The following is a 57,671-nucleotide window of genomic DNA, read 5'->3' as shown; positions in this document are numbered from 1 at the left end:
CTTTCCTCCTCGTCGCCTCCGCGGGCACGACGGGCACCGGCGCGATCGACGATCTGCCCGCCCTCGCCGGCCTCGCCGAGGCCGAACGCCTCTGGCTGCACGTCGACGCGGCGTACGGCGGCTTCTTCGCGCTCACCGAGCGAGGGCGCGCGGCGATGCGGGGGATCGAGCGCGCCGATTCGGTGACGCTGGACCCGCACAAGAGCCTCTTCTTGCCGTACGGGACGGGCTGCCTCGCGGTGCGCGATCGCGAGGCGCTGCGGCGCGCGCACGCGCTCTCCGCGTCGTACATGCCGCCGATGCAGGCAGAGGACGATCTCGTGGACTTCTGCGCGATCAGCCCCGAGCTGTCGCGCGACGCGCGCGGGCTGCGCGTGTGGCTGCCGCTGAAGATGCATGGGGCCTCCGTCTTCCGGGCCGAGCTCGACGAGAAGCTCACGCTCGCGCGCGGCGCCGCCGACGCGCTCCGGCAGATGGCGCATCTCGAGGTCGTGGCGGAGCCCGAGCTGTCGCTCCTCGCCTTCAGGGCGCGCCCGCCGGGCGTCGACGACGGGCCGGCGCTCGACGCGCTGAACCGGCGCCTCCTCGCGCGGGTGAACGCGAAGCAGCGGGTGCTGCTCACGGGGGTGGTGGCCGGGGGGCGGTTCCTGCTGCGGATGTGCATCCTGAGCTTCAGGACACACGCGGACCGGGTGAACGCGGCGCTCGCCGACGTCGCGTCGAGCCTCGCGGAGGTGCTGGAAGAGCTCCGCGACGGGCCGCTTTCGCCCGCGCGCGGGGGCGATCAGCCCGGAGGAGCGGACGACGACTGACGGGGCGCCACAGACGCGCTCGCCCGGCGCTGGCTCAGCTCGGTCTCGTGTACTCGATCTCCAGGATCGCTCCCGAACAGCCAACCATCTCGACCTCCCGCCGGCGAGACGATTCCCGCGCTCGTCATGGGACTCATGCTGGCCTGGCTCCGGCGATCCCTTTACGATCGGGCCAAGGAGGTTCTTCATGCGCAAGCATCGATCGGTCTTGCTCGCGACGCTCCTATCGACCGTCGCGGTCGCGATGTCCGCCGTGCCAGGATGCGGGGACGGCGAGGCGCGGGCGCCGACAGGCAGCGATTTCCTCTCCAGCTATGCAAAGGCCCTCTGCGACCGCACGTTCACGTGCTGCGACGCGGCGACCCGGGCCGCGCATGGCCTGGACGCGAGCTCCGCCGACGCGTGCGCCTCGCAGCTCGAGGCGATCCTCCTTGCCGTCAGCAACGGAGGCGAGGTGAAGGGCACCTTCGTCCCGGAGAAGGCGGAGGCGTGCCTCGCCGAGGTGGACGCGGCCCCCTGTGCCGAAATTGAAATACTGGACGTGCTTCTGGGGGTGGACGCCAAGTTCACGCCGTCCTGCCGCGATGCGTGGGACGGCGCCGCACCGGAGGGCGGGACGTGCGGCAACGACTGGGACTGCGCCCGGGACCGTTGCGTGCGCACCATCGACGCGAGCGGGCAGTCGACGTCGGCGTGCAAAGCGAGGGCGGCAGCCGGAGAGCCATGCTCGTCGAGGTTCGACTGCGACGAGGCGCTCCGGTGCGACCAGCCCTCACCGCCCGACGCGGGGACGTGCGCGCCACGGCTCGCCATGGGCGAATCGTGCAAGGGAAGCCTCGACTGCCAGGAGGAGCTTCGCTGTAGCCAGGACGGGACGTGCCAGGCGCGCGAGCAGGCGGGCGGCCCATGTGCGTCGGACGAGGACTGCGCGGCCGGCACGGCGTGCGAGGGCGATTCGTGCGCGCCGCTCGGCGCCGCCGGCGCGCCCTGCTCCGCCGATTCGGACTGCGCGTCCTTCGCGTGCAGTGATGCGACGGGCACCTGTGCCGACGTCTGCAAGGGCGAGTGATGATCAGGATCTCACGGGGATAGAGCTCCGGGCAACGCCGCCTGGTCGAGGAGCGTGAAGGCGCGGAGCACCTCGCTGACGCTCCACGCCTGGGCGATGCAGCCGCGCGGCGCGAAGGGGGCGTCACCATCGAAGATCTCGCTGATCGAGCCGAGGCCGGCGGCGTTGATGTGGTCGCCCATCGGCGCGAGCAGCCGGCGGGCTGCGTCGCGATCGCCATAAACGCGGAGGTGCGCCTCGATGAACGGGCCGATGAGCCAGGCCCAGACCATGCCCTGGTGGTAGGCGGCGTCGCGGCGCTCCTGATCGCCGCCGTAGACCCCCTGATACGCTGGATCCGACGGGGCGAGCGAGCGCAGCCCATACGAGGTCAGGAGCGCCCGCGCGCACGCGTCGACAACAGCGCGCTGTCGCTCGGGGGAGAGTGTGCTCTCCGGGAGCGACACGGCGAAGATCTGGTTCGGCCGGAGCGCCGCCTCGGCGCCCGCAGGCCCGTCGAGGACGTCGTAGCAGTAGCCCGCGGCGGCGTTCCAGAAGCGCTCGAAGGACGCCAGGGCCCTCGCCGCCATCCCCTGATACGGCTCGGCGGGCTCGCCGAGGCGGGCGGCGAAGGCGACCATCGCCCGCAGCGCGTTGTACCAGAGGGCGTTGATCTCGACCGGCTTGCCGATGCGCGGCGTGATCACGCGATCGCCGACCTTGGCATCCATCCAGGTGAGCTGGACGCCGTCCTGTCCGCCGCGGAGCAGGCCGTCGCCCGGGTCAACCTGGATCCCATAACGCGTGCCCCGGATATGCCAGTCGACGATGCCCTGCAGCACCGGGAACAGATCGCGCAGGAGCCCGTCGTCGCCTGTCGCCTCGTGACAGGCGCGGATGGCCTGGAAGTACCAGAGCGTGGCATCCATCGTGTTGTATTCGGGGTGCGCGGCGCCGTCGGGGAACCGGTTGGGCAACATCCCCTGATCCACGAAGGCGGCGAACGTGCGGAGGATCGGCGCGGCGATGCTCGCCTGTCCCGTCGAGAGCGCGAGCCCGGGGAGGCTGATCATCGTGTCGCGGCCCCAGTCCTCGAACCAGGGATAACCGGCGATGACGCTCTTGCCGGGGGTGCCGCCGGGGGTCAGCGCGCGGTCCACGACGAACTGGTCGGCGGCGAGGACGAGCTGCGAGACCCAGCCGGGGGCGGCGGCCGCGCCCGACGGCCGCGCCCCGCTCCACGCCGAGAGGAGGGACCGATCGCGCGCGCGGCGGCGCGGGAGGGCCTCCCGATCGACAGCGGTGGTGCCGTCTCCGGCGGCGGCGAGGAACACCACCGTCTCGCCCGGCAGGAGGGTCGCCTCGAAGGTCGCGACGTGGAGGTGGTCGTCGCGGTCGAGGAGCCCGCGCGCCGTCTCGGCCGGGAGCGCGAAGCCGCGGTAGAGCTCCGTCGCGGGGGTGGCCGCGCCGCCTTCCAGCTTGAGGAACAGCGGCAGCGCGTCGCCGGCCGTGACGACGCGGACGCCGCCCGAAGCGGCGCTGACCTCGGCCGGCCACGCGACGGTGCCTGTGTTGTGGAAGACGCGGTTGTTGGCGATGGCGCGCGTGGTGAGGCGCAACGGCTCGCGGGCCTGGAGCGCGGTGTAGGCGACGTAGGTGGTGTTCTTGCCGTGCTCCATCCAGACGCGCTTCTCGAGCAGCGCGTCGGCGCAGGCGTAGCGCCAGCAAGGGATCGAGCCCTCGAGCGCGAAGTGCTCGATGTTGACGAAGCCGCTCGGCGCGACGGCGCCGCTCGCCCAGCGGTTGGTCGCGAGGTCCCAGGCCGCGTCGCGGTAGGTGACGGTCTCGTCGAGCTTGACCAGCATCAGCCGCCGATCGACGGGCGGCCGCAGGGCGGCGACGAGCAGCCCGTGGTAGCCGCGCGTGAGCGAGCCGGCCACCGTCCCGGAGCCATAGCCGCCGATGCCGTTGGTGACGAGCCACTCGCGCTCTTCGGCGATCCTCAGGTCGCCGCAGATCTCCCTCCCCATCCCGACCATGCGCTCCTCCTCCGGGACTTCTATCGCCTACCGAACCGGCTCGACGCAACCCTCGAATTCGCCGACGGGCCCTCGGTCGACCTCGCACTCGGCCGATCCCTCCCGACACCACGTTGCCCCCCCCGCGGCGCGCTATCGATCGCCGACGACAGGCAGCGACCGGCGCGCCGGCGTGTCCTCGGAGGACGGGATGCGCGGCGGATCGGCCCACGACCCGAACCCCTGCGGCTTGGCTCCGGCGGGGTGACCGCCGATCGCCGTCCACAGCAGCCCCTCCACGTACGAGGACGGCGAGACAACGAACGTCACGTCCTTCGGCGCGGGACCGTAGGCCTCGGTCCAGGCGGTGGGCAGCTCGTACCAGACGCCCGAATACCACATCTTGATGATGTTGCGGGCGATCGGCCCGAGCTTCTCGTGGCCGAAGATCTCCCGGCGCAGGAAGGCGTCACGCGCCTGGCGGTCGCTCCCCTGCCCCGCCCCGCCGTGGATCGCGAGCAGCTCGTCCACCACGCCGGCGCCGACGACATCATCGGCGGACTTCAGATACGCCTCGGCCTGCCCTGTCCCATGCAGATCGAAGACGGCAAAGGCGGTCACCTCCGCGGAGAAGGCGAGGAATCGATCGAGGCGGCTCGACGCCGCGCTCGCGCCGGAGACCGCGGCAGGGGCGTCCGCGTCCGGGTAGAGCTCGAAGGTCGGCGCGGCGGTGAGCTCGCTGTTTGGCAGCGGGTTGCGGATCAGCTGGGTGATCAGGTTGCGGAACTCGAACATCTGCGGCACGGCGCTCATCAGCAGCGCCGGCTCGCCGTTGTAGGCCCGCGTCAGGGTCTCGAGGAACTTCGCGTAAGCGCGGTTGAAGGCCACCGCCATGTCGTACAGCTCGGAGCCGGCCGGCAGCTCGGCCAGCTTGACGTCCGTCTTGATGGGATACGCGCCCTTCCAGTCGACGGTGAACGCCGGCCCGGTCGGCTGGCCCGGCTGGTCCCCTGGCTGGTAGTACCGCCCCTGGGTGAGCTGTTCGAAGCGGTAATAGTGCGACAGCTCCTTTTCCCGGTCGTAGATGCTGGACTCGGTGCCCTCGCCCTGCTCCATGATAAGGCGGATGGCCCGGCGCGCGCTCGCCAGATCGACCACGGGCAGCAGCTCGCCGCCGCCGGAATAGTAGTACTCCGGGGTGATCTGCCGCCCGCGATCGCCGACGAAGATCGTCTCGCCCCGAGCCTGCGCCTCCGCCTCCAGGCGCACGAGGCCGTCCTCGATGGCGGCGTAGAACTCGCCGATGCTGTAGTACTGCATCTCGGAGTCCTCGGGGTGCGCGCCCAGCACCGTCGCGCCCGCCGGGGCGGCCTTGCGGACGAGCCGCCCGCCTGCCTTCTTCGGCCGCTCGATCTTCTTGAAGGTCTCGATGGCCTCGATGCCAAAGGGGGCGATGTGGACCTGGAAGTCGGTCTCGCCGTCCGGCAGGTAGGCGGGGTAGCTGGGCACGAAGCCCTTGACCGTCAGATCGGGCGCGCCCTTGACGGCGTTCAGCAGGTTCGCCGCGAGGGTCAGGTGGAGCATCTCCTCCACCGCCACCACGCGCAGGATGTGGACGGCATCCGGGTTGGTCCCCGGCTTGATCGAGTAGAGCGCCGCGAGGTACGGCGGGATCGTGGCGTGCTCCAGCTGGAGCGCGTGCTGCAGGTAATGGTGCAGCTCGGTGAGGGTCTCGATCTTGTTGCGCGGCGCGGGAGGTTCGGATCGTCTGGAGTTGATCATGGGCGGACCTCGCGTCAGTGGAGCTGCTTGAGCATCGCGCGCGTGCTCCGGTAGCAGAGCGCGGCGAGGGTGAGGGTCACGTTGGCGGTGCCGACCGAAGGCATGCTGCCGGCGCCGACCAGATAGAGGTTTTCATGATCCCAGGAGCGCTGGTCGATGTCGACGACCGAAGTGCGCTTGTCCGAACCCATGATGTGTGTGCCGGCCAGGTGGTTGCCCCCCCGGATGGCATAGCCCTCGCCTTCGTAGGCGACATAGCCGTAGTCGCCGGGGTCGTACCGGGAGAAATCCACGACGCCCAGGCGCGCGAACATGGTCCTCGCGAACTGCCGCGCGTAGGCGGCGCCGCGCATCGTGTACTCCGGCACCGTGAAGGAGACCACCGGGCGCATGTTGCCGAGGCGGTCGGTGTAGCGCGGATCGACGGTGACGCGGTTGCTCTCGCTCGGCAGCACCTCGAGCATGAACGCGAACAGGAGCTGGCGCGAGATGCGGTCGACGAGCCCGCGGCGCAGCTCGTCCCCGAAGTGGTTGTGCTGGTCCACGAGCTCGGCCAGATCCGTGAAGGGCGAGCCCGTCGCCCACCCCCAGCCGTCGTTGTGGATGTCCACGCTGAAGGCCGCCTGACTCCTCCGGAATGGCCCCGTTCGCAGGTCGATGATGCCGCCGGTGCAGCTCGTGCCGCGCGTGGTCCCGCAGATCTCGGGCATCAGCCCCCAGCTCAGCAGGTAGGAGTGGTCCATCAGGTTGCGGCCCATCAGCCCGCTGCTGCTCCTGACGCCGGAGGCCAGCAGGAGCCGCGGGGTCTCGATGGCGCCGGCGGCAAGCACGAAGATCTTGCCCTTGACGGTCACCGTCTCGTGCTCTGACGACTGCGGGTCCTTGTAGACCTTGACCTCCAGCGCGGTGACGCGCCCGCTCTCGGGATCGATCACCACCTTCGAGGCGACCGCCTGGACCATCAGGTCGACCCGCCCTGTCTCGAGCGCCTTCGCCAGTGTCTTGCCGGCGTGATACCGCGCCTGCACCGGGCAGAGCGGCACGCAGTTGGTGTTGCCCTGGCAGCGCTCCCCCTCCTCCACCTGATGGGTGTTGACGGCGCCCACCGGCACGTAACCCTTGCCGCCGTCGTAGGCGGGGTTGGGAACTCCGTTGCGGGCCTGCGGGTACGCGCGGATCCGGATGGAATACGCCTGGTCGTGCAGCTTGACCTCGGTGCCGTCGATGCCCTTGCCGACCCGCTGATCGAGGTAGGACAGCGGCAGGCCCTTCATCGGGTACACGTAGCCTTCGGGGAAGCGGAGCCCCAGGTACGTCTGCTCCGCGACGTCGGCGGAGACGCCGACCTCGCGCTCGGCCACCTGGTAGTCGGGCTCGATGTCCTCGTAGCTCAGCGGCCAGTCGATGCCCTGTCCGAACAGCGTGCGGACCTTGAAGTCGTCCGGCAGCATGCGGGGGGTCTTCGCCTCCCAGTGCATGGTCGTCCCGCCGAACACGCGCGTGTAGTTGGTGTCGGTGACGTAGGGGCCTGATTGCACGACGTAGGGAGCCGCGTCGGTCTCGCCGGGCTGGAGCTTGCGGAGCTCCGGGCTGCGCGGCATCCGCGCGTTCGGGTTCTCGGGGAACGGCGCCTGGTTGTCCTTCGACGACGCCGCGAAGAAGTTGGCAAGATAGGACTCATAGCCGGAGATCGACCGGTTCGTCCCCGCCCCCGCCTCCAGCAGCAGCACCCGCTTTCCTGCTCGGCTTAGCTCGTTGGCCACGATCGCGCCGGCGATCCCGGAGCCCACGATCACGGCATCATAGCCGTCATCGGCGGCCACCGCGCCGGCGTCCGTCCGCAGCGCCGTGTCAATTTTCAATAGCACGTCCCGCCCTCCCTATGTGAACGATGCCCCCGATGTCCTAAATCAGAAGAGGTCGGTCGCTGTCAACCACTTCATTGAATCGATCGCGTGACACCGGGATCGGCGCTTCTGTCGCTGTCATGAGCGTGGATCGCCGCACGATGTGGGCGCACCACGGCGTTCACGTCCGCGCCTGCGCGTGGATGCAGCGCGTTGAGGCCAGCTTCGGAGCGCGCGGCGCCTGGTGCACGAGCCAAGGCGGCGCCGGGACGGACGCCGGGATCTTCCATCGCCGGGCCGACTCAGGGTGCATTCAAGGCTGTCGCCACCGTGAATCCCAATCTGGCCTGGGGAGCGGCGATGGTGCTTCTGGTGCTCGGCATCGTTGGACTGTACTTGAAGCGCACAAACGCGGAGAGCCACGCGACGCTCGTGACCGTATACGCACGTCAGGCGCGGAAATTTGGCCGACACGTCGAGGATTTCGCCGAAGAGATTGCGTCCTATGGTGACTTCGATTGCGTGTGACCGTTCGTCGGAAGGACGGCAACGAGCTGGTCGTCCGGTCGCTTTCGAGCGCGTTGCGCGACTTCTATGGCGTGGGGCCGGCCCCGGCGATCTTTCACGCGATTCAAAAGATCGAGGAGAATTAGCCGCGTCGTCCACCGCAGACACCGGCCCCGCGCGGTCCTCTCCCGGCGCCCCCGTTGGACGCCACGCCGCACACGCCGAGCCCGCGGGCGTCGGCCCCGGCGCTGGCCGCGGCGGGAGATGGTGGGACCCGAGCGAGGTGCCTCGCCACCTCCGCAGGCGCCAGCGAGGAGCGCCGTGAGGAGCAGGCAGGGGGAAGCCTTCAAGGTGCGACAAGCATACGGTGCCCCAGCCGACAGAGGCAGGCGAGCTCGCGGCATGCTCGCTCGAACGCGCTTCACATGCGCGATGGGCCTCTGATAAGTACCATGGGATGTTGCCGGCCCTAGGGCGGGAGGTCATGTGGCAGACCCGGAATCTCCTGTAGACTCGCTCCAGGCGTTCTTCTCGTCCTGTCCCGACATGCTGTTCGTGGCAGAGCTGGATGGCCGGCTGCGGCGGATCAGCGGCGCCCTGGAGCGCGCCCTGGGGCCGGTCGCGGCGCGGGGGGCAACGCTCGCATCGCTCGTCGACGACGAGGCCGATGCCAGCTCGTTCGAGGCCGCCTGGGGCCGGCTGCGGGCGTCCGGCGATCCCGTGCAGCTGGCCGTGTGCTTCCGCGACGCGCACGGCGGCCGCAGGACGCTCGCGTGCAGCGCGACCCGGTCGCCGTCGGGCGACGCGGTGTACGGCTCGCTCCGTGGCGTCCTCACCCGCACCCCGGAGGCGAGCCCGCGGAGCAACCTCAAGGCGCGCGTCCTGGACCACCTCGCCGAGCACGTGTCCATCGGCATCTGGACGACCGACCGGGAGGGAGTCCTGCTGTTCAGCGAAGGCAAGGGCCTCAGGCAGTGCAACATCGAGCCGAACCAGTTCGTCGGGATGAGCGTCTTCGAGCTGTACAAAGGCTACCCGATCACCGACAGCGTGCGGCGTTCGCTCGTCGGAGAGCAGACTCACTCCTACGAGGAGGTGCACGGCTATCACTGGGAGAGCTGGGTCGTGCCGTTCCGGGGAGACACAGGCGACATCGAGGGGGTGCTCGGGATCTCGCTCAACGTCACAGAGGCGAAGAACGCCGAGGCAGAGCTCCGGTCGCAGCTCCAGCAGATCGAGAACCAGCGGCAGGTGATCCGCACCTTGTCGATGCCCATCATCGAGGTGTGGAGCGGCGTGCTCACGCTCCCGATGGTGGGCATCATGGACAGCGTGCGGACGGCCGATATCATGGAGAGCCTGCTCGGGCGCATCGTCGAGAAGCAGGCGCGTTTCGCCATCCTGGATCTCACCGGCGTCGAGATGGTGGACACGCAGGTCGCGAGCCACCTCATCGAGCTCGTCACCGCGATCCGGCTTCTCGGCGCAGAGGGCATCGTGGCGGGCATCAAGCCGAACGTCGCCCAGACGATGGTCGCGCTGGGGCTCGACCTCTCGCAGATCAACACCCAGCAGAACCTTCGGGCTGCCCTCGGCCATTGCATCCGCAAGATGAGCGCAGAGAGGCACCTCTCGCCGGTGCGTGCCGACGCGGCCGCCGGGGGAGCGCCCTCCCGCTAGCCGAGGAGCGCTTCGCGGATCGCCGCGCGACGGGCAGGACCGGCGCGATGGGAGCGGTCAGATCATCGACACGCGCAGTCGACCGAGAGGGTGTAGCTGCCTTCGGCCCCGGCATAGCCGTCCACCACCAGGTAGGATGTCTGGCCTGGCGCGCTCGTCCAGCTCACGGTCTCGACCGTCTGTAGATCCAGCGGGGTCGAGGAAACCATCTCGTTCGACCGGATGGGGTCGCAGGCGGACAGCAGCAGGAGATCCAGGTCCGTCGCGAGGTTCTCGAGCTTTGCGACCACCATGCACTCGGTCGTCGAGGAGAAGGCATAGACCGTCTCACGCCCCGATTCGGCACGAGCGGTCCGGCTGTAGGCCGTCCACACGTTCGCGCGCCCCTGGCTCGTCGTGCTGTGATTCAAACGATCGCCACACGTGATCGGTAACGCTGCCCCACACGGGTCGGCCGCACCGTCCATGCCCCCGCCCGCGACGCTGCCTCCGCTGCCGCCCGGGTCGCCGCCGGCGCCGACCGTTTCCGCCGAGCCGACGGCGCCGCCCTCGCCGCTGTTCGCGACGGATCCGCCGGTGCCGCTGGCGCCACCGGTGGCGCCAGAGCCATTGCCGGCAGCACCACCCGTCGCGCCCGGCTCGTACACATCGTTGCCGCACGCCGCAACCATGAGCACCGCGTAGCCAAGCGTTGAGTGAAGTCGAAGCACGTTGCCCCCTTTCCGTCCACCTGCGCTCCGCAGCATATCATGCCGAGAGCCGCCTCCTGCGCGCTATGCTCCGTCATGCTCGCGTCCAGAGGTCGCTTCATGTCCAGCGCGGACATCGCAGCGCTCATGCTCGTTCTCCTCCTGCCAGCCGCGTGCGCTCACGGCCCGGCAGCGCCGTGCGCGGCGCCGTCGCGGCCCGCCGACATCGGGGCGCTGCGGCTCGCGGACTGGCAGCCCGTACCGCTTCTGGCGCTCGAGCGCACCGCGATCACCCACCTGGCCGTGCCCGCCATCGATGTCCACACCCACCTGCACCGTGTCGTGGACGTGGCGGCCGAGGTCGCGCGCATGGACGCGTTCCACGTCGAGACCCTGGTCAACCTCGATGGCTCCTCGGGCAAGCGCCTGGTGCGCGAGCTCGAGCGCTTCGACCGCGCCTATCCGGGGCGCTTTCTGACCTATGCCAACCTCGACCTCACGCTCGTGGGCGCGCCGGGCTGGGGCGAGCGTGTGGCCGCGCAGCTCGCGACCGACTTCGAGGCCGGGGCCAAGGGATTGAAGATCTTCAAGGAGCTCGGGCTCACGGTGCGCACGCCCGAGGGCCGGCGCGTCGCGCTCGACAGCCCGGAGCTCGAGCCGGTCTGGCGCACGTGCGCGCGCCACCGTCGGCCCGTGCTCTGGCACGTGGCCGACCCGGCGGCGTTCTTCGCCCCGCTGGACGCGAAGAACGAGCGCTGGCACGAGCTGCACGAGTTCCCGAGCTGGTCGTTCGCAGACCGGACGCGCTTTCCAACCCGCGCGCGGCTCTTCGAGGAGCGCAACCGCGTGATCGAACGCCACCCCGACGTCACCTTCGTGGGCGCGCACATGGCCAGCTCGTCCGAAGACCTGAAGCAGCTCGCGGGCTGGCTCGATCGCTTCCCCAATCTGCAAGTCGACATGTCGGCCAGCATCAGCGAGCTGGGCCGGCAGCCGCGCGCGGCGCACCGCTTCTTCGTGCGCTACCAGGATCGCGTGCTCTTCGGCACCGACCTTAAGAGCGCCAAGACGGCGGGCTACGAGGTCTATGCGCGCTTCCTCGAGACCGAGGACGACTACTTCGACACCGAGGCCGCGAACGGCCGCCAGGGGTCCTGGAGGATCTACGGTATGCACCTGCCCGCGCCCGTGCTGCAGAAGATCTACCGCGACAACGCGCGCCGCCTGCTCTGGCCTGCAGATCCCGCTCGGCTCGCGGCGCACCCGTGACGCTCGGCGCCCGGCGCGACACACGATGTTCCGTCCGGCGCGACGCGCGTCGTGCGCCGTTCCGCCCGTCACAAGCGTTGTTTTACTTGCCGTTCATTCCGTCGTCTGCTCGCTTGTTTCGCCCCTCGCCCTGGTCGAGGCGAAACGCTCGATCGCCATGCCGGCGGCCATCGCCGCGACGAACGCGAGCACGGCGCGCGATCCGGTCGCCAGCGAGACGAGCGCCGGCCCCGGGCAGTACCCGGCGAGACCCCAGCCGACGCCGAACAGCGCGGCGCCAGCGACGAGGCGCGCGTCGATGTCGGCGCGGGTCGGGACGTCCGCGCGGTCGGCCAGGAGGGGAAACCGCGGCGCGCGGGCGGGGCCGGCCGCGTCGGCGCCGCCCCCGCGCCGCCGCCAGCGAAGGACGCGGTAGGCCAGGAAGTGCACGGAGACCGCGCCGGCCATCACGAACGCGAGGCTCGGGTCCCAGCCGCCGGCCACGTCGAGGAAGCCGATGACCCTGGACGGCTGGGTCATGCCGGAGACGCCGAGCCCCACGGCGAACAGCAAGCCGGCGAGGAACGCCGCTGCGCCCTGCTTCATCGCGCCCCCCCGAGCAGGTGCCTGCTGACATACACGGTGATGGCCGCGGTCGCGATGAACGTCAGCGTGGCGACGAGCGACCGGACCGACAGACGGCTGAGGCCGCAGACTCCATGACCGCTCGTGCACCCGTTGCCGAGCCGCGCGCCCCAGCCGACGAGCAACCCCGCCACGATCACGAGGCCGAGCGAGCCGCCGCCCCCCGCCGAGGGGAAGGCGACCGGATGCGCGGCGACGAGCGCGAGGCCGCCGACGAGGAGGCCCGCGACGAACGCCGCTCGCCAGGCGGTATCTCCTGGCTTCCGGAAGAGCAGCCCTCCGACGATGCCGCTGACGCCAGCGACCCTCCCGTTGAAGAGCAGCAGGAGAGACGCCCCCACGCCGATGAGCGCGCCGCCGAGGAGGGGGCCTATCACGGTGCATTCATTCACGATGAGACCTCGCTGAGAGACCGGTGGCCAGCATAGCAATGCGCGTCATCCACGGAAGACGAACCACCACGCGGTGCGCAATGCCGGAGCCCGCTCGGCGTATTTCGGCCGGCCCCGCCGGCTCGCGCGCCCCCTGCCGCGTCCGCCACCGCTCGCCGCGCCACCGCTGCTGCGAGCGCGCGGCGCCACACCCCGCCTGGATCGCCGCCCGACAGCGCGGGTGGGGCTGGGAGCGGGCGTATCACACACGGCGCCGGCGGACGGCCGAGATTGTGCCGGGTCCCAGAGGTGCTGGTGTATACTGACGGCCGATGGCCCACGCAGGCTCGGACGCGGCGGAACCGGCTTCATGGCGCAGGATTCCGCGCGTCGGGGATGTCGTCGGCGGCAAGTACCGCGTCGAGCGCGTGCTCGGCCGCGGCGGCATGGGGATCGTCGTCGCGGCGCACCACATCTCGCTGCGCCACCGCGTCGCGCTGAAGTTCCTGCTGCCCGAGGGGCGCACCACGCCCGGCGCCACGGAGCGCTTCTTCCGGGAGGCGCAGGCCGCGGCGGCGATCGCCAGCGAGCACATCGCCCGCGTCATCGATGTGGGGCAGACCGACGACGATCTGCCCTATTTCGTGATGGAGTACCTGAATGGCATCGATCTGGAGGCGCTGCTCGAATCGCGGGGCCCGCTGCCCGTGGAGCAGGCGGTCAGCTACGTGATCGAGGCCTGCGAGGCGCTCGCCGAGGCGCACTCGCTCGGGATCGTCCACCGCGACCTCAAGCCGGGCAACCTCTTCCTCGCGAGCCGCAAGGACGGCTCGACCCTGATCAAGGTGCTCGACTTCGGCATCTCGAAGGCGTCCGAGGAGGGCGTGCTCGGCTTGAACGCCCAGCTGACCGCATCCGCCGTGGTGCTCGGCTCTCCCCGCTACATGTCCCCGGAGCACATCCGCAGCACCCGGACGGTGGACGCCCGCAGCGACATCTGGGCGCTCGGCATGACGCTCTATCAGCTCCTGACGGGACGGCTGCCGTTCGAGACCGAGTCCGTCTCGGCGCTGTTCGTGAGCATCGTGACCGACGTGCCCGTGCCCCCGCGCAGCCACCGGCCGGAGATCCCGCTCGCGCTCGAGTGGATCATCCTGATGTGCCTCGAGAAGGATCCAGCGCGCCGTCCCCAGACGATCGCCGAGCTGGCCACGCTGCTCGAGCCGCTCGCGTCGGAGTCCGCGCGCCAGACGGTAGCGCGCATCCTGCGCAGGGCGATGGGGAACGAGGCCGTCGACGCGCCGCCGCCGCCGGATCGCCCGCGCGCCATCGACGAGGAAGCCGAGACCCTGACCGGGCCGATCGGCCCCACGCGCGGGTCCCGGCACAGCTTGAGCGAGCAGGCGAAGGAGCGCGCCTCCTCGATGCCGCCCACGCAGGCGTCCGTCGCTCCCCCCTCCTTCGCGACGGCGGCCTCGCCATCGATGCCGCCTGCGCGGGTGTCCGTCGCGCCGCTCACGCTCACCGCCACGGCCTCGCCGTCGGTGCCGCCCGCGCGGGTGTCGGTCGTTCCTCTCACGCTCACCGCGGCGGCCTCGCCGTCGGTGCCGCCCGCGCAGACGTCGGCTGCCGGACCTCCCTCCGTGCACGCGTTGCCCCCGGACGAGTCGCTGGCGCCGACGGCGGCGCCGTCCAGACGGGGCGAGCGCGTCGCCTCGGGGGATCCGCAGGGGCGGCGCCGGCGAAGCCTGATCGCGCCCCTCGCGGCGGCGGCGCTCGTCGCGCTCCTCGGGGGCATTGCGGCGACCGCGTGGCTCGGGCGCGGCGCGGCGCCGGCCGCGGGCGCGCCGCCCGCCGGCGAGGCGGCCTCGCAGGTCGCGCCGGCGCAGGGCGAGCCTCCCGCGCCCTCGAGCGAGGATCCCGGGCCTTCGTCCCTCCCGCCGTCGGAGGTCGCCTCGCCGCCCACAGCGGCGGCCGCCGCGGCGAGCGGGTTCGCCACGGCCGGCGCCGCGCTCGCGCCGCTCGGCTCGGCGAGGGCGGGCCGCCCGCGCGCGGTGCTCGCGCCGTCGTCGCCGTACCCGGCCAGCAGCGAGCCGGCGCCGACGAAGGCGACGCGCCTGCGCGAGCACCGCTAGCGGCATGCGTCGAGCGCCCTCGAGCACGCGCGCTCGCCGGTGGAGGCTCGCCGCGGTGCCCCTCCTCGCGGGCGCCCTGCTCCAGGCCCCCGCCGCCCGCGCCGACGGCGAGGGCCAGGCCGACGAGGCCGACCTCCACTTCGACCTGGGCCGCGACCTCTACAAGCAGGGGCAGTTCCAGACGGCCCTCGAGCACTTCCTCGCGTCGAACCGGCTCGTACCGAACCGCAACGTCGTCTTCAACATCGCGCTCACCTACGAGGAGCTGGGCCGCTTCGCGGACGCGCACCGGTACTACGACGACGCGCTCGAGGGCGAGGCCGACCCGGAGGTCGTCGCCGAGCTCCAGGCCGCGCTCCAGCGGATCGCGCCGCGCGTGGCCGTGCTCCAGATCGTCACGTCGCCGCCGGGGGCCAGGATCTACGTCGATCGCAAGGACCTCGGCGCGCGCGGCACCGCGCCGCGCCGGCTCGCCATGTCCGAGGGGCGCTACCGGATCCTCGTCGAGCTCGCGGGCTACGAGCCCGTGGCCGTGGACGACGTCCCGGTGAAGCTGGGGCAGAGCAAGGAGGTCCTCATCGTGCTCCGCCGCATCGTCGGCACCGTGCGGGTGGACGTGCGCGGCGCGAGCGAGGCCACGGTGCACGTCGATCACGACGGCGCCCCGCCCGCCTGCACCGCCCCGTGCGATCTCGATCTGCCGCCGGGCCGCCACGTGCTCCATTTCTCGCGCCCGGGCTTCGAGGCGGCGCCGCAGCCGCTGACCGTCGCCGCGCACGAGACGGTGCCGATCACGGCGACGCTCAGCCCGCTCACCGGCTCGATCCTCGTGCGCGCCGACGAGCCCGACGCCCTCGTCGAGATCGACGGCCGCCCCATGGGCTTCACGCCGTCGGTGATCCAGGGCGTCCCCGTGGGCCGGCGCCGCGTCCGCGTCAGCCTGCGGGGCTTCGCCCCCGTCGAGCGGACGATCGACGTGGCGGCCGGCCAGCAGGCGGAGCTGCGCGACGTCACGCTGGCGCCGCTCCGGGAGGTGTCGTCGGCCTCGCGCGTCCTCGAGCGCCTCGAGGACGCGCCCGCATCCATCAGCGTCATCGAGCAGCACGAGCTGCGCGCCTTCGGGTACCCGACCATCGCCGAGGCGCTGCGCGGCACGCGCGGCATCTACCTCTCGAACGATCACGTCGTCTACTCGGCGGGGATCCGCGGGCTCGGCGAGCCGCTCGACTACGGCAACCGGCTCCTCGTCCTCTCCGACGGCCACTCGACGAACGACAACGTGCTGAACGCCTCGTTCGTGGGCTCCGACGCGCGCGACGACCTCCACGAGGTGGATCACATCGAGGTCGTCCGCGGCCCTGGCTCGCTGCTCTACGGCACGGGCGCGCTCTCGGGCATCGTCAACCTCGTCCCGCGCGGGCGCGACGAGCCCACGAGCGCGCACGTGGCGGCCGGCACCTACTACGACGGCGTGGGCCACGCGCGCGCCGGGTTCCACTACAACGCCCGCAGGGACGCGGGCGTGCAGGCGAGCGTCTCCGGGGCGCGCTCCGACGGGTTCGACGTCCCGGTGGCGCTGCGGGATCCCGGCGAGGGCCCGCGCGTGCAGATCGCCGAGCGCGCCGAGACCTTCCGGGCCGGCGGCACGTCCGGGCGCGCCTGGTACGGGCCGTTCACGGCGCAGTGGATGTACCACGCGCGCGAGCAGCTCGTCCCGATCGGCTACGTGGGCACGCGGCTCAACGACCTCGGGACGAGCTACGAGGACGCGCACATGATGGCCGAGGTGCGCTTCGAGCCGCGGCTCACCCCCGACCTTCAGCTCATGGCGCGCGCCCACGTGAACCGCTTCGTCTGGCACGGCGCCTATGCGTTCGAGGAGGGGACGATCTTCGAGCAGCAGCACGGCACCTGGCTGGGCGGCGAGCTCAGGGCGGCGTGGACGCCGCTCCCCTGGCTGAGGGTCACCGGCGGCGGCGAGGTGCAGGAGCACTCCGAGGCGACGCTGAGCAGCGTGCTCGCGGACGGCCGCGCGCATACGAAGCCCGTGCCGTACCGCTTCGGCGCCGGCTACCTCATCCTCGACAGCTCGCCGGCCCCGTGGGTCCGCCTCTCGTGGGGCGCGCGCCTCGACGTCTACAGCACGTTCGCGCCGATCGTCGTGCCGCGCGCCGCGGTCATCCTCCGGCCCGCGCCGGGCGGGGTCCTGAAGATCATGGGCGGGCGCGCCTTCCGCGCCCCGAGCATCTCCGAGCAGTTCTACACCGACGGCAAGACGCAGGTGCCCGCCGTCGACCCCGAGCGCGGCCTCGTGCTCAAGCCGGAGTCCATCGCATCCGCCGAGATCGAGTACTCGCAGCGCCTCGGCGACGACTGGACGGCGCTCGGCGCCGTTCACGCGAGCAAGCTGTCGGACCGGATCACCTCCGCCGAGGACAGGCCCGGCGTGCCCGGCGTGGTGCGCTACGTGAACAGCCGTCGAGACGCGTTCGTGGCGGGGTGTGACGTCGAGCTCCGCCGCGAGTGGCGCCAGGGCTGGATGCTCGCGGCGACGTACGGCTACCAGCGCGGCGAGCTCAGGCGCGGCGAGCGGCTGATCAACGCGCCGGAGCACCTCGCGTCGTTTCGCGGCGTCGTCCCGGTGGTGGAGCGGCTCGCCGCCGCGGCGCTCCGGATCAACCTGGAGGCGCCCCGGCGCATCGGCCGCAGCTCGGCCGACGAGACCGCGGGCGCGATCGTCGCGGACCTCACGGTGTCCGGGGAGCTCCAGCGCTTCCACAGCCGCTATGTGATCGGCATCTACAACGCGATGGACACGCGGTACGACTACCCGGCCGCGGAGAGCTACCTCTCGGCCACGAGCCGGCAGAACGGCAGGACCTTCCTCGCCGAGATCACCGTCAGCTATCCATAGCTCCGCGCGTCCAATGTGCTGCTACGCGCGGGCCTGCAGCGGCCCGGAGATGCTGACCACGCGGACACGCTCGAGCCACGCGGAAAAGAGCAAACGGTCTGCCAGACGCCGCCGTCACGGGGTGCTGTACTCGTGCCGGAAGCGGCGGAACAGGTTCCTGACCGCGCTCGCCGAGGGGACGCCGGAGACCGCGAGCGCCTCCAGGATGGTGCCGTCATGCGGGAAGCTGCTCTGGCTGTCTCCGCCGAGCGTAAGCCCGGTCACCGTCACATTGGTCAGCGACACCGTGGTCGAAGCGCCGTCGATGAGGATCGCTGAGCTGGCCCCATTCACGATCACGCCCACGGCGTGCGCCACGAGCGGGTTATACCCGGCGACCTGTCTGGTCACCGCGCCGTCGCTGAAGGCCAAAGAGGTGGCCGTGTTGTTGTAGAGCAGCGCCCCTGAGCTAGCGCTCGTCCTTCCGATAATGGCACCGAGAGCCGTGGAATTCTTCTTGAACACGGCGAACAGGGCATAAGGCGCGGCGAGAGAAATCCCGTTCAGTCGATACTGCTGCAGGATGTTAGAAAACGAGATTGCCGGTGCGTGGTTGAGGCCGTCGATCTCGAACGCTGCGGGGCTCCCTGGGAACTGGATCGTCCAGTGCCTCGAGTTCCCGCTCCGGTCAACGGCCTGGCCAATCCCGAGCGGCAACCTCCAATAATGCAGGTTGCTGTACGTGGCAGAAGGGAACGTGAGCGTGATCCCGGTCGTACCAAGCGCAACAACGCCGCTCGACGGCACCAGGACATGATTCTCTGCCCACACGCCACCGCCGTGGACGCTCCAGTCGAACCTCGCGGTACCGCGCGGCCCCCCCAGGACCATCTCGACATGCAGCAAGCCAGTGACCGTCGACGTGCCGGCAGCGGTCAGGGCAGGCGGTGCGGAGCCGAACCCGGTGGGCGTCCCGGTCACGGCTCCACCGGGGAGGTCAAACCCGGCTTTGACCCAGGTAAAGAGCCCCGGAAGATGGTTCGGGCTGAACGGGAAGGCGTCCCCGGCGCATATCGCCGTCATCTTCTCCTGCCCTTTTTCGTTGGGATGAACGGTGTCCGCCGCGTTGTGCGCAGCCGCCGCCTCCGCCGTCCACGCGGAATCGGCATGGATCACCTCGCCCCACGGAGCGAGCGCGGCGACCGCCGCAGCCTCCGCATCGCGCTGCGAGTCCCAGGACGTGCCGGCGACGTCGTTCTCGGTCACCTCGCGCGTGTAGGTCATGGCGCGCACCACCACGCGCGGATCGGCCTCTTTGATCGCGTTCGCGAGGTCGACCTTGAACTGGACCAAGTTCGCGGCCGTCGTCTTCTGGTTGGCGAAGTCGTTCCTTCCGATCTGGACAATCACCTCGTCGGGACGGTTCGCCAGAATCTTTCTGGCGAGCGCGCGGCACGCAGCAACGGAAGGCGTCGCCGTCCCGGTAAGATGCACGAGGCCATCCCCACCGCTGCCTTGGGTCATGAACTCGAGGCCCTTGCGTTGCATCTGGAGCTGCCACGACGTCATGCCAGAGAACGCGGTGTACGCGCCCGCGCCCTTCGAATCGACGATGGCGATGATCACGCGAGCCCGGGGAGGTGTGACATCGAAGATCGATGCGCCTGGCACGTAGATCCCACCAGGGAAAACGCCGATGTTCTCGCCACGGATGGCGACCAGCGACGCCGTGTACGGTGATGCCATCTGAGGACCAGAATAGACTCTGATCTTGCGCGGCACGGCGCTGCGTGCGGCCGGAACGCTCACCCTACTGAACGTGGTCGAGTTCCACGCCACGGGGAGCACCGGATCGATGGGCTCGCCGTCGGCCCAGACGGACGGATACGACCGGTTTCCGTTTCGTCGGTTCACCGTGTCGTAATACTCGACGTCAAAGACGTCGGCGTCGGTGGACAACGCGTAATACGCCAGGTTGGACATCTGGAGATGTCGAGGGTTGCGCCAGGCAGTGAGCTTTTCGTACCCCGCCTCGCTGGAGCCGTGGAGCAGCGCCGGGTGCACGTCCAGACGGTAGAAGTCGGGGTAGAGGACCCCCGTGGCGTCCACCGGGCGAATGCGGAGCCTGCCGCACAGGAACGTGGCCTGCGTCGCGCCGCTGCGAACGACGACCCGCGCGCGGTACGACAGCCCCGCGGTGACCGCGAGCGATGGCGTGATGCAGTCCGTCGGGGAGCTCGTGGGCGTGAACGACGCCGACATCAGGACGGAGGAGCCCACCGCGTCCAGGATCTGGAGCTGGAACGCGCCGGAGCTCCCGACCCCGGACGGGAGCGACACCCTGTCGAGCTCGAGGCGCACCGCGGGGACCTCGGACGGGACCGCGAACCAGCGCTCCTTCATCGCGCCGTCCGGCGCAGCCTGGTCGTGGTTCACCCAGATCAGGCTGCGTTGCCCGTCGGCGTCGACCCCCGCCAGGGGCAGGCACCGCGGGGCCAGGTGCGGCCGCTCCACGTGCCAGGCCATCGACTCGAGTCGCCCGGGGCCGAGCGAGTTCCGATCCACGTGCAGCCCGGCCGGATACGCGAGGCTCATGTGGTGCTCCGCGCGAGCTGACAGGCGTGCTCCCAACCCGGGCCGACATTGGTCCACGTGCGCGTCGCTCCCGCAGACGCCTCGGTGATGACCGCCAGGACTCCGAGCTGCGGACCTTTGACGATCTCGATCGTGCGACATCGAGCATCAACACCCTCCGCCGGGATGGGATCGGGGAGCTCGAACTCCTCCCCATCCGGCGGCACACCGATTGAATCAGGATCTGCCATGGCATGTTGTCTACTATACAGTGCCAATCCTGTCGAGGTCGCCCGTCAGGCGTCCGATGCCGGGACGCCGGCGTGGCGGGGGTCGGCGGAGGCGGCGACGGAGAGGGCCTCTCGAGCGCGCGGGGGCGGAGGGCCGCCCTTGCTCAGGTTCGGCGCCACGACCCCATGGCGTGTGGCCATGTCGTCCGCCTCCTCCTGGTCCACGTCGACCCCCGCAGCGCAATCTCTCTTCGCTCGCGCGACAGATCCATGGCCGGATTTCTGACATGCGGAGAGAGCGATCAAGAGCGCAGAGGGCGCTGGCCCAGGTCGGTGAAGAACCTCAGGAGATAGCCGTCGGGGTCGGCGACGACGAACTGGCGGTTGCCGAGCTCCGTGTCGCCCTCGCGGTACCACCTCTCCTCGAAGGGGATCACGATCTGGAAGCCGCCTGCGCGCACGCGCTCGTACAGCGGCGTGACGTCGGAGACCTCGATCTGAAAATTGACGCCGCGTCCGTAAGGATGCTCCAGCGGTGCGGTGCGGAACCTGCGGCCCGGCCCCGCCGCCTCCTGCAGCATGAGCTGCGCGCCCTCGAGGTCGATGAAGGCAAATCGCTCCTCGGGCCTCTCGTACCGCAGCGTGCAGCCGATGACACCGACGTAAAAGCCGAGCGAGGCGTCGAGATCCGCCACGTCGAGCTCCGGGATGAGCTTCTGCCCGCTCATGGTCCTTCCCCTCGAGATCGACCGATGGATCGAGCGGAGCGGCGGGTCATCGGGCAGAGCCTAGAACACCGAGCACGTTGAAACCCGGAGAATTTTCACAGGGAGGCGGGGAGGCGGGGAGGAAGAAAAAAAATGAATTTCTCCCTCTTGCCGTTTCTCGCTCCCCGCCTCCCCGTCTCCCTGTGAAATTCTTGCTTTTTCTCGTGGTTTCAACCCGTTTGTCGCTCTAGCTCACAACGGAGACATCCACGCTGGGTTGGATCACCGACGAGGTGCTGCCATGCCCCGAAATCGCTGCCCGCCCGCGCCGCGGCGGCGGCGCGCCGGGGCCCCCCAGCTGCGTCACAGGCTCGCCCGTCTCGAGGTCGATCTCCTTCTTCGGCCCGTCGGGCCAGGGCGCCCTCGAGTCGAGCAGCGTCGCCCGGCGAACCCCGAGCGCCACGAGCTCGCGCGCGGCCACGGCGAGCTCGAGCCCCAGGGTGACGTCGGCTCCCGCGGATGTCGGCTCGGCCGGCGGGGGCACATAGACGACCGCGCCGGCGCCGGCGGCCTCGATGTCTCGCAGGGCGTCGAAGAGATGGGCGTCGCCGAGGAGGTCCGAGACGAGCGCGGCGCGGTGGGTGTACACGATGGCGGGGTCGCCGGCGTGCGCCGGCGCGCCGTGCGTCAGGAGGAGCAGCTGCCTCTCGCGACGTAGCGTGTACGTGTGCGCCCGCCACTCGCCGCTCAGGCCTGCGGGCCGGAACGGGGCGCTCCGGACGCGCGCGGCGACGTCCTCGCTCCGCACCCGGTGGCGGATGAGGTCGTCGATGGAGACGAGCGGCAGCCCCTGCCGCGCCCCGAAGCGCGCGAGGTCCCGGCGGCGCGCCATCGTCCCGTCGTCATTCAGGATCTCGCAGATGACGGCGGCCGACAGCGCCCCGGCGAGCCGCGCCAGGTCGACCGCACCCTCGGTGTGCCCCTCGCGCTCGAACACCCCATCTCGGCGCGCCCGCAGCGGGAACACGTGCCCTGGCGACACCACGTCCCGCGGCGACGCGTCCGGCGCGATGGCGGCGGCGACGGTGCGCGCCCGGTCGCGAGCGCTGATCCCGGTCGTGACGCCCTCGCGCGCCTCGATGCTCACCGTGAACGCCGTCGACCGGCGCTCGCCGGGCCGGGTCGCCATGAGCGGCAGCCCGAGGCGGTCCACCTGGTCCTCGGCGAGGGCGAGGCAGATCAGCCCCCGGCCGTGGGTCGCCATGAAATTGATGGCGGCCGGCGTCGCGTGCTCCGCCAGGACGACGAGATCTCCCTCGTCCTCGCGCGCCTCGTCGTCGACGAGGATCACCATGCCACCGGACCCGAGCTGCTCGACGGCAGCCTGAACACGCAACGTGGATGTCGAAACGGCCATGGATTCCTCTTCGCTCAGCGGGCCTGGAGCGGCGCCAGTCGATCGATCTCTTCCAGATCGGCCCCGGTCAGCCGGAAGCCCGGGCCGTCAGCCCTTCGGCTTGCCGTTCGCGTCCCACTCGGCCCAGAAGCGCTCGAGTCCGGTGTCCTTCAGCGCCCGGTCGAGGAAGCGCCGATCGGTCCAGGGCTCGACCTCGAACGTGCTCCTGATCAGGCCGTACTTCTTCGAGTCGGCGACCGCCGACTTGTACCGGGCGATGGCGTACTCGTCGAGCAGCGGGCTGGCGTTCTGCTTCATGTCCTCGCCCTGCTGCGCTTCCTTGTAGTTCGCGAAGGGCGTGCCGGACTTCGACCACAGCTGGAATGCCTGCGTGCGGTTCTTCTCGTCCGCGACCCACGCCGCTGATTTCACCGCGAGCGTGATGATCTTCTGCACGACGTCGGGGTATTCGTTGATGAAGTCCTCCCGCGCGATGATGCCTGAATTGCTCGGGTAGGTCGGGGAATCCCCCTTCGTCGTGTAGACGACCTTCCCGATCCCCTGGTCGCGCAGCGAGAGGTAGTCCGTGCCGCCGAACACCGCGTCGATGTCCTTCGTGGCGATCGCCGCCTTCGCGGTGGAGGCATCCATGCTGATGGACCGGATGTCCTTCTCGCTCAGCCCGTGGCCCTCGAGGATCCGGTTCGCGGACAGCTGCGAGGCCGTGCCCTTCTGGAAGGCCACCTTCTTGCCGCGCAGATCCTTGACGCCGGTGATCGGCGAGTCGGCGGGCACCACGAGGTAGGCGTGTCCGCGCCGGCTGGCGCTGGCCAGGAGCCGCGTCTTGAGGCCGCTCGCCCGACCGACGACGGAAGGCAGGTGACCGTGGGTCCAGATGTCGAGCAGGTTGTTCGCGACCGCCTCGTTCACGGCGGGGCCGGCGCCGCGGAAGAAGTTCCACTTCACTTCGATGCCGTCCTTCTTGAACTCCTCGGCCAGGGTCCCCTGGAGGTGCAAGAGGGAGAAGAAGCTTCCTCCGGTGACGGGGCGATTGCCCACGCCGACGCCGGGCACCCCGACGCGGATCACGCTGGGCCCGGCGGCCCGGGCCCTGCCTGCCAGAAGCGCTGCCGACACCGCTGCAGCGGCGCCTCCCAAGAACTGACGTCTTTCCATGGCGCCGTGATGTGCACCGTGCGTGCCATTCCATGAAACCCTTGGAATCCAGGGGCTGCCGCGAGGCGCTGTTGCCAGGGAAGCACCCGATCCGCAGGGCTGCTGGCGAGCGGCCCACCGCGGGGCCGCGTCAACCGCCGAGCCCTCCCGGCCGGGCGCTCGCGAAGATCGCGACGTTCCTCGGCGTCACCTCGGGCTCGAACACGATGGCCGCCTCGACCTCGTGCCCGCGCTCGCCGAGGGCACTCGCGCGATCCAGCGCGACCGCGACCTCCGTGAGCCGGGCCAGGAGCGCGCGCGGCAGCGTGAGCCGGCGCATCTGGCCGAACGCCGCGCGCGCCGCGACCTCGCGCTCGCGGAGCTCGGCCTCGGTCGCCGGGCCGAGGCCCCGCAGCGCGAGCGCCCTGGCCGCGAGCTCGCGCAGCCCGCCGTGCGCGCGCCGCCGGTTGATCCCGCGCATCTCCTCGCCCAGGGCGACGTCGAGCCCGCGGCCGCGGAGCAGCGACAGCAGCGCGTGCCGCCGTTCGCGGGCCAGAAGCTCCTCGTCCAGGCTGGCCTCGACCCCCGCCGGGCGCGCCGTCAGGTTGGTGAGGCCCAGCGCCTCGCGCTTCAGGACGAGCCCCGCCGCCCTGGCCGCGGCCGAGAGCGGGGCGCGCGCCGGCGCGCCGATCTTCTGAAGGCAGCACGAGACGAGCGCCAGATCGCAGGGCGCCTCGGCCGCCGCCGTCACCGTGCGGTCCCCGAGCTCGCCGCAGGCGTGCAGGCCGACCGCCAGGTCGTCCGGAGCGAACGCCAGCGCCTGCTCGAAGGCGTCGAACGCCACGAAGCGCGCCCGCCCCCCGGCGGCCAGCGCGGAGGCGGTGGCCACGCGGTCGGGCTCGCGCTCCAGGCCGATCGCGTCCCGCTCGAAGCGCGCGGCGGCCAGGCGGGTGAAGTGGCCGTGCCCCGCGCCCACGTCGACCAGGCGGCGGGCGCGCGCGGCCATGGGGGCCACGGCGCCGAGCAGGGCCTCCAGCTGGAGCCGCTTGCGCGCAGGCACCGCCCGGAGCTCGTCCAGCGACGCCGGCGGGAGCGGCTCGACCGGCCGCCGCGGCAGCCTGGCCGCCTCGTCCGCGGCCCGCGCCAGGGCCACGAGGCTCGGGGGCGGGCGATCGAGGCCGTCGATGCACGCGGCGAGCCCCTCGGCCTCGCAGCGGGCGAGCTCGGCGTCCGAGAGCGACAGGAGGAAGCCCGTCCAGCCCCGCGCCTCGCACCACGCCGGCGGCGGGCCCTCGTCGACGCGCGCCTCGACGATGTCGAGCGCCGGCACGAGCACCTCGAGGGCGCGCGCGAGGCGCTGGGCGACGGAGGGAGGCGTGAGCGACGGGGGCATGCGCGGACCGGAGGCCGGGCGAGGACTACCGGATCCGCGCCGCGCCAGGAAGGCGCCTCGGGCGCGCCGCCGAGCGGAGGCCCTGCGTCACGGGTTGGCTGAGCTGAAACTCGCCATTCTACCCGGTTCCTGCGCCGGCTCGCGCGCGAGATCCAGGGCCGCCACGCTCTCGGCGTCTTCGGCCGGGCCCCAGGCGCCGGACATCGCCATGCAGCCGAGGCCGACGGGAAAGACGCTCTGACCGGTCTTGCCCAGCGGAGTCGAGCGGCTCATCCTCGCGTGGAGGTGGGTCATGTGGTGTTCATGCCGCGCGCCCTCGACCTCCGTTTGGAAACCGGACATTCGACGATCCGGCAGACCACAACCAGGCATCGAGACGGCCCTCGTCATTCCCGGCATCGCGTCGCTCCACGGCTCCGACAACCGCATACGCTGCGCGCGGGCGGATTCCCCACCTGCACGCTTCTGCGCACCCCGCGAGGCGCACGGAAGCCGCCGGATCTACCTGGCTGGCTCACGACAATTTACATTCTCCAACGGGTGTGCTCCTTCTCATCCAATGTCGCGTCGTGCGCCTCGCTTTGTCCAGACAAGCCATCAGGGTGAAGGGGCCTCGCGCGCCGCGCACGCGCCGGGGGCGGAGATTGCGCGGGCTCAGCTCGTGTGCACCGGCGATGTCGGCGAGGCTCGAGAGGCCTTCCGCCGCGTTTACACGGGCGCGACCCTCGAGCCCAAGCGCGGCACATCGTTCGGCTGTGCGATGGAGGTCGCCTCCTTCGGCACACTCCGTGTCGTGGCGGGCGACTGGCCCGGCGGAGGGCGGGCCTTCGTGCCGGCGGTCGGGGAGCAATACATCCTGTCTCTCTCGGCCGGCGGCGAGAGCGCCGGCGACCACGCGGGCGAGCCCTTCCGCGTCGTGCCGGGCCGGCGCGCCGCGCTGTTTTCACCCGGGCGATCCTGCTCGCTCGATGTCAGCGGGGAGTTTCACGGGCGGACCCTCGTGATCGACCGCGGAGCGCTCGACGCCCACTTCACCTCGCTCACGGGCGCCGCGCTGCGCGGCCCGATCCTGTTCGGTACGGCGCTCGACATCGAGGACGGACCGGGCCGCACGGTCCACGAGGTCGCGCAGCTCCTCCGCCGTCAGATTGAGCAGCCTTGGGCCTCGCCGATGCTGCTCGCTGCGCTGCGTGGTGCTCTCTTCACGAGCCTCCTGGTACACGCCCGGCACAACCTATCGGAGATCCTCGATGCACCACAGCCGCGCGTGGCTCCGGCGTGCGTCCGCAAGGCTGAAGAGTACATGGCCGCGCACGCTGCCGAGCCCATCACGCTGGCCGACATCGTCGCCGCGGCGGGCGTGCCCGAGCGGTCCCTGCGAGCAGCCTTCGTGGCGAGCCGGGGAATACCACCGATGGATTTCCTGCGGCGGCGCCGGTTCGAGCTCGCGCGCCGCCAGCTGGCCGAGCCCTCGGCCGGCACGTCGGTCGCGGGCGTCGTGGCCGCGCTCGGGCTCGGCAACCCGGGGAGGTTCAGCGTCGAATTCAAGCGCCGGTTCGGCGAGAGCCCCTCCGAGACGCTGACCGCGGGGCGCGCGGCCGCGGGCCTGCCGCGCCTCCGGCCGCGGCGCCGGACCTGAACGTCACGAGCGCTGGCACCCACGAGCAACAACTCCGGCGACAACGCCACCCCGGTCCAGTCGCCCGCAGTTCGCCATGGCGTACGGTCGTCGGGCTCGACCTCGACGTATCGCGCAGATCGCCATCGATCGCGCGTGTGAACGATGTCGCCTGTCCAGAAACGGCAGCGAACTGTCCACGAACGGCAAGACAAACGCACGGACGAGCTCGTCGCTGTTGCATCCTCGCCTGAACCTATGGTGGAAGATCGCTCCCTCATCGAACTCGGCAGGGTCGCCGCGGTCGGTCACGGCGGTGCGTCGTGATCTCCGCAGGTGAGGCATTCAGACAGCAGCAGCAGGCGGCGGCGCGCGACGGGACCCGGGCGACGGGAGCTGGCGGCGCGCACACACCGAATGCCCTGCAGAGGCCTGCGTCAACATCACCTCCGAAAGCGCCGATTCGGCACTGGCATCAAACTTGAACAGGCCGGCCCGACCCTTCTCCAGCCAGCGCAAGCACAACATTGAAAGGATGACCACCCATGCGGTCTCTTGCAGGCTCACTTCTCCACGCTCTGACGATCCCGGCTCTCTCCACCCTGCTGCTCGCGGGCTGTACCAGCGCTGGCCCCTCCGCGGCCGACGGCGACGAAAGCGGGGAGGCCACCGACCCCTGCGCCTCGACCCCCTGCCAGAACGGCGGCGCCTGCGCCGCGACCGAGAGCGGTTACACCTGCACGTGCGCGCCCGGCTGGACGGGGACGAACTGCGAGACCAACATCGACGAATGCGCGCCGAGCCCCTGCCAGAACGGCGGCGCCTGCGCCGCGACCGAGAGTGGTTACACCTGCACGTGCCCGCCCGGCTGGACAGGGGCGAACTGCGAGACCAATATCGACGAATGCGCGCCGAGCCCCTGCCAGAACGGCGGCGCCTGCGCCGCGACCGAGAGTGGTTACACCTGCACGTGCCCGCCCGAATGGACGGGGACGAACTGCGAGACGCCCGTCTGCGTCCCCACCACCTGCACCGCTCAGGGAGCGACCTGCGGCTCGATCGCCGATGGCTGCGGCGAGATGCTCGACTGCGGATCGTGCGGGTCGGGCTTCACCTGCGAGAGCGGCACCTGCCAGCCCACGGGGCCGACGTGCCCGTGTGATGGCATGCCCGGGTGGGGTCCCCCTACCCCCCCCGTCAAGTGCATCAACTACTCGGGTTCCATGGGCCCTGGCAGCATCTACTATTATCTGAAGAGTGAAGACAATGGCCACGAGGGCCCCTTCGTCCAGTTCGCTGTCAACGGCCAGTTCGGCCCGGAGCCCGACCAGTGCGGATACGTGTCGGTGGCCAACACCCTCACCACCATGCCGCTCACCAGCCAAGAAGAGGCGGACGCCTGCGTACAGAGCTTCCTGCGCTTCGCCGGCAGCTGCCCCTGAGCTGGGCGACAGCCCAGGGCGGCGTCTGCAGAGGCTCGCCGTTGCCCCGTGACGGCTCCGGCAAGACGGTGAATCAAGGAGCAACCAGGGGCTAGAGCGCCGAGAGTGTCCGACGTCGCGCCAGCGAGGTGGGCTCATCGAGGAGACGACCGCACCGCCCGCGCCGCCGTGGCGGCCAGACGCTCGTTCACTTCCTCAGGGCGGGAGCGCGGCGATGAAGTCGCGGATGCACGCGATCTCGGTGTCGCTGAGCGCCGCGCCGCCGAACGGCATCCGCTCGTTGCACGGCGGGTCCGGCGTGACCTTCGTGTAGATCGCGCTGGCGTCCGGGTCGCCCGGGACGAGCACCGAGCTGCCTTCGCCGCACACGGACGCCTGGCCCCGGAGCGTGTTCTCCCACCCGGCGGCCAGCGAGAGGCCCGCCAGCTTGGAGTTCTCGTCATGGCAGCCGGCGGTGGCGCACTTCATCGCGACCAGGGCCGGCGCTTCGGCGCATCCGCTCGCCCCCCCGCCCGTCGTGGCGCCGCCGCTGCCGGTCACCGCGGCGGAGCCGCCGCCGGCCCCCTGGTCGTCCAGGGGGAACTCGTCCTCGTCCAGGGTCCCAGCGCAGTTCGGGAGGAGCGCGCCGCCGGTCAGCAGGGCGGCCGCGGTGAGCGCGGCGCGCCCGTAAAAGGAAGTCATGAACGTCACGTGCTACCTCTCTCAATAGACGTAGGCTCCGGCGAGCCGCAGTCCCAGGTATTGGTCGATGGCCCCGCCTGCGATGTACGCGTCGCCCTGCTCGGGCTGGAACGACGAGAAGAACCGGGCGTACTCGACGAGCAGGCGCGCCTCGATGCCGGTCGCGACCGGGATCATCACCCCGGCCAGCGCGCCGACGCCCTGCACGCTCGCCCCGGTGAACCGCTCGTAGACCGGGCCTGACGAGAGCGGCAGGATGTACTCGGCGCCCAGCGCCAGCGCGATCGGGCCGACCGGGAAGCGCCCGTCGAGGCCCGCCCGGAACAGGGTGTACGAGACGTTCGGCACCGTCCTGGCGAGGTCCGCCGGCGCGTCGATCTCGAAGGTCAGGAACCGGAGCCCGGCGGAGATCCCGAGCACGGACGCCTCGCCGAGCGACAGCCGCTCCCGGAGCCCCAGGTTGATGCGCTCGTAGGTGGTGCTGATCGGGTCGCCGCTGCCCACCGCCGAGTCGAGGCCGAGCGCCCGCGCATAGCCCGCGGTGAGCCCGAGGCCCTTGAGCACCGCGATGTCCGTCGACGCGAGCGGGTACAGCTCGCCCGAGACCGACAGCGCGGGCTGTCCGAAGACGCTGTAGGGCGGGAGGTTCCGCGTGCGCGGATCGGAGTAGTCGAACCAGCGGCCGACGAACTCGACGCCGAGCTCGATCGAGAAGAGCGCCGAGCCGGCCTCGTGCGGCTCGCGCTCGCCGCCCTTCCCGCCCTCGTCAGCGTCCCTCTCCTCGCCGCCTTTTTCCTTCTCGTCCCCCCCGTCGCCATCCTCGCCTTCGCCTTCCCGGTCGCCCTTCACCCCGTCCTCCTCGGCGGGCGGCGCGGGCGGCGGCGCGACCTGCGCCAGCGTCGGGCCGAGCAGCTCTTCCAGCGCCCTCTTGCGGTCGTCCCGCGAGCCGCTCAGCGGCACCGCGCTGTCCACGGCGAGGTCGCCGGCGTTCTCGTCGACGTAGACGAGGTGGACCTCTTTCTTCTTCTTGTTGGTCCGCGAGACGCCGTAGATCACCCCTTCTGCCTTCGCAGCCCTTCCTGCCTTGCGGATGCGGTCGATGGCCTTCTTCCGCTGAGCCTTCGACACGAGCGCGTCCCCGACGGGCTTGGTCTGGCCGGCGCCTTTCAGCGACCTCGAGAACGCGTCAGGGTCCACGACCCCCAGCGTCTCCGGCATGATGGCGAGGATGTCCTCGCGGATGTCATCCGCGTTGGGACCTTCGATGCGCACCGCGATCGACTTCGACGCCTTGGGGGCGGCGAGCGTGGCGGGCGCGAGCGCGAACGTCGCGGCGGTCGCGGCGGAGAGCCCGAGCAGGATCCGCCCGCAGAGGCTCATGGAAAGGAACAGCGTTGTAGTTCTGGCGGGTTTGCGCACGGGCCTCTCGCTGGCGGCAGAGACGTCAACCGGGGCTTGCACGCGCGTCAGCCTACAGGGGACCTGGACGAGCTCCCGCAGGCTGTGGAGTGAAGGCGGCCCCTTCGATGCATGGATAAGTTGCTGGCGTAGCGTCGCTATTCCAGGGGGGTCGTATAGAAAAGTTGTCTGTCAACCCAGAGCAGGTCCCGCAGTGTGACGGAACCTGGAGCGCCTGATCCCGGACGGGGCCAATGTGATGACACCGTGCACCCGAGGAGGGGCCGAGCAGAGCCCGCCGCAACCCAGGTCACGCTGCACCCGAAGTTGCCGTCCGCCCGCCTTGCCGGATCTCGGAGAACTCCGGTGGAGAACACCCTGGATCTCACGACAGCCGAACCGAGGCTCGCCGTGGTCTCCAGTGCATTCAACCTGGCAAAACGCAAAGCACCATCGATCGGCGATCGCTTCCGTGATGACCGACCGAACGGGATCGGTGCCGAGACCGATCAGATGACAAAAGTCTCGGCGCGCATGACGACCCACCCGAGGCGAAGCAAAAGGAACCCTGTCGAGGGGAATGTGAACGATCACATGGCCGATGTCAACGCCAATTGATTGGCCGCGGGGATATCCCGGAGCCCGATGGAGGGCGAGGCTGGCGGGGCTCCTCCAGCGCGCCGCGTCAACATGGGCGGACGCCGGACAGCGTTGATCGCCGGCCCGCCCGACGCGCTCGAAGCCGAGCAGCGCATCGCCGGTCGGCGCTCGACGCTGCGAGCCCGCCGGTGCCTGGGCGCCGCCTCTCGTGCGCGGCGATCTGGTGCGCGGTGACTCGAACGCGCGGTCCAGCGCGAGCTCGCCCGCTGCTCCTGCGCTCGCCGGACCTCTCGGAGCTCGGGCGCCGCGGCCGGCCGCCGCTGCGCGCCCACCGGGATCGAGGAGAGCCGCGCGTCAGCCGATTCTGGTTGACGTCAGTAATGTGAACGTTCACAATTTGATGCTCCGAGCTGCGATAACTTGGCTGAGGTTGCTTCTTACATGACAGGAGACGTCGGATGTCGATGAGCATGAAGCTGATGAGCGCGGTGTTGATGAGCGTCGGCATTGGCTTTGCAGGCGCAGCATGGGCCGCGAACGGGACCGCGGACCTCCCCGGTTCTGTTGCCGAGGGGAAGGATTTTGGCTGCGGTGCAAAAGGACAGAAGGCCTGTCCGATGCAGGGCTGGATGAAGACGGTGATGCAGTCGGCGACCACGAGCGGCGACGGCGCGAAGATCGCGTCGGCACTGGAATACGTGGCGTCGAAGCCGCCGCCCGGGATGCCCAAGTGGGTCGCGATCTCGAAGGATGGCGTGGAAAAGGCCAAGAAGGGCGATATCGACGGCGCCAAGGCGAGCTGCAAGGCCTGCCACGATCTGTACAAGGCGGAGTACAAGGCGAAGCTCCGCGACGCCGCCTTCTGAGGCGCCTCCCTCTGCTATCTCCCTCTCCGCTCCTCGCGCCGGGCGCGCGCTCTCCTGGCAGCCCCGGCCGTACCCGCCGGGCCGAGGCGAACACCGGTCCGGAGAGCTCGACGTATCCCTCGGGCAGGCTCGCCGCCTCGCCGGGCCGTGGTACGAGCCGAGCGCATCGGAGAGCTCCCACGGGCGCCGCTGCGCCCCCTCGGGATCGAGGAAGCCCGCGCCGTTCCATTTCCGGTTGACACCGAAATGTGACCGTTCACAATGCCTTCTAGGGGTATCCTTCTGTTTTGCCCTGGACAGGCCGACGTGCGCGCCGGCCCTTCGTCCCCGGGATCGGGATCGATCTCGGCACCGGGTACGTTCGTTCGGTCGTCGAGCACGCGTGCAGCGGCGCGTTTGCGGGTACGCCACGGGAGGTCCGCATGGCCAGTGGACGCCTTTCACGCCGACGATTCCTCGCTCCTGCTGGGGTGACCATAACCCTTCCTCTCTTGCCTTCCTTGTTGCACACGCCGAACGCCGCGGCCGCGCCGTGCGCGCCTGTGAGGCGGTTTCTCGAGTACGCCACCATGAACTACAAGGAGCTCGATGTTCGGATCGCGCTTGGATTTCCTGGCCTCACCCAGCTTCCTCTAACATTCCATCCTAGCAAGAGCGTTCCATGCCAATCGCAAAACGAATCGGTGTACTACGTTCACTCATGAGCCGCTCGTTTGGCCTTGCGGCGCCGCTCGCGGTCGTCGTGGCCAGCGGGTGCACGGGCGTCTTGGGAGTCGAGGGCGAGGCGCCGCCGGCGACCGAGACGCCGCCGGCGGCCGAGTGTGGCGCCACCCCTGCGCTGGCCAAACCGCGCATCTGGCGGTTGACCAACACCCAGCTTGCCAACACCTTGCGCGACGAGTTCGACGTCCAGCCGGCAGCGCTCGCGAACTTGCCGAGCGAGGCCAGGCTCGACGGCTTCGCCAACCAGGCCTCAAACCTGCGAATCGCGCCGCTCCTCGCGGACGTATATTTCGCCGTCGGTGAAGAGCTCGGGGCGCACGCGCTCCAGAACCCCGACAAGTTCGGGATCGCTTGCGACGTCGACAGCTTGGCGCCTGGCCCTTGCCTGGACGGCTTCGTCACCGAGACGGGGCGAAAGCTCTGGCGCCGCCCGCTCTCGACGACGGAAGTCACCTCCTTGAGCGCGCTCTTCGCCAAGACCGCCGCGCAGGGCGAAGGTGCTGCCGGAGGCGTCAAGAGCGTCGTACAGGCGCTGTTCATGTCGCCGAACAGCCTGCACCGCACGGAGCTCGGCACGGTGAAGGACACCGGAGCGGTGACGGCGCTGACGGACCACGAGGTCGCTTCGGCGCTCTCGTACCTGCTCTGGGATAGCGCGCCGGATGCCGAGCTCACCGCGCTCGCGGATCGAGGGGAGCTGCGCGACCGTACAGCGCTCTTGGCCCAGGCCAAGCGCATGTTCGAGGCGCGCGACAAGGCGGCGCCCGCCATGAACCACTTCTTCGAGCAGTGGCTGGAGCTCGAGAATCTCTCGACTTCGGTGAAAGAGGCCAGCGTCTTTCCGATGGTAACGCCCGAGTTGGCGCCCGAGTTCACCGCCGATTTGAAAGAAGAGCTGCGCCTGCTCACGAACAGCGTGCTCTTCGACGAGGGAGCGGATCGTCGCTTCGACTCGCTGTTCATGGGCACGTACGCGTTCGTGAACGAGCGCACCGCTCCGCTCTACGGTTTGAGCGGGGTGACCGGCGACGCCATGGTGCGCCGCGAGCTCAATCCGACGGAACGCCGAGGCATCTTCACCTCGCTGCCGTTTCTCTGGGGCCACGCGCACAGCCAGGATACGGCCCTCGTCGGGCGCGGCGCCTACGTCCGCGCAGAGGTCCTGTGCCACCGCGTGCCGCTGCCGCCCGGCGGTGTTCCGAATGCCGGCCGTTTTGCCCCGGAGGACGCCACGGGTCGGCAGAGACTCGGCGTTCATGCGAGTCCGGGCTGCGCCGTCTGTCACGATCTGTTCGATGGAATCGGGTTTGCGCTCGAGAACTACGACCCCATCGGTCGCTACAGAACGACGGAGCACGACCAGCCGATCGATGCAAGCGGCAGCCTGCCGCTGCCGAGCGAGGAGAATGCGCTTCCCGGAATCGTGTTTTCCAACTTCGTGGAGCTCGTGGACGAGCTGGCGCAAAAGCCGGATGTCTACAGCTGCTTCGCCCAGCAGTTCGCCGCCTACTCTTCAGGATACGACTTTCCGGAGCTCGACGCCTGTGAGAAGGAGCGCCTCGTGGACGAATTTGCGCGCTCACAGCACGCGATTGATCAATTGGTGCTGGGCGTGATCGCGTCGCCCAGCTTCATCGACCGGAGGAACTAGGAGCTCGCCATGCGCAACGTAAAATTTTCCCGGCGTACGATGCTTCGTGGCCTCGGCTACGGAACGCTCTTCTGTTCTGGGCTGGCCGACAACCTCTACGCACAAACCGTCCCGCGGATCACGCGCGTCGCCATGTTCGGCTACGCAAATGGCTCTCAGTATCAATCGGAGCCGACCGGCGGCGAAAGAAATTTCGTGCTCAAGCCGCACATGGCGCCGCTCGAAGCGGTGCGCGACGACATCCTGGTGTTCAAGAACCTGACGCTCAAGCGCGACGGCGGTAACGCGCACCGCTCGGCGTCGTTTTCGGTGTTCGGCCTCGGCGCGCGGACCAGCATCGACCAGGAGTTCGCCAGGTTCCTCAAGGACACGACCCCCCTGGCATCGCTGGAGATCGCGGTCGGTCAGACGTCCGGCGACGGCGGCGTCATCCCCGGGCTGTCTCAGGTCGATGGGAAGTTCATCCCCAGCGTGAAGAACCCGCTGGCTGCGTATCAGCGCATCGCCGACCGCATCAGCGGGGGCGGCATGTCCATGAACACGCCGAACGCCGCCGAGCAGGCGCTGCTCCGCCGTCAGAGCGTGCTCGACTTCATCAAGGACGATGTCCGGTCCTTCCGCGGGCGGCTCGGGCCGGAGGAAGCCACCAAGATGGACTTCTACCTCGAGTCGCTGCGCACGCTCGAACGCGATGTCGGCGGCAGCATCCCCACAGAGGGCTCGTGCAAGCAGATCGGGTCGACGCTGCTCAGCAAGGACACCATGATGAACGACATGCCGGAGCACAGCCGGCTCTATCTCGACATCATGGCGATGGCCTTCGCCTGCAACATCACTCGCGTGGCGACCATGATGTGGGGCGGCGGCGAAAACAACGAAGCCGTCAAGTTCGGTGACATCGATATCTCGGCCTGGCACTCCGTCTCACACGGCGATCCGGACGGCGCTCCTGGACAACAAATCACCCGGCTCCAGGCCTATTTCGCGGGAGAGTTCCGCTACTTCATCGAAAAGCTGAAAGGCCTCTCCGACGGCGAGTTCTCGGTGCTCGACAACACCGCAGCGGTTCTCTGCACCCAGAACGGAAGCAGCCAGTTGGGCTCCGGCCAGAACTTCGCCGAGACCGACCACCCGCCCCAACACGCACCTTTCGTGGTTGCCGGCAGATGTGGAGGTGCTTGGACGACCGGGCGCATGCTCGACGCCGGTGGGCGCAATCACAACGACGTCTATGTCAGCATTGCCCGGGCGATCGGCATGAACGTGACGTCTGTCGGCCGCGCTGACTGGTGCAAGGGTCCGCTCATCACCTAGCTGGCGGCCGATCGCGGCGCGGCAACGGCGGTGCCGCGCCGCCCCGCGGGTTCCCGATCCCATGACCGAGCCCCGCAAGCTGTGGAGCGAAGGCGCGCGCGCCCGGTCGATGCATTCCTCGACGAAAGGGACATCGGCAGCGGCTGGAAGAACACGACGAGCATCGACGGCCTGCCGGGCCTGCCCCCACCGTCAGGAGGTGACTGATCTCAGAGCCCGCGGGTCTCGCCGACGTCGAGGATCCAGAGGCGCTCCAGGTCGCCGCCGCTCTTCAGGAAGGCCTCGCGCGCGCGGACCGGCGGCTCGCCGATCGGCTCGTCGGTGAGCTTGTACGTGCCCCAGTGCATCGCGACGAAGGTGCGCGCGCCGAGCAGCTCGGACGCCCGCACGGCCTCTTCCGGGCCCATGTGCTGCGGCTCCATGAACCAGCGCGGGGCGTAGGCGCCGATGGGCAGCATGGCCCAGTCGATGGAGCCGCCGCTGCGCTCGCCGATCTCGGCGAAGCCGTCGAAGAAGCCGGTGTCGCCCGAGTGGTACGCGGCGCCCTCGGGGCCGCGGATCACGAAGCCGCCCCAGAGCGCCTCGTTCCTGTCCCAGGGCATGCGCATCGACCAGTGCCGCGCGGGCACGAGCGTGATCTCGACCTGGCCGACGTGGACAGACTGCCACCACGCGAGCTCGTCGATCGCGCCCGCGCCCAGCTTCGCGAGGAGCGCGCCGTTGCCCTGCGGCACCACGAAGCGGGGCCGGAGCGGCGCGTTCTTCTTGCCGAGCTTGCCCGGGTGCACGGCGTGCGCCGCGAGGATGCGCGACAGCGTGGGCGTGTCGAGGTGATCGCGGTGGTTGTGCGTGATCAGCACCAGATCGATCTCGGTGAGATCCTCGAGCGGGATGCCCGCCGGGGCGAGCCGCTTCGTGGTGCCGAGGCCTGTCGCGAGGATGGGATCGATCAGGATGCGCAGGCCGCCCAGCACCAGCAGGAACGACGCGTGCCCAATCCACGTGAGCGAGGCGCGGCCGCTCTCGACGAGCGAGCGGTCGTACGCGCGGTGCGGCGTGACGAAGCCGTCGGCGACGGCCTTCTCGCGGGCGCCGAGCTTCCACTTGAGGACGTCGGCCGCGCCGCGCGCGGGCGTGGTGGCGAGATGATCGAAGCGTCCCACACCCGGCGGTATACCACGCGGAGCGAGGCGGCGAAGAGGGTCAGCCCGCGCTCGCGAGAGACACAGGCGCCCGCCGCAACGCGAGCTTCCTCAGGAACGTCACCGGGTCGAGGTAGTACGGATTCTCGTGCACGTGTCCGCCGATGATCACGTGCGAGTGCGTGGCGAGCACATCGGCGATCACCCGGCCGCTGAAGCGATTGACGTCGTAGCAGCAAAGAAGCGTGCAGTCGTGCTTGAGCGCCAGCGTGTTCAGCTTTGCTTCGTAGACCATCAGGTCCTCGGTGCCAGGCAGGTTCTTCAGCGCCCATTCCATGTCGCCGCAGGTGCGAACGGACTTGAACTCGCCTTCGGCCGCGCCCTCGAGCACGCCCTCGACGGTCGAGTACATGCGGTCCGCGACGAACACGTTGTCCTGGATGTACGTCTGCTCGGAGGGCACGACCTTGAGCTGGCCACGCTGAATCGCATCCTGCACGGGCACGCCGCCCTTTTGCATCCGATTCACATGGTCTTCATGCACGCTCGACTCGAGGATGGTCACCACCTCGTCGCCGGTATCGATCCCTTCCTGGAAGTACGGATTGAGTACGTCGTACATCTCCTTGCGTGAATCGAAGAACGCGCAGATGTGTTGCAGGCCGTGCAGCTCCTTGCCGCAGAGACTCACTTTTCGCGTACGTGTCGGCGTCATGTTGCACTCCTGGAGATCGCACGTCTACCACCTCGTCGCGTCGGCGTCGACCCATCCTGGTACAGCATCCTTCCCGGAGCTCGTCCCTGAATTGACGCTGCGTCCGCCTGGCGACGATCCGGGCTGGGCGGGTTACTAAAAGAAGCGAGCTCGTCGGGGGACAACGCCGCAAAGCGAGTTACTCGATGGGCGCGAGCGTCCAGGGGAAGTCGGTCAAAACGGATTTCGCGCGAGCTCGGGTCACCTACGCGCGTGTGGGGGTGCCCCCGCACGTCGGGCCGATCGCGCGCACGGTCGGTGACGCAGCGGTGCTCCTCTCGGTCCTCTCCGGTCCTGACGACCGCGATCCGTTCCGGGCCCCGCCGCCGCGCGAGGACGCGCTGTACCTGGGCGCGCTCGACGCCCCCGGCGCGTCCGACACGCTCGACCCGTCCGACGTACGCTTCCTGCGCCGCGTGCGGGTCGGCGGAGGTGGCGCCGCCGTTCGCGGACCCGGGGGGTGTGCTGCGGACGCTGTTCGCGGCGCGCGCCGCGCACACGGTGCGGGAGCTCGGGCCGGCGCAGCGCGCGCTGCTCGATCCGGCGGTCCAGAGCGCGGCAGCCCAGGGAGAGGCGCTGAGCGCGGTGGCGTACCTCGAGGCGGAGCGGCAGCGCGCGGAGCTGGCCCTGGCCATGGCCGTGTTCCATCGCCGCTTCGATCTGCTGGTGACGCCGACGTCGGCCGGGGCCGCGCCCCTGATCGAGGGCGGCGCGCTCCCGGCCTCCTTCGCCGCGCCCTTCAGCCTGACGCGCCAGCCGGCGATCAGCGTGCCGATGGGCCTCACCAGCGCCGGCCTGCCGCTGGGGCTGCAGATCGTGGGGCGCCACTTCGAGGAAGCGCTGGTGCTGCGCGCCGCGCTCGCGCTCGAGCGAGAGAGCGCCCCGCTGCGGGCGCCGCCGCTCCGCGCGAGCTGAGCGCATGCAACGGCGGCCATTTCATCGCGGCTGTTGACACACACCGCAGGGCTGGGTGTGGTCCCGACAGCATGGCGGCAGGTCTCGCTCTTCCTTCTTGCAACTGGCCAGCGAAGGTGGCCTCCTGAATCACGGGGACGAATCGCCTGGTTGATGCTGGTTCAACACCACGAGAGGAGCGCCCCATGCAGCCTCGAACGACAGCGAGCGAAGCACTCGACGCCCCGGATCGCCGGGCCGGCGCGCCGCCCATCGACATGGCGCTGAACCACGGCACGTACTGTTCCGACCGGTGCGCCGACGTCCTGCGGCGCCACGCCGGCAACATCTCCCTGCGGAGCTACCCGGCCGGGGACAACGGAGATCTCCGGCGCGCGCTCGCCGCCGACGCGGGCGTCAGGCCGGAGAACGTGCTGGTCGCCAACGGGAGCGGCCCGCTGCTCAAGACCTGCATCCCGTTCCTGATCGAGCGCGAGATCAGGCGTTCGGCGATGCGGACCCTGCGCCATTTGCTGAAGCGCACGGCGTATCCCATCATCACCACCCGCCTCACGTACTCCAAGGTGCCTGCCTCCGGCGTCCGCGTGGGGCTGCGGTGCGAGCTGCTCCCGCTCCATCCGGAGAACGGCTTCGCGCTCGACGTGGGGAGGCTCGAGTCCCGCCTCTCGCGGCAGGACGGCCTGGTTTACCTCTGCAATCCCAACAACCCCACGGGCAACGTCCTCATCACGCGGCAGGAGCTCGGTCCGCTGCTCACCCGGTTCCCGGGCTCCCTCTTCTTCATCGACGAAGCGTACGTGCACTACCTCGAGGAGAGCCCGAACACCCGGATGGCGGACCTGGTGCTGCGCCATCCGAACCTGATGGTGCTCCGTAGCTTCTCCTTCGCCTACGGGCTCGCGTCGGTGCGCGTGGGGTACGCCATGGGGGACGCGAAGATGGTGGCGCAGATGGAGGCCAAGATGACGCCGCACCGCGTCGGGCAGCTGGCCGCGGAGCTCGCGATGGCGTCGCTCCAGGACGGCGGACACCTCGGATTCGTCCGGCATCAGACAGCGAGGGAGCGAGCCAGGCTCATGGCGGCCATCGGAGCGCATCGCGCGCTGGAGGCCTATCCGTCGCAGACCAATTTCATCCTGTGCCGCGCGCGCGGGGCCTGGTCCGGGGCGAAGATCCACGACGCGCTGCTCGCCCGAGGCGTGAAGGTGAAGGCCTTCGAGCCGTTCGGCGACGAGCGATACGACGACTACTTCCGCGTGACCGTCGGCCTTCCGGCGGAGAACACCTGCTTCATCGAGCAGCTCGACGCCCTGATGAGCCCGCGCCGCAGGGAGGAGCCCTCCAGGACGGCGGCGCCTGCGGTCCGCCAGGTCGAGCTCTCGGAGCTTGCTTAGGGAGCCGCTGGCACCAGCGCCTGGGCCCGCTCCCCGGCCTGTAGGAAGCATGCGGAGCAGGTGAAGCTCCTGCGGCGCACGCTCGATCGGCTCCCACCTCGGCTACCTGGCCCCGTCCGGCTCGTGTTTCTCCCGGGGGGCCTTGCGGGATCCATGACAATGGCCAGCCGCGCCGCGCGGAATGACGAGGCGCATCGACATCGACGGGGGGAGAGCGCACGTGAGCCACACGTTGTCGCGCATCACGGTCCTGCTCCGTGAGCGAAGCGAGGAGATCATGGGCCGGTGGATGGTGCGCGTGCGGAGCGCGCCGAAGATCCCACGGGCCCGTGAGCTCACCGATGAGGAATTGAGAGATTACACGCCGAAGCTCCTCGACGACCTCATCGACTCGCTCGCGCAGCCGGGCGCGCCGGACGGAGCCAGCGGCCCGGAGATCGGCAGCTCGAAGGCCGCCAAGGTGCACGTCTCGCATCGCATCGCCGAGGGCTACACCCTCGCGGAGGAGCTGCGCGAGCTCGGCCTCCTTCGCTCCGTGATCGTGGACCTGTGCGCGCGGGAGGGGGTGGTGCTCGGCGGCGAGGAGGCCCAGCTCGTGCACTCGGCGCTCGACGAGGTGATGATCACCGCGGCCGTCGAATACGAGCACACGAGCTCGGCCGATCTCCGCCGTGACGTCGCGCTCCACGAGCTGTTCATCGCGGTGCTCGGGCATGACCTGCGCAACCCGCTCTCGGCCATCCGGTTCGCCACCGCCGCCCTTCTCAAGCGCGAGGACGTCACGACCGCCGCCGCGAGGCTCGCCCAGCGCATCGCCGCGAGCACGGACAGGGCGGTGCGGATGGTCGAGGAGCTGCTCGACCTGACGCGCATCCGCTCCCACCATGGTCTTCCGGTCGAACCGGAGCCCGTCGACCTCCGCGCGATTTGCCAGCGCGTGGTCGAGGAGCTCGAGCTCGCCCACCCGGAGCACACCCTCCGCTTCACGGCCCACGGCGACGGGCGGGGCACGTGGGATCCGGGCCGCATGGGGCAGCTCCTGTCGAACCTGATCGGCAACGCCGTCGACTACAGCCCGCCGGAGGAGCCGGTGCAGGCGGAGCTGCGCGGGCACAAGAAGGACGTCGTGATCGAGGTGACGAACCGCGGGACCCCGATCCCGCCCGAGCTGCTGCCCGTCCTCTTCGATCCGTTTCGCCGGAGCGAGCAGAGCCAGCGGGTCGTACAACGCTCGAAAGGGCTCGGGCTCGGGCTCTTCATCGTCAAATCGATCGTCGACGCGCACGGAGGCTCCATCCAGGTCACGAGCACGCTGGAGGAGGGCACCACGTTCCGCGTCACGCTCCCCCGCTCGTCGTAGCGCGGTCGCTTCGCCGACACACGCCGTGGCGCGGCGCTCAGACCGGCCTCAGCGCCGGCCAGGCCAGCTCGATGCCCTCGCGGACCAGGAGCGCCTGGAACTCTTCGCAAAGCGAGCTCCGGGCACGCACCTGCCGCGGCAGCACGCGGCGCTCCAGGCAGAACGTCGCGAGCAGCCCCGCCGCCTCGCCGACGCTCCACTCCACGGGGTGGACCCGGTAGGCGCCGTTCGTGATGTGCGTGACGCCAAGGTTCTTCCCGCCCGGCAACAGGTTCTCCACCCGCACCGGGATGAGCGCACCCAGCGGTATCTGGAAGGGCCAGCAGCCGAGATCGAGGTACCCGGCGCCCCCGACGCGCGGGTGCAGATCGATGCGATAACACCCGATCCCGACGCTCTCCTCGAACGTCGCGGGGCCGTCGGGCCGGAGGGGATACGCGATGTGCTGCTCCAGCACCGTGAGCTCGGCCCGGATCCGGCGGGACTCGCGGATGTAGGGCGCTGGCGCGAGGCCGTCGACCGTGCCGCCGACCACGTCCCCGCGGAGGCGCAAGCCTGGATATCCGACCCCGCCGTCCGGGCGAGGCGCCTCGGTCTGCATCCAGTACAGAAGGCTCAGGCTGAGGTTCCGCGCTGCATCCAGGTTCCGCGCGGCCTCCGCCTCGTCGACGCCGCAGACGGGCCCGAACCAGTAGTCGTTCTGCGGCCAGTTCACGATGGTGACGTCGCTCGGCGCGAACCCCGCTTCGAAGACCGTCCTGTCGAGGATCCGCCGGAAGCTCCACCAGGGATGCCGGTCTTCCGCGGCGAACAGACCTCGCGTCAGAGGCTCGAGTGTATCGGGTCGAACCGCCGTCCAGTCCAGCAGCCGACCCGGCCAGCCGGGCGGCTCGAGGAAGCGCCAGCGCTCGTACTGAGAGGGCCTGTCGATGGTATGGTCCTCTCCAGGGTGGTGCTCGATCGCAAAGCAGACGGTGATCGCCTGCTGGGCCCCCGGATCCGCGCGCTCGGGGGCGTGCGGCTCGCAGGTATCCGCGCGAGACTCCGCCCCGAGCGCGTGCTCCACGCCAGCGAGCGAGAGGAGCTCGCCATGAGGCGTGGCGTCGATGAAGAGGTCGGCCACGAGGAGGACATCGCGCCCCGATTCGAGCCCTCGGACCACGACGCCGGTCACCCGATCGCCGTGCGTCGACGCCGAGATGGGCCGGTGAGCATGGAGCGCGACGAGGCGCCCGTTGAGCCGGTACGGCGCGATCATCTCGTGCAGGACCGCCACCGCGACCCGCGGATCGTGGCACAGGCGGCTGACCCAGCCGTTGCCGGGGTTGAGCTCGCGGAGCGCCCTGGCCGACGCGGTGAGCGGGAGATGCCTGCGGTAATACTCGCGGATCCCCTGGCGCAGCGCGCGGTAGCTCCGGGTCGCCCCCATGTCCTCGATCCACGGGTGCTCGTCCGGCGGGACCGCCTGGTTCGTCAGCTGGCCCCCGAGCCAGCGAGTCTCCTCCGTCAGGACGACGCGGCGGCCCGTCCTGGCCGCCGCGAGCGCCGCCGCGCAGCCGCCGAGCTCTCCGCCGATGACGGCGACGTCGGTCCGGATCACGTCCATCGCCAGCTCCCCGCGCTCACGCGCTCTTCCGCGCTGGCTGCGCCGCCGGAGCTCGCCGCGCGAGGAGCTCGGTGACGAGCTGGTTGGTCTCCCTCGCCCTGGCCTTCAGGCCGGGGAGCAGCCGGCGGATCTTCGCGCGGATCTCGTGACGCGTGTCCCACGAGCGATCGAGCCTGGCGATGAGCTGCCCGGAGCTGATGGTCCCGAGGGGCGGGGTCTCCATCTCGAGGTCCTCGATGAACCCCGCGACCTTGGACGCGTAGGGCAGCGCGACGAACGGGGTCTCGCGGAGCGCCGAGAAGATCAGGAAGTGGAGGCGCATGCCCACCACGAACTCGAGGTGCCCGACGAGGCTGAGGATCTGCTGCGGCGTGTACCGTCGCCTCAAGACCTCTGCCCGCTCGGCGTTCTTCATGTGGGCGACGACCGCGTGGCTGTGCTGCACGTCCGTCCGTTCCATGGACACGAACACGACGTCCGCGTCGAGGCGCTCGACGACGAAGTCGGCGGCGTTGGCGAGCAGGCCATAGTACTCGTCAGGGTCGATGTCGGGCGCCGCCGGGCCCGGCTCCCTGACGGAGAAGCCGACGAGGTGCCGCTCGAACTCGACCCCTTCGGCCCGGATGGCCTCGATGGGCAGCGCCTCCTCGCGCAGCAGCAGGGCCGGATCGGCCGTGAGGCGGATCTCGCGATTCACCCCCACCTCCTCGAGGAGGCGACGTCCCTGCTTGTCTCGTACGGTGACGATGTCCGCGGCGTTCAGCGCCGCCCGCACGGCTTGCTTCGCGCTCGGGTCCGACAGCGGCCCGGCGCTCACGGCGTAGATCACGACGGGCACGCCGCGCTCCTCCGCGATGAGCGCCTCTCTCAGATAGACCGGCGCGTCCCGATCGTACAGGATGCCTCCCCCGCCGAGGACGAAGAGATCCAGGCGCTCGATCTCGGCGGTCGATTCCATTCGTGTGAGGTCACGAACGGGGACGACGCGCTCCACCTGGTGGCGCATCTTCGTGTCCTCCGGGCACAGCGAGAACACGGTGATCTCCGCTGGTATCGACGCCCGGAGCTGCGTGACGATGCCATCGAGGATGGCCTCGTCGCCGAGGTTCATGCCGCCATAGGACCCTGAAATCCCGACCCGGAACGGCTGGTTCGCCTTGTCCATCGTGGGCTCCTCCCGCGAGCGCCTCCGCTCGATCGCCGCGCCGCCACGTCGCGTCGAGCGCGGCCCTCCGCCAGCTGCGACCCGCCCGGTCGTCCGAGATCGTCAGCGCAGCGCAGGACCTTGCCACGGCGGCGGCGAGGCGCAATGTCCGCCGGCGGAGGACGCACCATGGGACACGCGCAGGCGCGGGCGACCCGGAGTGGATCGAGAGAGCCAGGCGACGAGGCGCGCCCGGCCAAGGGGCTGCGCGCGGTGCGAGCCGCGGTGCGAGCCGCGGCGCGGGTCGCGCCGGCCGTGCCTGTGGGTGATGTCGTGGAAGAGGCCTGTCAGCAATCCTTCCCTGCCAGCGACCCGCCCGCCTGGACGCCTGCGAGAGCCGGCCTGCCGCGCGACGACCGGCCAGATCAGGCCATGAGAGGAGCGCGGACGACGCTACCAGCGCGTGCTGGCCGAGCACCGGAGGTGAAGGCAGCGGCAAAGGGTTGAAGAAGATGCCGCTCGGCGGACGCTCCCCTGTTCAGTCCGCAAAGGTAGAGGTGACGGGGGCTTCATCGTCTACCCGTCCTTAGGGCTGATGGGTGAGGTCCAGAGCACCGGACCCTCGACGCGCGCCGGCTCAGCGGAGGGCGGCCGCGTGGCCCTGGGCGCGCTGCGCGAACCCGATCGGCTCACGCGGGGTGACCTGCGGCTACGCTACCGCCCAGCCGTCCCAGCGCATGCCGGCCCGTAGGCCAGGTGCCGGGTTGTGTACCCGTTGTGGACAGCGACGGACGGGGGGACAGCTGCGGCTCCTCACCAAGCTAATTCACATGGACTCTGTAGCCACGGAACGTGACGGGAGGAACGTTGTGGGAGCAAGAGTCAGCAGGAAGAAGCGAGCTATAGCCACCAGGATCGAACTCAATCCATGCGTAGCCAAACGGATGATCATACCACACACCGATCCAGTTCGGATCGAGCCCGACGTGGTCCAACGAGACGATGCCCGGGCCTCCATCCGAATCCAGGTCACCAAGCGCCCATTCTCCTGCTGTGTTGCAGCTAGATCCAAAGGCGCCAGTGCTGATGTCGCTGTACGTGACGCACGCCCGTGCAGAAGGCATCGCGTCATGGGCGTTATGGGAGTCAGTGCAATAATAGCTGGACGCAGGCAACGCATTTGTGAAGTCGACGACCACTTTTTCGACGTCATCGAGCCCGTTGGTGAACCAGTGCGGAACCGGACATTTATACACGTCACCAGTGCCCTGTTGGCATTCGAGGGGGTGAAACCTATAGACTGTCGCGTTTGCCTCTGCGACAGTGGTCGCAATAGACGCGGCGGCAGCGACGACGGCTGCGATCTTGACTGTATTCATTGCTACTCCTGATTGTTGATGCGATGTTGCTTACTCGAAGACGACTGGTCGAGACAGCGTTCAAATCTTACAAATGTTGTAACGTCGTTGCTTCCACCGGCTGGGGGTTTGCCCATGGTTTGGACGGCGCAACGGATCGAGTAACGCGCTGAAGCGACGGCGGGGTCGTGCTCGATGGCTTCCGCAAGGCTCTTCCAGCGGAGGCTCGCAACGCAGCGTCTTGATTTACAGTCGAGTGTTCGTACCTCGAACCCGAGCTTGTCAGCGAGGTTGCGCAGGTCCTGCTCGAGCAGCGCGGACGCGCGGGGCCCCCACTCCTGGTCGGCCGGCGCCGCCTCGAACTCGCGGAGTGCGGCTTCAAAGCGCGCCAGAGCCCTCGCTTCGGTCGCCGCTTCGTCCCGCTCCGAGACATCAGCCGTGACCGAGGTTGCTTCATCCGTGGAGGGCGCCAGTCGCGAGTTGGCAGCCCCCCTCCGAGCTGGGCGCTGGGTGGGCTGCTCGTGTGGAACCACCGCGGGTTCCAGCGCTTGGGGCTCACTTGAGGAGTTCCCTTTCGTGGTCACCGTGAAAGTGACCGCGGCGGTAAGGAGCATGGCGACGACAGACAATAGAATCGCTCGCGCGGTAGACATGCCGTGTTCTTCCTGCGGGCGCGCTTCGGCGGAACGCTCGCAGCGTCACCAGAAGAGATCCGCTTCAGATACGGTAAGGACTTAACCGAATGCGGTGCGCATTACAATCTCCCAGACTACGATCGTCAAGATCAATTTGGCCGTTCGAAACGTGCTCAGGTAAATTTCGAAACGTGCTCAGGTAAATAAGGTGAAGAGAGTCCGGGACGCGTGGCGCGGAGGAGTCGCCGCCGGCAGCTTCGAGCAACAGCGTGACAGCGGGCCTCCGCGCTGCTGCTCACATTGTCACACCTCACCAGAATCAGCACACATGGTGCGCAAGGTATTCGAGGACGTTCTCTCCCGAGCACCCATCCCACACCGGCAGGTGGCCACCAGATGCACTGATGCACCTGCGGTCAATCTCATCTAAGGTGCCATGGATTGAGGCCTACCTGATAACCTTCCGTTATCGCGCACCGGTAGACACCACACTCATCGAGTTGATCTAGCGGACTCGTGCCAGCACCCACGAGAGGCCCTGGGCGACGCTGGGCGAGAACCGTGCTCGTGATAGTATGAGGGGACCGATGCTTCCGCGCGCTCTCGCCTTGCTCGCCCTGTGGACCTGCGGCTGCGCCCCGGCGCTCTCCACGCTCCAGCCGGCCCACGTGGCCGAGAAAGGCCATGTCCAGGCCGAGCTCGGGCTCGACGTCTCGATCCCGACCGGCACGCTGGCGTCGATGGTGGACGCCGGCGTCGTGCTGGCCGACACCGCGGAGTCACGAGAGCTGTCCGAGGCCGAGCGGCAGGCGCTCTTCGAGGCGGGCGGCGCGCTCGCGTTGAACCCGCCCTCGGTCACGCCGCACCTCGGCATCGGCTACACCGCGCTCGATCGCTGGGAGATCAACCTCCGCACGACCGGCAGCGCGTTCCGCCTGGGCACCCGCTACCAGCTCCTGAAGAGCGACAGGCACGGCGTCGATCTGACGGCCGGCGCCGGCGTCGGGCGCTACGTGATGGAGTTCCCCGTCGGGAGCATCCTTGGCATCGTCGAGCTCGAGGACTTCACGCGATGGCAGGTCGACCTGCCGATCCAGATCGGGAAGGCCGGCACGTGGTACCGGGTCTGGGGCGGCCCGCGCCTGATGTTCACGACCTTTGACACGTCGCTCGTCCTGGACCTGCCCGCCTTCACGGGCTACCCGGGAGAGCGCGAGCTCGCGTCGTTCTCCGGCACCGGGTTCTATCTGGGCGGCCAGGCTGGCGTGGCGCTCGGCTACAAGCACGTATTCTTCGGCTTCGAGCTGACGATGGCGGAGATCTTCTCGAGCGGCGAGCTCACGGTGCTCGGCCAGAGGGCGGTCGCGGTCGACCTCGACAGCTTCATCGTCTACCCGTCGGTAGGGCTGATGGCTGAATTCTAGAGCGCCGGACGATCGAGCCGCGTGACCTCAGCGGAGCGCTGCCGCGTGGTCCTGAGCGAACCGCTCGAAGCCGATCGGCTCACGCCCGGTGACGTCCTTCACCGCCGAGGTCACGCCGGCGCCGGCGCCGCTCCGGTAGAGCCGGTTGAGGTCGATCATCGCATCGGCATAGAGATCGGGGATCCCGCCGGCGACCATACCGGCCTTCGCCGCCTCGTCGGACACCGCCACATAACGCACCTCCTTGCCGAGCACGCGCGTGAGGATGTCCGCCGCCTCGCCGTAGGAGAACGCCGATGGGCCGGAGAGCTCGTACGCCTTGCCTTCATGGCCCGAGGTCGTCAGCGCCAGCGCCGCGACCCGCGCGATGTCGCGCACGTCGATATGGCTGATCTTCGCGTCGGCCGCGGGCAGGTAGAAGGCGCCCTGCGCCCTGATCGAATCGGCCATGTAGGTCACGAAATTCTGCATGAAGCCGTTCGGCCTGAGGAACGTCCAGGCGAGGCCCGAGGCCTCCACCGCGCGCTCTATCGGCCGGTGGATCTTCGCGAACGAGTACGCCTCGTCCCCGGCGCCCCAGACCGAGAGCTTCACGAGCCGCTTCACCCCGGCGGCCCTGGCCGCCTCGACGACCCGGATCTCCGCTTCGATCTGCCCGGCGCCGCCGGACCCCAGCAGGAACACGGCATCGACGCCGTCGAGCGCCGGCCGCAGCGTCTCCGGCTTCGCGAAGTCGAGGATCACGGCGTCGTGCCCCGCCGCCTTGGCCTTCTCGGCCTTGTCGCTGGAGCGGTGGGCGACGCGGGGCTTCACGCCCATCGACTTCAGCTCATCGAGGAGGGCGCCTCCGACAGTCCCTCCGGCTCCCGTCACGAGAATCATGGGTGGTTCCTTCCTGATGACGCGGGCCTCGGCGCGCCTCACGGCGGCGTCACGCGGCTCGCGGGCCCCGCACGATGCGGGTGAACGTCATGGTTGGCAATAGATCCGTGTCGGCCCGCTCGGCGCCCCGTCGCTGGTCGCCCGGCGGCACGGCGACCCTCGGCCATCGCGCGAGCCCCGCGGTGGCGCGCTCGTCCCGAAGACCCGCGTCTTTCTGGACAGGGTGGCGGCCTGGGTCACGAGGAACGGGAGCTGCGCGTAGCGCGCTGCTCCTCGCGTCGGAACGGAACCGCGCGGCGTTACGATAGCTTATCGCTCCCGAAAAGCGGCCGAAACACGCGCCGTCCGATCATGGCAGGGTCCCCGCGGCGGTGCTCGCCGTAGGGGCGCTGTTCTCCTCACCTGGAGGCATTGCGCGTGGTGACCCCTGCCGACCTCGCCATCAAGGATCTCGGCCCTTGCCGGCACCCCTCGCCCGTCGCCGAGAAGCTCGGCGAGAAGGCCACGGTGTACGTCGGCGAGGCCGACAAGGTGCTGTTCAACGATCGCCTGTCCGCCGTCCTCGCGGACGCCTCCGGCGCGCGGCCGCCGGCGTTCGAGCTGGCCGGGCCGCGCAACCGCGTCTTCTGGGATCCGAAGGAGATGCGCGCCGGCATCGTGACGTGCGGCGGGCTCTGCCCCGGCGTCAACAACGTCATCCGCGGCCTCGTGCTCACCATGGCGCAGAGCTACGGCGTGCCGGAGATCTTCGGCTTCCGCTACGGCTACGAGGGGCTCGTCGCCCGCTTCGGGCACGCCCCGATGCGCCTCGATCCCCGGAGCGTCGAGGAGATCCACCGCATGGGCGGCACCGTGCTCGGCACCTCCCGCGGCAACCAGGACCCACACCAGATGGTGGACACGCTCGAGGCCCTCGGCATCAACGTCCTCTTCGTCGTCGGCGGCGACGGCACCATCCGCGGCGCGATGTCGCTCGTCCGGGCCATCGAGGAGCGCCGCCTGTCGATCGGGGTCGTCGGCGTGCCCAAGACCATCGACAACGACATCAAGTTCATCGACCGCAGCTTCGGCTTCGAGAGCGCCTTCGCCGCCGCCGTCGACGTCATCCGCAGCGCGCACGTGGAGGCCTCGGGGGCGAAGAACGGCATCGGGCTCGTCAAGCTGATGGGCCGCCACTCGGGCTTCATCGCGTGCGCGGCGGCGCTCGCGTCGGCGGACGTGGACGTGGTCCTCATCCCCGAGGTCCACGCCGAGCTCGACGGCCCGAGCGGGCTGCTCGCGCACCTGGAGCGCCGGCTCGCCCGCCACGGCAACGCCGTGATCGTCATCGCCGAGGGCGCCATGCAAGAACACTGCACCTCCAGCGCGGAGCCCATGGCGACGGATCTCAGCGGCAACCTCAAGCTGAAGGACATCGGCCTCTTCCTGCGCGACCGCATCAACGCGCACTTCCGGGCGCGCGGCGTCGAGGCGACGCTGAAGTACCTCGACCCGAGCTATCATATCCGCAGCGTCCCCGCGTCGCCGTCGGACAGCGTGTATTGCTGGAACATGGCCCGGAACGCGGTCCACGCGGCCATGGCGGGCAACACCGAGATGCTGATCGGCCGGTGGCACGGCCGCTTCGTTCACGTGCCCATGCCCCTGGCCGTCCGCATGCGCAAGCAGGTCGACCCGACGGACGACCTGTGGATGGCCGTCGTGGAGGCCACGGGGCAGCCGCTCTCGTTCTGCTAGCATTCCTGGCAGGAGTCCGGCCGGGGATCCGGAGGGAGATTCAACGCAAAGGCGCAAAGGCGCAAAGGCGCAAAAGAACAATTGGATCGGCCATCTCCCCGCGCGCCGCGGGCTCGCCCCGTGCCATCATGGCCGGCATGAAGATCTCGTTGCCCTCTCGCTCGCTCGTGCTCGCTGGCCTCGCCTGTCTCGCCGGCTGTACCAAGGAACCCGCGCCGCAGGCCCCAGGAGTCGAGGCTCCGCCGGCGGCCCCGTCGGGGGCGGAGACCTCGCCTGCGGCGCAGCCCCCACCGGCTGCCGGCGGCGAGCCGCGCGCTGCGGCGTCGGAGCTTCGGTGCGAGGCCGACACCGACTGCGTGGCGTCCTGCGCGCGGGCCGGGCAGTGCTGCGACCAGCTGTGCCCGCCGTGCGACCAGGCGTTCCACCGCGACGCGCTCGCGGAGCTCCAGAAGTGGCGCGCCGCGAGCTGCGCCGCCGAAAGCTGCCCGGTCGCCAAGTGCATGGCGCCGAAGGAGGACTCGGTCGCTCGCTGCAAGGCGGGCGCGTGTGTTGTCGAGCGCGTCCCGCACATCGACCGATGAGCCGGCGCCCGGGATGAAACCTCCCCGACACCTGCGCGAAATCCAGGAAACACCTTGGCACAGCGCCCACGGCGCGTTTTGCCACAGGCTGCATCCGCGCCACACCGATCGAGCTCTACGCGAGCGGGCGGCGGTCTCCGGCCTCCTTCATGTCGAGACCGCCGTCCGTGGCCCTGCGCTTGCATTGCGCGGCGCGTAGGGCGCGGGAACATCGCGATCCCGGCGGCGAGCTCTCCTGGAGCCCACGGCGCTCGCCGTGCTGGAGGACGGACCCTCGCCGCGATCGCAGCGGGAGGTCCCTTGGGCATCGAGATCCAGCAAGACCACTTCAAGACCGTCGATTATCGGCTCTTCAAGACGCGGCTCCAGCAGAACCTCGCGGCGCTGGAGATGGTGCTCGCCCGGCCGGGGTTCGGCCACGGGGAAGCGACGATCGGCGCCGAGCTCGAGATGTTCCTCGTCGATCGCGAGGCGCGCCCCGTGCCGATCGGGGCGGAGATCGCGCGCGCCGCGGCGAGCCCGATGATCACGCCGGAGATGGGCGCGTTCGACATCGAGCTCAGCACGCAGCCGGTGCCGCTCGCCGGCAGGCCGCTCTCGGCGCTGCGCGAGCAGATGCGCGCGACCGTCGAGGCGATCCGCGAGCGCGCGGCGGCGCGGGGCGCGCGCGTGGTCCCGGTCAGCATCCTGCCGACCTTCCAGCGGCGCGACTTCAGCCCTGCGACGATCACGAACCTGCCCCGGTACCGGGCGCTCGCCGCGGGGCTCTGCAGGCTGCGCAGGGCGCCCTTCCATATCCAGATCGACGGCGCCGAGCCGCTGGAGCTCACGTCGGACGACCCCGCGATGGAGGCGGCGAACACCGCCTTTCAGATCCACCTCCGGGCCACGCCCGACGCCTTCGCGCGGCTGTTCAACGCCGCCATGATGATGACCGCGCCCGCGCTCGCGGCCTCGTGCAACTCGCCCACCTTCCTCGGCCACAGGCTGTGGCACGAGACGCGGGTGGCGGTGTTCAAGCAGGCCGGCGACGATCGCCCGCCGGCGCCCGGCGCGGACTGGAAGATGCCGGCCCGCATCGGCTTCGGGACCGGCTGGGTGCGCGACGGCGCGGCGGAGCTCTTCATGGAGAGCGTCGCGCTGCACGAGCCCATCCTCCCCGTGTGCGGCGACGAGGACGTCGTCGGCTGCGCGCGGGCCGGCGGGATACCGCAGCTCCACGAGCTCCGCCTGCACCACGGCACCGTCTGGAACTGGAATCGACCGGTGTACGATCCGGCCGGTGACGGCCACTTGCGGATCGAGCTTCGCGCCCTGCCGTCCGGGCCCACGCTCGATGACATGCTCGCGAACGGGAGCTTCCTGCTCGGAGGCATCCTCGCGCTCGCGCCCTCCATCGCAGAGCTCCTGCCGTCGTTCCCGTTCGAGCTCGCCGTGAGGAACTTCTACCATGCGGCGCACTACGGCCTCGACGCCGAGCTCGTCTGGCCGGCCGTACCGGGGGCCGCGCCGAGGTGCGTCCGCGCGCGCGATCTCCTCCTCTCGCTCTTGCCGCGGGTCGAGGAGGGCCTCGTGACCGCGGGGGTCGACGGGGACGAGGCCCGCCATTATCTCCAGATCTTCGAGGCGCGGGTCGCCAAAGGCATCACCGGCGCCACATGGCAGCTCCGCGCGCTCTCGGCGCTGGAGATGGGCTCCGCGTCGCGCGAGGAGGCGCTGAGGAAGATGCTGGAGCGGTACATGGCCGAGGTCGACTCCGGCGCGCCCGTGCACGCCTGGGGGACCCCGCGCGCGGGCGCGACATGAGGTCGCCGATGAGCCAGGACGCCACGAGATCCCTCGCGGAGCAGATCGACGCCCGGCTCGCCGCGCCGGGGGCGATGGACGCGGCGCGGTTCGAGGCGTTCCTCGAGGCCCAGCGGCGGCTCGGGCTGGTCCACGGCGCGCGCCCGCTGTGCCGCTACCTGCGGCCCTACCTCATCGCCGAGCAGGACCTCGCCGCGATCGCCCGCGCGGCCGAGCAGATCGCCTCCGCGCTGGAGAGGGTCGCGCAGCGCGCGATCCGGGACGACTTCCTGGCCGAGGAGGTCGGGCTCTCCGCGGACGAGCGCGCCCTCGCCGCGATCGTGCCGGGTCCGGGGCCGCTCCACACGGTCGGGCGACTCGACATGCTGATCACCGACGGCGGCTTCTCCTTCATCGAGTACAACGCCGACTCCCCCGCCGGCCTCACCGACCAGATCCTCGTCGAGCGGACGCTGATGGCGCTCCCCCACCTCGCGCCGCTCCGGGACGGGCACGGCCTGCGCACGCCGGCGCCGCACCGGGCGCTCCTCGGCGCCCTGCGCGAGGGCTACGCCGCGTGGGGCGGGCGCGAGGCGCGGCCCGCGATAGCCATCGTCGACTGGGCCACCGTCGACACCTCGGCCGAGCTCAGGGTGCTCGCCGACCTGTTCTCGGCCGAGGGGCACCGGACGACGATCGTCGATCCGGACGAGCTCACGTACGACGGCCGCCGCCTCGGAGCGGGCGGGGAGCGGATCGATCTCGTCTACCGGCGCGTGATCACGCAGGAGCTCGTCGGGCGGCGCGGCCTCAATCACCCCCTGATCCGCGCCTACTGCGATCGCGCGGCGTACGTGACGAACTCGTTCCGGATCAGGCCCCTCAACAAGAAGGCGGCGTTCGCCGTGCTGAGCAACCCCATGTTCTCGGGCCTGTTCACGCCCGAGCAGCGCGCGGCCATCGCGGAGCACGTCCCCTGGACGCGCCGGGTGACCGCGGGCCGCGCCGCGTGGCGGGGCCGCGAGGTGGATCTCGCCGAGCTCCTCCTCGGAGAGCAGGAGAGCTTCGTGCTGAAGCCGAACGACGAGTACGGCGGCAAAGGCGTGCTGCTCGGGTGGACGGCGACGCCGGCGGCCTGGAGAGAGGCAGTCCGGGCCGCCGCGGATCAGCCCTGGATCGTGCAGGAGCGGCGCCGCCCGCGCACCGCGCGCATGCCGACGTTCCGCGGCGGCGCCGTGGAGGAAGAGCAGGTCTATTTCGACCTTTGCCCCTTCGTCTTCGCCCGCGGCGTGGAGGGCCCGCTCCCCACCTTCACCACGCGCATGGAGGGCGCCATGGTCCGGCTCTCCGCCTCGGAGGTCAGCAACGTCTCCGCGGGAGGCTGCGTCACGGGGCTCGTGATCGTCGACGGCGCGCGCGCGCCGCGGGAGGGTGCCCGTCATGTGTGAGCTGCTTGGAATGGTGTCGAACGTACCGACGGACATCGTGTTCTCGTTCACGGGGCTCGCGCTCCGCGGCGGGCAGACGGGGCCGCACGCGGACGGCTGGGGCGTCTCGCTGTACGATGGGCTGTTCGCGCGCACGTTCCTCGAGCCTCACCCGGCCTTCTCGAGCCCGCTCGCGCGGTTCATCCGCGAGAACCCGATCCACACGGCCCTCGCCATCGCGCACGTGCGCAAGATGACGCGCGGGGCAGCGGCCCTGAAGAACACGCACCCTTTCATGCGGGTCCTCCACCGCCGGCACATCGTGTTCGCGCACAACGGCACCTTGCCCACGGTCAGGGATCGGAAGCTCCACGTCGAGACGCCGGTCGGCGACACCGACAGCGAGCACGCCTTCTGCATCCTCCTCGAGGCGATCCGGAGCGCGTTCGGCGAGAGGTACCCGGGCGACGCGCGGGAGCTGGGGCGCCTTTTGTACGAGCTCGGGAACGAGCTCGGCGCCGATGGCGTCTTCAACTTCCTGTTCGCGGACGGCGAGCACCTCTTCGCCCGCTGCGGCGACCACCTGTCCTGCATCCTGCGCCAGGCCCCGTTCGGCGAGGCCACGCTCGTCGACGCGGATCTCAAGGTGAACTTCAACGACCTCCACGGCGTCGGCCCCGACGCGCGGATGGCGGTCGTGGCCACCGAGCCGCTCACGCGCGACGAGCTCTGGCGCAAGGCGACGCCCGGCACGCTGTGGGTCTTCCGCGCCGGCGAGCTCCTGGCGACGTTCCCCGAGGCCCGCGAGGACTCCGGCCCCGAGCTCCCTGGGCCGAGCACGCTCCCGGGAGCGGACGGACGGGCTCCTTAGAGCGGTTCCCGCCCCCGCCTCTGGTGCACGCGACGCAGAGCGGCGCTCTAGCCGCGCGGGCGCGCGAACAGGTCCCGGAAGAAGTCGCTCAGCGTGTGCTCCTTGTAATCGCGGAACTCGCCGGCATCGAAGTAGACGCCTCCGCAGACGCTGCAGTTCTCGTACCAGATGTGCGACTGCTGCGGGTCGACCATGCGCACCATCGGCGTCGAGCAGCGGGGGCACGGCACCCGCCGGATCTGGTTGTTCTTCCGCCCTACCGAGGGGTCGCCGGTGTCGATCTGCTGGGAGCCGTCCATGGCCTTGAGGGACTCCTTCTCGCGGCTGTCGAACCAGATCCCGCCGCACGCCGTACACCGATCGACATCGATCCCGCCGAAGGTGACGATATCCATCGAGGCCGTGCATTTCGGACAGTTCACGTCATGCTCCAGTGCGGCGTCCGCCGCGGTCGGGAGCGATGGTATCAGACGCCCCGGATCGCGGGAAGAGCGTCGATCCCCTCGCCGGAGACGGTCGGCGGCATGCACGGTCGCCGGGCAGCGGGCAGGCTGCGTCGACCGCGCGGCGCGCGACGTCATTTCGAGCCCATCTTCTCCTTCACGATCTGCTGCAATCGATCGAAATACGGGCTGTCACGCCGGACGGCGATGCCGAACTGGGATGTCCCGAGCTTCGACTTCGAGTAGACGACATAGCCGGACATCTCGCGGTGGGCCGTCAGATCCTCGGTCATCTGCACGTAATGCGGGTGTGGCATGTAGATGAGATCGGGCTTGTAGGCCTCGAAGAACCTGTCCGCGGAGAACGGCTCGAGCGCGAAGCGCGGGTCGTTGAGGCCGGCCATGTCGATGATCGTTTTGCCGAGGTTCATCGCGCCGAGCATCCCGACCTCGGTCGTGGCGATGACGAGGTCGTCGGGGAGCTTCGAGACGCGATCGATCGCGAACCAGTATTTCTGCGGTCCCGAGGTGCTGCCGTGCTTGACGATGTTGAAATGCCCGAGCCGCTTCGCCGTGACGGCGCCGGCGAGGTCCCTGCCTGCCGCGGCGAGGGGAGTCGACAGCTGGAGCCAGAGGATCGCCAGCGCGGCCACGCCGGCCAGGGGCAGGGCGGCCGCCGCGGGCTGGCCGATCGCGTCGGAGAGCGTCCGCGCGAGCCGGGCGGCGCTCCGGCAAGCGAGGTAGATGAGGCCCGGCAGCGGCGCGTAATAGAACCGCTGCGCGAACCCCATGATCGGCACGACGAACATCCACGAGTAGGCGAGGCACAGGAGCGTCGCGGCGAGGACCCCTTTGTCGAACGCCGAGGACTCCGCCCAGAAGGCCCGGGGGCCGCTCCTCCGCCCCTCGCCTGCCGGCGCGCCGGGCCTCGCCTGCCGCGCGCCGAGGCCCACGAGCACGTCGAGCGCGATGACGGTGAAGAGCGGCCAGAAGAACTCGAGCCAGTCGACGAGATCGATGGTCGGCCGGCCGCGGTAGGCGCGGAGGATCCCTGATCCGTAGAGGTTCGTCGACTTGGCATAGAACGGGAGCGGGAGGGGCGAGCCGAAGTACAGCTTGGCGGCCGCGAGGTGGAGGGCGAGGACGCCCGCCGTCGTGGCGAGGGCGGCGAGCCCGAAGCGCCGGCGGTCGCGGTCGCGCTCGAGCGCGACGAGCGCGAGCGGGACGAGGACGGCGAAGGCCGTGAGTTCTGGCCGCACCGAGAAGGCGAGCCCGCCGAACGCCCCGAGCGCCACCCCGCCGGCGAGCCGGGCCGTGCCGAGCAGCCGCAGCGTGAGGAGCAGGTACGCGGTGAGGAAGCAGAGGCCGAACGACGTGTCCATGCCGCTTACGAAGTGATCGGTCAGCGTGGACCGGGCGGCGCAGAACGCGACGAGGGCGAAGCAGGACAGGCGCGCGACCTTGCCGTCGCCGGCCGCCCGCAGGACGAGCAGGGCGAGCAGGACGAGCAGCACTGGCCCCCAGACGAGGCTCTGGAGCATCGCCGCGAGGCTCGTGTTGCCGCCGGCGATGAGGTGGAACGGCACGGCGGCGACGATGAAGGCGAGCGAGGTGAGCCCGTAGGACGGCGGCCCCTTCGGGTTCCACGCGATGCTGTGGTCGGTGAGGATGTTGTGCGCGTACCGCTGGAACATGTACGCGTCGTCCCAGAGCGTCGTCAGGTCGAAGCGCACCACCGTCTTGAACGCGAGCAGCGCGAAGCAGAGCGCCATCGTGATCCAGAAGCAGACCGAGGCGAGCCTGCGCACCGCCTCACGTGGCAGCGACGGAGCGCGCTCCACGGCGTCCTCCGCCGCGCCCTGCCCTGCCGGTGCATCCGCGGACGGTTCAGTTCGCTGCTCCTCCGGCAGCGTGGTTTCTACGTGCGTCGTCATCGTGCTTCGCGCCCCCGACTACATGGTTCCGGCCGGAAGCCGTGCTTCCGCCGAAGGGTTCGCGTCACCGAGGCGAGCGCCGTTGGAAGGCTCGCAACGCTCGGACTTCCTTCGCGGATCGACGCGTTGCGCCGTCTGCGTGGGCCATTGCCTCAGAGGTCGCATGCGGCGACCATAGTCCCACCAGCAGCGCGCCGTACATCCGGAACCGGCGTGGAAAACTTGCCCCGCGCAGCACGAAGCGGTGCGCGGCCGCGTCCGGCGCCGTGGCGCGCATCGGACCCGGGCCCAAGTCCTTCGCGCGGAGGAAGCCCCGTCTCGTCGGGCCGGTCAGCCCACCGAGGCCTGTACGTGGCGCGAAGAACGAGGCCCCCTCGGGCGCCCCGGCCGGCCAGCCCTGCGAGGCCGAGGTCCGCGGGGCGAAGACAAAAGCAGAAAAGCCCGCATGACGTCCGCCATGCAGGCTCTCTTCTGAAGCGTCTCTCGCACGCTGCGACGCGCTGCTCACACCCGAGCACCGGGCACGAGGCTCGTCACGTTCCATGGAGTATGGTCAAGCCGCACGACCTATTAGTACCGGTTAGCTCCGCCGATTGCTCGGCTTCCACACCCGGCCTATCAACCTCGTGGTCTACGAGGGGTCTTTAGGGGCCTTGCGGCCCGGGACACCTAGTCTTGAGGCCGGCTTCCCGCTTAGATGCTTTCAGCGGTTATCCGTTCCGTACATGGCTACCCGGCTATGCCCTTGGCAGGACAACCGGAACACCAGAGGTACGTCCACCCAGGTCCTCTCGTACTATGGGCAGCTCCTCTCAAGTGTCCTACGCCCACGGCAGATAGGGACCAAACTGTCTCA

Annotated in this window: 46 protein-coding genes, 1 rRNA gene and 1 pseudogene (2 of these 48 only partly in view); 23 read left to right on the top strand and 25 right to left on the bottom strand. The window is 69.9% G+C overall.

The features are described 5' to 3' along the window. Together WME95_RS12900 and WME95_RS12895 are read left to right on the top strand one after the other, a co-directional pair. Positions 1–812, top strand: the 3' portion of a protein-coding gene (locus WME95_RS12900; RefSeq protein ID WP_437908676.1) for a pyridoxal phosphate-dependent decarboxylase family protein. It extends 700 nt beyond the left edge of the window; only the last 812 of its 1,512 coding nucleotides appear in the window; its start codon lies beyond the left edge, outside the window; it ends in the stop codon at positions 810–812. Positions 813–999: 187 nt separating this feature from the next. Continuing rightward, positions 1,000–1,881 (top strand): hypothetical protein, encoded by an 882-nt coding sequence (locus tag WME95_RS12895; RefSeq protein WP_437908674.1) that lies wholly within the window; start codon positions 1,000–1,002, stop codon positions 1,879–1,881. Positions 1,882–1,892: 11 nt separating this feature from the next. On the opposite strand, the gene WME95_RS12890 is transcribed toward WME95_RS12895, so the two are convergent. The 3 genes and pseudogenes from WME95_RS12890 to WME95_RS12880 all read right to left on the bottom strand — a co-directional run bounded on the left by WME95_RS12890 (position 1,893) and on the right by WME95_RS12880 (position 7,522). Then, the gene (locus WME95_RS12890) at positions 1,893–3,899 is read right to left on the bottom strand and encodes an amylo-alpha-1,6-glucosidase (RefSeq protein ID WP_437908672.1); all 2,007 of its coding nucleotides are present in this window, start codon (positions 3,897–3,899) and stop codon (positions 1,893–1,895) included. A 648-nt stretch (positions 3,900–4,547) separates the two neighbouring features. After that, positions 4,548–5,660: pseudogene (locus tag WME95_RS12885) on the bottom strand (ferritin-like domain-containing protein); the annotation flags it as partial. A gap of 14 nt (positions 5,661–5,674) precedes the next feature. Continuing rightward, on the bottom strand, positions 5,675–7,522 hold the full coding sequence (locus tag WME95_RS12880) for a GMC family oxidoreductase (protein ID WP_437910978.1): 1,848 nt from the start codon (positions 7,520–7,522) through the stop codon (positions 5,675–5,677). Between the two features lie 315 nt (positions 7,523–7,837). Here WME95_RS12880 and WME95_RS12875 point away from each other — a divergent pair, with 315 nt between their 5' ends. The 3 genes from WME95_RS12875 (at position 7,838) to WME95_RS12865 (ending at position 9,694) form a co-directional block, all read left to right on the top strand. Continuing rightward, positions 7,838–8,035, top strand: a complete 198-nt coding sequence (locus WME95_RS12875) for a hypothetical protein (RefSeq protein ID WP_437908670.1) — start codon at positions 7,838–7,840, stop codon at positions 8,033–8,035. Beyond that, a complete protein-coding gene (locus tag WME95_RS12870; protein WP_437908669.1) occupies positions 8,032–8,160 on the top strand; it encodes a hypothetical protein in 129 nt (42 codons plus the stop codon). The genes WME95_RS12875 and WME95_RS12870 overlap by 4 nt, the downstream gene beginning before the upstream one ends. Before the next feature lie 340 nt (positions 8,161–8,500). Then, positions 8,501–9,694 (top strand): PAS domain-containing protein, encoded by a 1,194-nt coding sequence (locus WME95_RS12865; protein ID WP_437908667.1) that lies wholly within the window; start codon positions 8,501–8,503, stop codon positions 9,692–9,694. Between the two features lie 62 nt (positions 9,695–9,756). On the opposite strand, the gene WME95_RS12860 is transcribed toward WME95_RS12865, so the two are convergent. Then, positions 9,757–10,365: a hypothetical protein gene (locus WME95_RS12860; protein ID WP_437908666.1), complete on the bottom strand. Its 609-nt coding sequence runs from the start codon at positions 10,363–10,365 to the stop codon at positions 9,757–9,759. A gap of 114 nt (positions 10,366–10,479) precedes the next feature. Between WME95_RS12860 and WME95_RS12855 the strand changes: the two genes are divergently transcribed. Beyond that, positions 10,480–11,652 carry an amidohydrolase family protein gene (locus WME95_RS12855; RefSeq protein ID WP_437908665.1) on the top strand — a complete coding sequence of 391 codons (1,173 nt, stop codon included), beginning with the start codon at positions 10,480–10,482 and terminating at the stop codon, positions 11,650–11,652. Between the two features lie 93 nt (positions 11,653–11,745). Here WME95_RS12855 and WME95_RS12850 read toward each other — a convergent pair whose 3' ends face one another. Further along, positions 11,746–12,237: a DUF6691 family protein gene (locus WME95_RS12850; RefSeq protein ID WP_437908663.1), complete on the bottom strand. Its 492-nt coding sequence runs from the start codon at positions 12,235–12,237 to the stop codon at positions 11,746–11,748. Then, positions 12,234–12,668 carry a YeeE/YedE family protein gene (locus tag WME95_RS12845; protein ID WP_437908662.1) on the bottom strand — a complete coding sequence of 145 codons (435 nt, stop codon included), beginning with the start codon at positions 12,666–12,668 and terminating at the stop codon, positions 12,234–12,236. The genes WME95_RS12850 and WME95_RS12845 overlap by 4 nt, the downstream gene beginning before the upstream one ends. Positions 12,669–12,979: 311 nt before the next feature. On the opposite strand from WME95_RS12845, the gene WME95_RS12840 reads away from it, so the two are divergent. Further along, positions 12,980–14,782 (top strand): protein kinase domain-containing protein, encoded by a 1,803-nt coding sequence (locus WME95_RS12840; RefSeq protein WP_437908661.1) that lies wholly within the window; start codon positions 12,980–12,982, stop codon positions 14,780–14,782. Between the two features lie 55 nt (positions 14,783–14,837). Then, positions 14,838–17,696, top strand: coding sequence for a TonB-dependent receptor domain-containing protein (locus WME95_RS12835; protein ID WP_437908660.1), 2,859 nt, complete (start codon positions 14,838–14,840; stop codon positions 17,694–17,696). A 114-nt stretch (positions 17,697–17,810) separates the two neighbouring features. Here the strand turns inward: WME95_RS12835 and WME95_RS12830 are convergent, their stop codons facing one another. The 7 genes from WME95_RS12830 to WME95_RS12800 all read right to left on the bottom strand — a co-directional run bounded on the left by WME95_RS12830 (position 17,811) and on the right by WME95_RS12800 (position 25,424). Further along, positions 17,811–20,270, bottom strand: coding sequence for an SGNH/GDSL hydrolase family protein (locus WME95_RS12830; RefSeq protein WP_437908659.1), 2,460 nt, complete (start codon positions 20,268–20,270; stop codon positions 17,811–17,813). 275 nt (positions 20,271–20,545) lie between these two features. Then, complete coding sequence (locus tag WME95_RS12825) at positions 20,546–20,680, bottom strand: hypothetical protein (RefSeq protein ID WP_437908657.1); 135 nt, start codon at positions 20,678–20,680, stop codon at positions 20,546–20,548. A 101-nt stretch (positions 20,681–20,781) separates the two neighbouring features. Next, positions 20,782–21,207, bottom strand: coding sequence for a bleomycin resistance protein (locus WME95_RS12820; protein WP_437908656.1), 426 nt, complete (start codon positions 21,205–21,207; stop codon positions 20,782–20,784). Between the two features lie 226 nt (positions 21,208–21,433). Further along, the gene (ribB, locus tag WME95_RS12815) at positions 21,434–22,603 is read right to left on the bottom strand and encodes a 3,4-dihydroxy-2-butanone-4-phosphate synthase (RefSeq protein WP_437908655.1); all 1,170 of its coding nucleotides are present in this window, start codon (positions 22,601–22,603) and stop codon (positions 21,434–21,436) included. A gap of 87 nt (positions 22,604–22,690) precedes the next feature. Beyond that, positions 22,691–23,719 (bottom strand): ABC transporter substrate-binding protein, encoded by a 1,029-nt coding sequence (locus WME95_RS12810; RefSeq protein ID WP_437908653.1) that lies wholly within the window; start codon positions 23,717–23,719, stop codon positions 22,691–22,693. A 169-nt stretch (positions 23,720–23,888) separates the two neighbouring features. Further along, positions 23,889–25,130 (bottom strand): methyltransferase, encoded by a 1,242-nt coding sequence (locus WME95_RS12805; protein ID WP_437908652.1) that lies wholly within the window; start codon positions 25,128–25,130, stop codon positions 23,889–23,891. Between the two features lie 87 nt (positions 25,131–25,217). Further along, positions 25,218–25,424 carry a hypothetical protein gene (locus tag WME95_RS12800; RefSeq protein ID WP_437908650.1) on the bottom strand — a complete coding sequence of 69 codons (207 nt, stop codon included), beginning with the start codon at positions 25,422–25,424 and terminating at the stop codon, positions 25,218–25,220. Between WME95_RS12800 and WME95_RS12795 the strand changes: the two genes are divergently transcribed. Further along, entirely contained in the window at positions 25,423–26,769 is a 1,347-nt protein-coding gene (locus WME95_RS12795) for an AraC family transcriptional regulator (protein ID WP_437908648.1), read from the top strand. The genes WME95_RS12800 and WME95_RS12795 overlap by 2 nt on opposite strands. 524 nt (positions 26,770–27,293) lie before the next feature. Continuing rightward, the gene (locus tag WME95_RS12790; protein ID WP_437908646.1) at positions 27,294–28,190 is read left to right on the top strand and encodes a calcium-binding EGF-like domain-containing protein; all 897 of its coding nucleotides are present in this window, start codon (positions 27,294–27,296) and stop codon (positions 28,188–28,190) included. Between the two features lie 195 nt (positions 28,191–28,385). Here the strand turns inward: WME95_RS12790 and WME95_RS12785 are convergent, their stop codons facing one another. After that, on the bottom strand, positions 28,386–28,880 hold the full coding sequence (locus tag WME95_RS12785; RefSeq protein WP_437908644.1) for a hypothetical protein: 495 nt from the start codon (positions 28,878–28,880) through the stop codon (positions 28,386–28,388). 12 nt (positions 28,881–28,892) lie between these two features. Then, the gene (locus WME95_RS12780) at positions 28,893–30,251 is read right to left on the bottom strand and encodes a hypothetical protein (RefSeq protein WP_437908643.1); all 1,359 of its coding nucleotides are present in this window, start codon (positions 30,249–30,251) and stop codon (positions 28,893–28,895) included. Between the two features lie 384 nt (positions 30,252–30,635). On the opposite strand from WME95_RS12780, the gene WME95_RS12775 reads away from it, so the two are divergent. From WME95_RS12775 to WME95_RS12760, 4 genes are all read left to right on the top strand, one after another. Beyond that, positions 30,636–30,887 carry a hypothetical protein gene (locus WME95_RS12775; RefSeq protein WP_437908642.1) on the top strand — a complete coding sequence of 84 codons (252 nt, stop codon included), beginning with the start codon at positions 30,636–30,638 and terminating at the stop codon, positions 30,885–30,887. 446 nt (positions 30,888–31,333) lie between these two features. Next, positions 31,334–31,735, top strand: coding sequence for a hypothetical protein (locus WME95_RS12770; protein WP_437908641.1), 402 nt, complete (start codon positions 31,334–31,336; stop codon positions 31,733–31,735). 661 nt (positions 31,736–32,396) lie between these two features. Next, positions 32,397–34,109 carry a DUF1592 domain-containing protein gene (locus tag WME95_RS12765; RefSeq protein WP_437908640.1) on the top strand — a complete coding sequence of 571 codons (1,713 nt, stop codon included), beginning with the start codon at positions 32,397–32,399 and terminating at the stop codon, positions 34,107–34,109. 9 nt (positions 34,110–34,118) lie between these two features. Next, entirely contained in the window at positions 34,119–35,423 is a 1,305-nt protein-coding gene (locus WME95_RS12760) for a DUF1552 domain-containing protein (RefSeq protein ID WP_437908639.1), read from the top strand. A gap of 209 nt (positions 35,424–35,632) precedes the next feature. Here WME95_RS12760 and WME95_RS12755 read toward each other — a convergent pair whose 3' ends face one another. After that, positions 35,633–36,586, bottom strand: coding sequence for an MBL fold metallo-hydrolase (locus tag WME95_RS12755; RefSeq protein ID WP_437908638.1), 954 nt, complete (start codon positions 36,584–36,586; stop codon positions 35,633–35,635). 40 nt (positions 36,587–36,626) lie between these two features. After that, positions 36,627–37,280 (bottom strand): MEDS domain-containing protein, encoded by a 654-nt coding sequence (locus WME95_RS12750; protein ID WP_437908637.1) that lies wholly within the window; start codon positions 37,278–37,280, stop codon positions 36,627–36,629. 471 nt (positions 37,281–37,751) lie between these two features. Here WME95_RS12750 and WME95_RS12745 point away from each other — a divergent pair, with 471 nt between their 5' ends. The 3 genes from WME95_RS12745 (at position 37,752) to WME95_RS12735 (ending at position 40,988) form a co-directional block, all read left to right on the top strand. After that, positions 37,752–38,234 (top strand): amidase family protein, encoded by a 483-nt coding sequence (locus WME95_RS12745; RefSeq protein ID WP_437908636.1) that lies wholly within the window; start codon positions 37,752–37,754, stop codon positions 38,232–38,234. A gap of 185 nt (positions 38,235–38,419) precedes the next feature. Next, complete coding sequence (locus WME95_RS12740; RefSeq protein ID WP_437908635.1) at positions 38,420–39,628, top strand: pyridoxal phosphate-dependent aminotransferase; 1,209 nt, start codon at positions 38,420–38,422, stop codon at positions 39,626–39,628. A 220-nt stretch (positions 39,629–39,848) separates the two neighbouring features. Next, the gene (locus tag WME95_RS12735) at positions 39,849–40,988 is read left to right on the top strand and encodes an ATP-binding protein (RefSeq protein ID WP_437908634.1); all 1,140 of its coding nucleotides are present in this window, start codon (positions 39,849–39,851) and stop codon (positions 40,986–40,988) included. Between the two features lie 37 nt (positions 40,989–41,025). Here WME95_RS12735 and WME95_RS12730 read toward each other — a convergent pair whose 3' ends face one another. From WME95_RS12730 to WME95_RS12715, 4 genes are all read right to left on the bottom strand, one after another. After that, positions 41,026–42,594 carry an FAD-dependent oxidoreductase gene (locus tag WME95_RS12730; RefSeq protein ID WP_437908633.1) on the bottom strand — a complete coding sequence of 523 codons (1,569 nt, stop codon included), beginning with the start codon at positions 42,592–42,594 and terminating at the stop codon, positions 41,026–41,028. Positions 42,595–42,610: 16 nt separating this feature from the next. Then, entirely contained in the window at positions 42,611–43,759 is a 1,149-nt protein-coding gene (locus WME95_RS12725; RefSeq protein ID WP_437552063.1) for a polysaccharide pyruvyl transferase family protein, read from the bottom strand. A gap of 800 nt (positions 43,760–44,559) precedes the next feature. Continuing rightward, positions 44,560–45,117 carry a hypothetical protein gene (locus tag WME95_RS12720; protein ID WP_437908632.1) on the bottom strand — a complete coding sequence of 186 codons (558 nt, stop codon included), beginning with the start codon at positions 45,115–45,117 and terminating at the stop codon, positions 44,560–44,562. A gap of 2 nt (positions 45,118–45,119) precedes the next feature. Next, on the bottom strand, positions 45,120–45,749 hold the full coding sequence (locus WME95_RS12715) for a hypothetical protein (protein WP_437908631.1): 630 nt from the start codon (positions 45,747–45,749) through the stop codon (positions 45,120–45,122). Positions 45,750–46,318: 569 nt separating this feature from the next. Here WME95_RS12715 and WME95_RS12710 point away from each other — a divergent pair. Further along, on the top strand, positions 46,319–47,155 hold the full coding sequence (locus WME95_RS12710) for a hypothetical protein (RefSeq protein WP_437908630.1): 837 nt from the start codon (positions 46,319–46,321) through the stop codon (positions 47,153–47,155). Positions 47,156–47,182: 27 nt separating this feature from the next. Here the strand turns inward: WME95_RS12710 and WME95_RS12705 are convergent, their stop codons facing one another. Further along, entirely contained in the window at positions 47,183–48,037 is an 855-nt protein-coding gene (locus tag WME95_RS12705; protein ID WP_437908629.1) for an SDR family oxidoreductase, read from the bottom strand. Between the two features lie 417 nt (positions 48,038–48,454). Here WME95_RS12705 and WME95_RS12700 point away from each other — a divergent pair, with 417 nt between their 5' ends. From WME95_RS12700 to WME95_RS12680, 5 genes are all read left to right on the top strand, one after another. After that, the gene (locus tag WME95_RS12700) at positions 48,455–49,774 is read left to right on the top strand and encodes an ATP-dependent 6-phosphofructokinase (RefSeq protein ID WP_437908628.1); all 1,320 of its coding nucleotides are present in this window, start codon (positions 48,455–48,457) and stop codon (positions 49,772–49,774) included. 137 nt (positions 49,775–49,911) lie between these two features. After that, the gene (locus tag WME95_RS12695; protein ID WP_437908627.1) at positions 49,912–50,355 is read left to right on the top strand and encodes a hypothetical protein; all 444 of its coding nucleotides are present in this window, start codon (positions 49,912–49,914) and stop codon (positions 50,353–50,355) included. Between the two features lie 300 nt (positions 50,356–50,655). After that, complete coding sequence (locus tag WME95_RS12690; RefSeq protein ID WP_437908626.1) at positions 50,656–52,161, top strand: hypothetical protein; 1,506 nt, start codon at positions 50,656–50,658, stop codon at positions 52,159–52,161. Positions 52,162–52,169: 8 nt separating this feature from the next. Next, positions 52,170–53,588, top strand: coding sequence for a hypothetical protein (locus tag WME95_RS12685; protein ID WP_437908625.1), 1,419 nt, complete (start codon positions 52,170–52,172; stop codon positions 53,586–53,588). Positions 53,589–53,598: 10 nt separating this feature from the next. Then, positions 53,599–54,438, top strand: coding sequence for a class II glutamine amidotransferase (locus WME95_RS12680; protein WP_437908624.1), 840 nt, complete (start codon positions 53,599–53,601; stop codon positions 54,436–54,438). A gap of 47 nt (positions 54,439–54,485) precedes the next feature. Here the strand turns inward: WME95_RS12680 and WME95_RS12675 are convergent, their stop codons facing one another. From WME95_RS12675 to WME95_RS12665, 3 genes are all read right to left on the bottom strand, one after another. Continuing rightward, positions 54,486–54,860: a zf-TFIIB domain-containing protein gene (locus WME95_RS12675; RefSeq protein WP_437552054.1), complete on the bottom strand. Its 375-nt coding sequence runs from the start codon at positions 54,858–54,860 to the stop codon at positions 54,486–54,488. A gap of 155 nt (positions 54,861–55,015) precedes the next feature. Continuing rightward, a complete protein-coding gene (locus tag WME95_RS12670; protein WP_437908623.1) occupies positions 55,016–56,815 on the bottom strand; it encodes a hypothetical protein in 1,800 nt (599 codons plus the stop codon). Between the two features lie 549 nt (positions 56,816–57,364). Further along, positions 57,365–57,671: ribosomal RNA gene (locus WME95_RS12665) — 23S ribosomal RNA — on the bottom strand (it continues 2,701 nt past the right edge of the window).

The sequence above is a fragment of the Sorangium sp. So ce327 genome, assembly GCF_051530205.1.
Lineage (GTDB): Bacteria > Myxococcota_A > Polyangia > Polyangiales > Polyangiaceae > Sorangium > Sorangium cellulosum_B.
The sequence above is the reverse complement of the archived record's forward strand: the minus strand, read 5'-3'. Positions and strand labels throughout refer to the sequence as shown.

Coding starts and splice junctions, on each gene's coding strand:
- WME95_RS12895 (WP_437908674.1), top strand. CDS start 1,000: ATGCGCAAGCATCGATCGGTCTTGCTCGCGACGCTCCTATCGACCGTC.
- WME95_RS12890 (WP_437908672.1), bottom strand. CDS start 3,899: ATGGTCGGGATGGGGAGGGAGATCTGCGGCGACCTGAGGATCGCCGAA.
- WME95_RS12860 (WP_437908666.1), bottom strand. CDS start 10,365: ATGGTTGCGGCGTGCGGCAACGATGTGTACGAGCCGGGCGCGACGGGT.
- WME95_RS12855 (WP_437908665.1), top strand. CDS start 10,480: ATGCTCGCGTCCAGAGGTCGCTTCATGTCCAGCGCGGACATCGCAGCG.
- WME95_RS12850 (WP_437908663.1), bottom strand. CDS start 12,237: ATGAAGCAGGGCGCAGCGGCGTTCCTCGCCGGCTTGCTGTTCGCCGTG.
- WME95_RS12840 (WP_437908661.1), top strand. CDS start 12,980: ATGGCCCACGCAGGCTCGGACGCGGCGGAACCGGCTTCATGGCGCAGG.
- WME95_RS12830 (WP_437908659.1), bottom strand. CDS start 20,270: ATGAGCCTCGCGTATCCGGCCGGGCTGCACGTGGATCGGAACTCGCTC.
- WME95_RS12825 (WP_437908657.1), bottom strand. CDS start 20,680: ATGGCCACACGCCATGGGGTCGTGGCGCCGAACCTGAGCAAGGGCGGC.
- WME95_RS12820 (WP_437908656.1), bottom strand. CDS start 21,207: ATGAGCGGGCAGAAGCTCATCCCGGAGCTCGACGTGGCGGATCTCGAC.
- ribB (WP_437908655.1), bottom strand. CDS start 22,603: ATGGCCGTTTCGACATCCACGTTGCGTGTTCAGGCTGCCGTCGAGCAG.
- WME95_RS12805 (WP_437908652.1), bottom strand. CDS start 25,130: ATGCCCCCGTCGCTCACGCCTCCCTCCGTCGCCCAGCGCCTCGCGCGC.
- WME95_RS12795 (WP_437908648.1), top strand. CDS start 25,423: ATGTGGTGTTCATGCCGCGCGCCCTCGACCTCCGTTTGGAAACCGGAC.
- WME95_RS12800 (WP_437908650.1), bottom strand. CDS start 25,424: ATGACCCACCTCCACGCGAGGATGAGCCGCTCGACTCCGCTGGGCAAG.
- WME95_RS12790 (WP_437908646.1), top strand. CDS start 27,294: ATGCGGTCTCTTGCAGGCTCACTTCTCCACGCTCTGACGATCCCGGCT.
- WME95_RS12780 (WP_437908643.1), bottom strand. CDS start 30,251: ATGAGCCTCTGCGGGCGGATCCTGCTCGGGCTCTCCGCCGCGACCGCC.
- WME95_RS12770 (WP_437908641.1), top strand. CDS start 31,334: ATGAGCATGAAGCTGATGAGCGCGGTGTTGATGAGCGTCGGCATTGGC.
- WME95_RS12765 (WP_437908640.1), top strand. CDS start 32,397: ATGCCAATCGCAAAACGAATCGGTGTACTACGTTCACTCATGAGCCGC.
- WME95_RS12760 (WP_437908639.1), top strand. CDS start 34,119: ATGCGCAACGTAAAATTTTCCCGGCGTACGATGCTTCGTGGCCTCGGC.
- WME95_RS12750 (WP_437908637.1), bottom strand. CDS start 37,280: ATGACGCCGACACGTACGCGAAAAGTGAGTCTCTGCGGCAAGGAGCTG.
- WME95_RS12740 (WP_437908635.1), top strand. CDS start 38,420: ATGCAGCCTCGAACGACAGCGAGCGAAGCACTCGACGCCCCGGATCGC.
- WME95_RS12730 (WP_437908633.1), bottom strand. CDS start 42,594: ATGGACGTGATCCGGACCGACGTCGCCGTCATCGGCGGAGAGCTCGGC.
- WME95_RS12725 (WP_437552063.1), bottom strand. CDS start 43,759: ATGGACAAGGCGAACCAGCCGTTCCGGGTCGGGATTTCAGGGTCCTAT.
- WME95_RS12720 (WP_437908632.1), bottom strand. CDS start 45,117: ATGAATACAGTCAAGATCGCAGCCGTCGTCGCTGCCGCCGCGTCTATT.
- WME95_RS12715 (WP_437908631.1), bottom strand. CDS start 45,749: ATGTCTACCGCGCGAGCGATTCTATTGTCTGTCGTCGCCATGCTCCTT.
- WME95_RS12710 (WP_437908630.1), top strand. CDS start 46,319: ATGCTTCCGCGCGCTCTCGCCTTGCTCGCCCTGTGGACCTGCGGCTGC.
- WME95_RS12705 (WP_437908629.1), bottom strand. CDS start 48,037: ATGATTCTCGTGACGGGAGCCGGAGGGACTGTCGGAGGCGCCCTCCTC.
- WME95_RS12695 (WP_437908627.1), top strand. CDS start 49,912: ATGAAGATCTCGTTGCCCTCTCGCTCGCTCGTGCTCGCTGGCCTCGCC.
- WME95_RS12685 (WP_437908625.1), top strand. CDS start 52,170: ATGAGCCAGGACGCCACGAGATCCCTCGCGGAGCAGATCGACGCCCGG.
- WME95_RS12680 (WP_437908624.1), top strand. CDS start 53,599: ATGGTGTCGAACGTACCGACGGACATCGTGTTCTCGTTCACGGGGCTC.
- WME95_RS12670 (WP_437908623.1), bottom strand. CDS start 56,815: ATGACGACGCACGTAGAAACCACGCTGCCGGAGGAGCAGCGAACTGAA.